Consider the following 56691-nt stretch of genomic DNA (forward strand, 5'->3'; position numbering starts at 1 on the left):
GGTGGTGAGGTTGATCAGCGCCGCCTTGCTCACGCCGTAGGCGCCGATCTCCGGCGAGGAGCGCAGCCCCGCCACGGAGGCGACGAACAGCACGGAGCCGCCGTGCTCGGCCATCCAGGCCCGCCAGGCCTCCTGCACCAGGCCCAGCGAGGCGACGACGTTCGTGTCCAGGATCTTCCGGCAGGCGTCGAGGTCCAGGTCCATCAGCGGCCCGTACGCCGGGTTGATGCCGACGTTGCCGACCAGCACGTCCAGGCTGCCGAACGTCTCGATCGCCGTGCGCACCGCGGTGGCCCGGTGCTCCGGGTCCCCGGCGTTGCCGGCGACCGCCACGGCCACCTCCGGCCCGCCCAGCGCCTCGACCGCCTCGGCCAGCGCGTCGGACTTGCGGGCGGTGAGCACCACTCTCGCCCCGCGCTCGACCAGGCTCCGGGCGATGCCCAGGCCGATGCCCCGGCTGCCGCCGGTGACCAGTGCGGTCCGTCCCTCGAACGTGTGCACGCTGCCTCCTTCGCCGATGTGCCGGCCGTCACGGTAGGGCGGGGCCCCCGCCAGGTCCCGACCGGGGCCCCGGACCGACGTGAGCCAGGACACAGCAACGAGGCGTTGCGTCGGACGCGTAGGGGTCACAGACTCGCCATCGGTACGTCGCCCGCGTGACACATCCGGTTGCAGCGGGCGCCGGACCGGAGCAGGACCCGAACGACCACCGCGATCCGTGTGGATCGCGCCCGACGTCCGGTACCCGTCAGGGACTGGAACGAGAGGTGCACCGATGCCTGCTCCCCGCAGGACCGTCCGTGCGTTGCTGGGCCCGGCCCGCACGCACGCCCGCCCGGCCGACGCGCCCGCCCGCCTCCGCGTGGGCGTCATCGGCGCCGGCCGCGTCGGCGCCGTCCTGGGCGCCGCGCTCGCCGCCGCCGGCCACGACGTCGTCGCCGCGTCCGGGCTGTCCGCAGCCTCCGCCGAGCGCGCCGAGCGGCTGCTGCCCGGCGTCCCCCTCATCCCGGCCGACGCGGTGGTGGCCGCCGCCGACCTGGTCGTCCTCGCCGTTCCCGACGACACCCTGGCGGGCCTCGTCTCCGGGCTGGCCGAGACCGGCGCCTGGCGCGCCGGTCAGCTGGTGTTCCACACGTCCGGGGCGCACGGGCTGGCCGTGCTCGCCCCCGCCGAGCAGGCCGGGGTGCTCGCCCTGGCGCTGCACCCGGCCATGACCTTCTCCGGCGTCGCGGAGGACGCCGACCGGCTCGACGGCGCCCCGTTCGGCGTGACCAGCCGCCCGGAGCACCGCCCCGTGGCCGAGACCCTCGTGCTGGAGATGGGCGGCGAGCCGTTCTTCGTCGCCGAGGCCGACCGCCCGCTCTACCACGCGGCGCTGGTCACCGGCGCGAACCACCTGGTCACCCTGGTGGCCGAGGCCGCCGATTTGCTGCGCACCGCCGGAGTGGCCGAACCCGGCCGCGTGCTGGCGCCGCTGCTCACCGCCGCGCTCGACAACGGCCTGCGCCGGGGTGACCGAGGGCTCACCGGGCCGGTCAGCCGCGGCGACGCCGGCACCGTCGCGCGCCACCTGGGGACCCTCACCGAGCGAGCCCCGGGGTCGGTGGCCGCCTACGTCGCCATGGCACAGCGCACCGCGGAGCGGACCCTCGCCGCCGGCCGGCTCAAGGACCACGAGGCTGCGCCGCTGCTCGAGCTGCTCGCCGCCGCCCGGCATGACGATCCGGCCGGGTCCCGATGACCGTCGGCACCCGGCCCGCCGTCGCCGCCTCCGCCGCCGAGCTGCGCCGGCTGGTCGACGCGCTGCCCGGCCCGGTCGCCCTGGTGCCCACCATGGGCGCCCTGCACGAGGGGCACCGCACCCTCGTCCGCGCCGCCCGCGAGCGCGCCGGCAGCGTCGTCGTCTCGGTGTTCGTGAACCCGACGCAGTTCGGGCCGGGCGAGGACTTCGACCGCTACCCGCGCACCTGGGACGCCGACCTCGCCGCGCTGGCCGAGGAGGGCGCCGACGTCGTCTTCCACCCGCCGGTCGAGGAGGTCTACCCCGCCGGCGCGGTGGGGGTGACCGTCGACCCCGGCCCGCTGGGGTCGGTCCTGGAGGGGGCGGTGCGCCCCGGGCACTTCGCCGGGGTGCTCACCGTCGTCGCCAAGCTCTTCGGCCTGGTGCGGCCCGACCTCGCCCTCTTCGGCGAGAAGGACTACCAGCAGCTGACCCTGATCCGCGCCATGGCCCGCGAGCTCGCGCTCGGCGTGGAGGTGGTCGGCGTCCCGACGGTGCGGGAGGACGACGGGCTGGCGCTGTCCAGCCGCAACCGCTACCTCTCGCCGGAAGAACGGGCCCGGGCAGCGACGTTGCACCAGGCACTGCGCGCCGGTGCGGACGCCGGCCCGCACGGCGCCGAGGCCGTCCTCGCCGCCGCCCGCGCCGTCCTGGCCGAAGCCCCCGACCTGGTCCAGGACTACCTGGAACTGACCGATACCGATCTGGGACCGGCGCCGGCCGCCGGCCCCGCCCGCCTGCTCGTCGCGGTCCGCGCGGGCAGCACCCGGCTCCTCGACAACACGGCAGTCCGACTGGGAGGCCCCCGATGATGCGCACGATGCTCAAGTCCAAGATCCACCGCGCCACTGTCACCCAGGCCGACCTGCACTACGTGGGCTCGGTGACCGTCGACGAGGACCTCCTCGACGCCGCCGACCTGCTGCCCGGCGAGCAGGTCGCCATCGTCGACATCACCAACGGCGCCCGCCTGGAGACCTACGTCATCCCCGGTGAGCGGGGCAGCGGCGTCATCGGCATCAACGGTGCCGCCGCCCACCTCGTGCACCCCGGCGACATGGTCATCCTGATCAGCTACGGCGTCATGGACGAGACCGAGGCCAAGAGCTACATCCCGAGGGTCGTCCACGTCGACGGCGCCAACCGCGTCGTCGAGCTCGGCGGCGACCCGTCGGCCCCGGTGCCCGGTGCCGCCGACCAGCAGCGCAGCGACCTCGGCGTCCCGATCCGGTGACCCGGTGCTGCTGACCGTCGACGTCGGCAACAGCCAGACCGTCCTCGCCACCTTCGACGGCGCCCGCCGGGTCGGCTCCTGGCGGGTGACGACCGCGCCCCGGGCCACCGCCGACGAGCTGGGCATGCTCTGGCGGGGCCTGCTGCGCGACACGGAGGTCACCGGGGTGGCCGCCTGCTCCACCGTGCCCGCGCTGCTGCCGGCGCTGCGCCAGCTGCTGGACTCCCTCGAGGTGCCGGTGGTGCTCATCGGCCCCGGCGTGCGCACCGGAGTCCCGCTGCACGTGGACAATCCCCGCGAGGTGGGGGCGGACCGCGTGGTCACGGCGCTGGCCGCGCACGAGCTGTTCGGCCGGGCACCCGGCGGCGGGACCCGGCCGGTGGTCGTCGTCGACTTCGGCACCTCCACCAACGTCGACGCCGTCGGCCCGGACGGGCAGTTCCTCGGGGGCGCCCTCGCGCCGGGGGTCGAGGTCAGCCGCGACGCGCTGGCCAGCCGGGCCGCCCAGCTGCGCTCGGTCGAGCTCTCCTGCCCGCCGCAGGCGATCGGGAAGAACACCGTCGCCGCGCTGCAGGCGGGGCTGGTGCTCGGGTTCGCCGGCCTGGTCGACGGGCTGGTCGGCCGGATCTCGGCGGAGCTGGTGTCGCAGTTCGGCACCCCACCGGTCGTCGTCGCGACCGGCGGGCTGGCCCCGCTGCTCGTCGACAGCTGCCGCACCATCGGCGAACGCGAGCCCGACCTGACGGTGCACGGGCTGCGGCTGGCCTTCCAGCGGCAGCAGGCCGCCGAGCGGCGGGTGGCCGCCCCGTAGGCTGGGTTCCCGTGACGGACGTGGGACCGAACGGTACGGGCGCCGACGACAGCGGCGAGGAGCTGCCGGAGCAGATGCGGGTCCGCCGGGCCAAGCTCGACCGGCTGCGCGAGTCGGGGGTCGACCCCTACCCGGTGACGGTGCCCCGCACGACGACGCTCACCGCGGTCCGCGCCGCGCACCCCGAGCTGGAGCCGGACACGATGACCGGCGAGCGGGTCGGGGTCACCGGCCGGGTGATCTTCTTCCGCAACACCGGCAAGCTCTGCTTCGCCACGCTGCGCGAGGGCGACGCCGAGCTGCAGGTGATGCTCTCCCGCGACCGCGTCGGCGAGGAGGCGCTCGCCGCGTGGAAGTCCGACGTCGACCTCGGTGACCACGTCTTCGTGGCGGGCGAGGTCGGGACGTCGCGCCGCGGCGAGCTGTCGGTCTTCGCCGACTCCTGGCAGCTGACCGCCAAGGCGTTGCGCCCGCTGCCGGTGGCGCACAAGCCGATGAGCGAGGAGCTGCGGGTCCGCCGTCGCTACGTCGACCTGATCGTGCGCGACGAGGCCCGCCGCACCGTCCGCCAGCGCGCCACCGTCATGTCCACCCTGCGCGCGGGGCTCGGCCGGCGGGATTTCATCGAGGTCGAGACGCCGATGCTGCAGACCGTGCACGGCGGTGCGGCGGCCCGGCCGTTCCGCACCCACATGAACGCATTCGACCTGGACCTCTACCTGCGTATCGCACCGGAGCTGTTCCTCAAGCGGTGCATCGTCGGCGGCCTGGACCGCGTGTTCGAGATCAACCGGAACTTCCGCAACGAGGGTGCGGACAGCTCGCACTCCCCGGAGTTCGCGATGCTGGAGTTCTACGCGGCCTACCTCGACTACAACGACATCGCGGTCATCACCCGGGAACTGATCCAGGAGAGCTGTGCGGCGCTGTTCGGCGACCACGTGGCTCGGCACCACGACGGCACCGAGCTGGACCTCTCCGGCGTGTGGCGGCAGGTGCGGCTGTTCGACCTGGTCAGCGAGGCGGTGGGGGAGACGGTGACGCCGCAGACGCCGATCGAGCAGCTGCGCGCCCTGGCCGAGCGGCACGGGGTCGGCGTCGACCCGGCCTGGATCCACGGCAAGCTGGTCGAGGAGATCTTCGAGGCGCTGGTGCAGCCGTCGCTGCAGGAGCCGACGTTCGTCATGGACTACCCGGTGGACACCTCGCCCCTGACCCGGGCGCACCGCTCGGAGCCGGGTGTCGCGGAGAAGTGGGACCTCTACATCGGCGGGATCGAGCGGGGCACCGGGTACTCCGAGCTCGTCGACCCCGTCGTCCAGCGGGAGCGGTTCACCCAGCAGGCGCTGCTGGCCGCGGCCGGCGATCCCGAGGCGATGGTGCTCGACGAGGACTTCCTCGAGGCGCTGGAATACGGCATGCCGCCCACGGGGGGCGTGGGAATGGGCATGGACCGCTTGATGATGACGCTCACCGGTCTCGGGATCCGGGAGACGATCCTGTTCCCGTTGGTCCGGCCAATCAGTTCCTGATCGGGCCGTATCTCGATTCCCCCTCGCATAGAGGAGTGGAATCGTGCGCCCATTTCCGATTATCCGGAGATCGTGCTGTAATGGACCTAGCACCCGCCGGGTGCTATTTCCGTCCGACCTCCGGGTCGCTGCGATTAGCGAGGAACGAATGGCGCGCAAGGTCCAGGTCATCCTGAGCGACGACCTCGACGAGAATCTTCCGGCCGACGAGACCGTCAGTTTTGCGCTCGACGGCACCTCGTACGAGATCGACCTGGCGGAGAAGAACGCCCAGGAGATGCGCGACGCGTTCGCCCGGTACATCTCGGCGGCGCGCAAGGTCGGCCGCGGCACCCGCGCCTCGGGCGGTGGCCGGTCCCGCGCCACCGGTGGCGGTGGCCGGATGGACCGCGAGCAGGCAGGCGCCATCCGCGACTGGGCGCGGAAGAACGGTCACGCGGTGAGCGACCGCGGCCGCATCCCGGCCAGCGTCGTCGAGGCCTACGAAGCCGCCCACTGACGCAGGACAGCAGCACTCCGACCTGGTCGGACTTCGACCCGCGTGGCGGGGGCGCGCAGCGTCCCCACCCGCGGGTCGATTGGTTCCGGCTCCGTGCAGCGCTCCCGGCACCTGGCCGCCGGTGGAGGCCGACAGGCCGACGGTGTGCACCGTCCGCTCACGGCGTAACAGGGGCGGAACACCACCTGCCAGGGGGTGGTTGGAACGGACAGCCACCCACCGGAACCGTCGGACGACGACGGGACGGCGTGGTCCGCGACTACAGTGGAAAGACCGGTGCCCCCGCGCGCCGACGGACGTCGGGTGCTCCTTCCCAGCACGGGGAGGGCAGCGCCGGACCAGCCGGTCAGAGGAGAAGCAGCAGATGTTCGAACGGTTCACCGACCGAGCCCGCCGTGTCGTCGTCCTGGCCCAGGAAGAGGCCCGGATGCTCAACCACAACTACATCGGCACCGAGCACATCCTCCTGGGTTTGATCCACGAGGGTGAGGGCGTCGCTGCCAAGGCCCTGGAGTCCCTCGGCATCTCGCTCGAGGGTGTCCGCCAGCAGGTCGAGGAGATCATCGGGCAGGGCCAGCAGGCGCCGTCCGGGCACATCCCCTTCACCCCGCGGGCGAAGAAGGTCCTGGAGCTGTCGCTGCGCGAGGCGCTGCAGCTCGGCCACAACTACATCGGCACCGAGCACATCCTGCTCGGCCTGATCCGCGAGGGCGAGGGCGTCGCCGCCCAGGTCCTCGTGAAGCTCGGCGCCGACCTCAACCGCGTCCGCCAGCAGGTCATCCAGCTGCTGAGCGGCTACCAGGGCAAGGAGCCGGCCGCGGCCGGCGGCCCCGCCGAGGGCACGCCGTCGACCTCGCTGGTCCTCGACCAGTTCGGCCGCAACCTGACCCAGGCCGCGCGCGACTCCAAGCTCGACCCGGTCATCGGGCGGGCCAAGGAGATCGAGCGGGTCATGCAGGTGCTCTCGCGGCGCACCAAGAACAACCCGGTCCTCATCGGCGAGCCCGGCGTCGGCAAGACCGCCGTCGTGGAGGGCCTGGCCCAGGCGATCGTCAAGGGCGAGGTGCCCGAGACGCTGAAGGACAAGCAGCTCTACACCCTCGACCTGGGTGCGCTCGTCGCCGGTTCCCGCTACCGCGGTGACTTCGAGGAGCGGCTCAAGAAGGTGCTCAAGGAGATCCGCACCCGCGGCGACATCATCCTGTTCATCGACGAGATCCACACCCTCGTCGGGGCGGGTGCCGCCGAGGGCGCGATCGACGCCGCCAGCATCCTCAAGCCGATGCTGGCCCGCGGCGAGCTCCAGACCATCGGCGCCACCACGCTCGACGAGTACCGCAAGCACCTGGAGAAGGACGCCGCGCTCGAGCGCCGCTTCCAGCCGATCCAGGTGGGCGAGCCGACGCTGGCCCACACGATCGAGATCCTCAAGGGGCTGCGCGACCGGTACGAGGCGCACCACCGGATCAGCATCACCGACGGCGCGCTCGTGGCCGCCGCGACGCTGGCCGACCGGTACATCTCCGACCGCTTCCTGCCCGACAAGGCGATCGACCTGATCGACGAGGCGGGCGCGCGGATGCGGATCAAGCGGATGACCGCGCCGCCGGACCTGCGCGAGTTCGACGACAAGATCGCGGCCGTCCGCCGCGAGAAGGAGTCGGCGATCGACGCGCAGGACTTCGAGAAGGCCGCATCGCTGCGCGACACCGAGAAGCAGCTGCTGGGCGAGAAGGCCGAGCGCGAGAAGCAGTGGAAGGCCGGCGACATGGACGTCGTCGCCGAGGTCGACGACGAGCAGATCGCCGAGGTGCTGGCCAACTGGACCGGCATCCCCGTCTTCAAGCTCACCGAGGAGGAGACCACCCGTCTGCTCCGCATGGAGGACGAGCTCCACAAGCGGATCATCGGCCAGGAAGAGGCCATCAAGAGCGTCAGCCAGGCGATCCGGCGCACGCGGGCGGGCCTCAAGGACCCGCGCCGTCCCGGTGGCTCCTTCATCTTCGCCGGCCCCTCGGGTGTCGGTAAGACGGAGCTGGCGAAGGCGCTGGCGCAGTTCCTGTTCGGTGAGGACGACGCGCTCATCCAGATCGACATGGGTGAGTTCCACGACCGCTTCACCGTGTCCCGCCTCGTCGGTGCCCCTCCGGGGTACGTCGGTTACGACGAGGGTGGCCAGCTGACCGAGAAGGTGCGGCGCAAGCCGTTCTCGGTGGTCCTCTTCGACGAGATCGAGAAGGCGCACGCGGACGTGTTCAACACGCTGCTGCAGGTTCTCGAGGACGGTCGGCTCACCGACGGTCAGGGCCGGATCGTGGACTTCAAGAACACGATCCTGATCCTCACCACCAACCTCGGTACGCGGGACATCTCCAAGGCCGTGGGCCTCGGCTTCCAGGCCGGCAACGACGACCAGTCGAACTACGAGCGGATGAAGCTCAAGGTCAACGAGGAGCTCAAGCAGCACTTCCGGCCGGAGTTCCTCAACCGCATCGACGACATCGTCGTGTTCCACCAGCTGACCGAGCAGGAGATCGTCCAGATCGTCGACCTGATGGTCAGCCGGGTGGAGAGCCAGCTGGCGAACAAGGACATGGCGCTGGAGATCACGCCGCCGGCGAAGAAGCTGTTGGCCGCCCGGGGCTTCGACCCCGTGCTGGGCGCCCGGCCGCTGCGCCGGACCATCCAGCGCGAGATCGAGGACGCGCTGAGCGAGAAGATCCTCTACGGCGAGCTGTCCGGCGGGCAGATCATCGTGGTGGACGTCGAGGGCGAGGGCACCGACGCGAAGTTCACCTTCCGCGGCGAGGCCAAGCCGGTCGACCTGCCCGACACCCCGCCGGTGGCCCTCTCGGGCGCCGAGGGTGACGAGAACGGCTCCGCCTCGGCGGAGTAAGGCCGGCAGGACCACGACAGGGGCCGCTCCCACCGCGAGGTGGGGGCGGCCCCTGTCGTCGTGACATGGCGATCCTCCGGATCGCACCGCGGCCAGGTGCCGTACCCCGGCTGCGTCGAGCCATTTCGTCGACCCGCGTGGGGAGCCTCCGGCCCCGCCCAGCAGGCCGACCCTCGCAGGGCGCCTCACGTCGGAAGGGCGAATCTCCCGTCGGCGGTCTGCTCGACCAGCCCGTCGGTGAGCAGCGAGTACAGGCAGCGGGACCGCTGGACCGCGTCGGCCCAGGCCGGTTCCAGCGCCGCGGTGTCCACGGGCTCGTGGGCGGCCCGCAGGACGTCCAGCAGCCGGCCACGCACCTGGCGGTCGGTGCCGGTGAACTTCTGCACCCGCCGGGGCGGGCCCTCGTGGGCCGGGGAGCCGGCCAGCCGCCAGGCGCAGCGGTCACGCACCGGGCACGCGCCGCACCGCGGGGTGCCGGCGACGCACACCAGCGCGCCCAGCTCCATCACCGCGACCGAGAAGCGGACGGCGCGGCCGTCGTCCTCCGGTGCCAGCGCGGCGATGTCGACGAGGTCGGCGGCCCGGGCGTTGCCCGCCTCCGCGCGACCGTGCACCAGCCGCGCCACCACGCGGCGGACGTTGGTGTCGACGACGGGCTGGCGCCGGCCGTACCCGAAGCAGGCGACGGCCCGGGCGGTGTACGTGCCGACGCCCGGTAGCGCCTCCAGGGCGGGGACGTCGGCGGGGACGACGCCGCCGTGCCGCTCGGTGATCGCGATCGCGGCCTCCCGCAGCCGCAGGGCTCGTCTGGGGTAACCGAGCTTCCCCCAGGCCCGGATCACCTCGGCGGGCGGCGTTGCGGCGAGCTCTGCCGGGGTGGGCCACCGGGTCATCCAGTCGCGCCAGACGGGCTCCACGCGCGCCACGGGGGTCTGCTGCAGCATCACCTCGCTGACCAGGACGGCCCAGGGTTCGACGTCTGGCGTCCGCCAGGGGAGGTCGCGGGCGGCGGTGGCGTACCAGTCGACGATCACCTCGCCGACAGGTGCGGCCGCGGGGGAGGTCGGACCGGTCACGGGCGTCCAGTCTGCCGTGCGCACGGCGCGGCGTGCCGAGCGGACCAGTCCGCACCGGGCGCACTAGCGTTCCCCGCGTGTTGCACCCGGTCGGTCCGCTGCCCGCTGCCGTCTACTGGCGGCGTCGGCTGACCGTGCTGGTCCTCCTGCTGGCCGTTCTCGGCGGCCTGGCGTGGCTCTCGGTGAGCCTCCTGACCAGCAGCGGGGGGAGCGGTCCCGCGGCCGCGCCGGCCGGCGGCGCCGCGCCGTCCGAGACGCCCGCCCTGGAGCGGGTGGTGCCCTCGGCCTCCGGGGTCCGGGCGCCGGGGACGACGCCGCCACCCAGCGAGCCGCCGGTACCGGCGGGCCCGACCCCGGGTGGGCCCTGCACCGACGACATGCTGGACCTCGAGGTGCGCACCCCCGGGACGGCGCCCGTGGGCAGCAAGCCGACCTTCGAGCTAGTGGTGGTCAACTCCTCGCCGGTGCCGTGCGTGCGCAGGCTGGACAAGCAGCTGCAGGAGCTCGTGATGGTCGACGCCGACGGCGCGCGGGTCTGGGGCAGCAACGACTGCTTCCCGGAGAGCAGCGACGACGAGCGCACGCTGGCGCCGGGGGAGCCGGTCGTCCTCCCCGTGGTGTGGGGCGGGCTGACCAGCGAGCCGACCTGCACCGCTCCCCGGGTGACCCCGCCGGCGGGTGACTACGTGCTGCGTGGCCGGCTGGACACCAAGGTGTCCGGGGATGCCCCGATCACCCTCCAGTGAGGCCCCCGTCCGGGACGAGGCTCGTCCCGGAGCCTCAGCTGTAGCGGTCGAGGATCGAGGTCTCGGCCAGCCGGGACAAGCCCTCCCGGATACCCCGGGCGCGGGCCTCCCCGACGCCCTCCACGGCCAGCAGGTCCTCGATCGTGGCGGCGAGCAGCTTCTGCAGTCCGCCGAAGTGCTCGACCAGCCGGTCGATGATGCCGGCGGGCAGCCGGGGCACCCGGGCGAGCAGCCGGTAACCCCGCGGGCTCACGGGGGAGTCGAGCGCGTCCGGCGACGTCGGCAGCCCGTAGCACCGGGCGACCGCCGAGAGGTCGAGCAGCTCCGTGGCGGTCAGCGCCCGCAGGTCGGTGAGCACCTGGTCGATCGTGCGGTGGCGCCGCCCCGCCGCGGGGAGGTAGTCGCGCACGAGCAGTCCACGGTCCTCCTCGACCCCGGCCAGCATCTCGTCCAGCTGCAGGGCCAGCAGCCGCCCGTCGGTGCCCAGTTCGACGACGAAGCCCTCGATCTCGTCGGCGATGCGGCGGACCATCTCCAGCCGCTGGCTGACGCTCATCGCGTCCCGCACGGTCACGAGGTCCTCGATCTCGAGTGCGGAGAGCGTGCTCGCCACCTCGTCCAGACGGAGCTTGTAGCGCTCCAGCGCGGCGAGCGCCTGGTTCGCTCGGGCGAGGATCGTCGTGGGGTGCTCGAGGGTGTACCGGCGGCCGGCGACGTACACGCTGATGATGTGCATCGACTGGCTCACCGAGATCACCGGGTAGCCGGTCTGGACGGCGACCCGCTCGGCGGTGCGGTGCCGGGTGCCCGACTCCTCGGTCGGAACCGTGGGGTCGGGCATGAGGTGCACGCCCGCCCGGACGATGCGGCTGCCGTCGTAGGAGACGATCACCGCGCCGTCCATCTTCGCCAGCTCCCGCAGCCGGGTGGCCGAGAGGGCGACGTCGAGGGCGAAGCCACCGGTGCAGATCGACTCCACCACCCGGTCGTAGCCGAGCACGATGAGCGCGCCGGTGCGGCCGGCCAGGATGCGCTCCAGGCCGTCGCGCAGCGCCGTGCCGGGGGCGATGCGGCCGAGGAGCTCGCGCAGGGCGACCTCGGGGTCCACGTCGGCGGGCACGAGCGCTCCTGACGGTCGAGTGGTTCGGTGGCCGAGTCTACGTGGCCCCGTCGGGGGCCGGGCAGGCTCGGGGGGTGTCGGCGTCCGCCCGCGACCCCCATACGAAACCCTACGGGCTCAGAACATGCGGTGGAAGGCGGCCCCCAGGTCGGGGACCTCGATCAGCCGCATGCCGGCCGGGGCCTGCCCGGCATCGGGGGGCACCAGCGCGACGCGGTAGCCCTGGCGGGCGGCCTCGGCCAGCCGGCGGCCGGTGCCCCCCACCCGGCGGATCTCCCCGGAGAGGCCGACCTCGCCGAGTGCCACCAGGCCGGCCGGCAGTGGGGCGTCCTTGGCGGCCGACGCGATCGCCAGCGCCAGGGCCAGGTCCGCCGCCGGCTCGGCGATCCGCACCCCACCGACGGAGGCGGCGAACACGTCGGCCTCGGCGAGCTTGACGCGCCCACGCCGTTCCACCACCGCGTTCACCATGGCGACCCGCTGCGAGTCCAGCCCGCTGACGGCCCGCCGGGGGGAGCCGCCGCCGCTCGTGCTCGCCACGAGGGCCTGCACCTCGGCCAGCAGGGGTCGGCTGCCCTCGAGGGTGACGGTGACGCAGCTGCCCGGTACCGGGTCGGTGCGACGCGACACGAACAGCGCCGAGGGATCGGGGACGCCGACGACCCCGCTGTCGCCGATCTCGAAGCAGCCGATCTCGTCGGCCGGGCCGAACCGGTTCTTCGTCGCCCGTACCATCCGCAGCGTCGAGTGCCGCTCGCCGTCGAAGGAGACGACGACGTCGACCAGGTGCTCGAGGGTGCGCGGGCCGGCGATGGCGCCGTCCTTGGTGACGTGGCCGACGAGGATCGTGGTCATGCCCCGGGTCTTCGCCACGCCCGTCAGGGCCGAGGCGACGGCGCGCACCTGCGTCGAGCCGCCGTCGGTGCCCTCCACGGCGGGGGAGCGGACGGTCTGCACGCTGTCGAGGATCAGCAGCGAGGGGTTGACGGCCTCGACGTGGGCCAGCACCGCCGAGAGCTCTGTCTCGGCGGCCAGGTACAGCCGGTCGTGCAGGGCGCCGATCCGCTCCGCGCGCAGCCGGACCTGGCCGGCCGACTCCTCCCCGGAGACGACGAGGGCCGGCCCGCCCGCGGCGGCCACCCGGTGGGCCACCTCGAGCAGGAGCGTGGACTTGCCGACCCCGGGTTCCCCGGCGACGAGGAGCACCGCGCCCGGCACCAGCCCGCCGCCCAGGACGCGGTCGAACTCCGCGATGCCGGTCGGGACGGCGCGGGCGCCCGCGAGCTCGACCTGGGCGATCGGGCGGGCGGGGGCGCTCACCGGGCCGGCCGAGACGGCCCGCAGCCCGGTGGCGGGGGCGCCGACCTCCTGCAGGCTGCCCCACGCCTGGCACTCGGGGCAGCGCCCGACCCACTTGGCCGAGGCGTAGCCGCACTCGGTGCAGCGGTGGGCAGGGCGGGCGGTCTTCACTCCGGCGGGCGGCACGCGGCGACGCTAACCCCGAGCTACGACAAGACGGCGGAAGAGCGGTGGAGCGGGAGGGTCACTCGGCGTCGCCGACGTCGGACTCCCGCTCGCGGGCGATCTCCTCGGCGCCGTGGCCGCCCTCTTCCTCCGAGTGGTGGAAGTCGAACGACTCGCCGCGCTCCAGGACCTCGTCCGGGGTGGCCACCGGGACCGTCAGGGGGATCTCGCCGGCGTTCTCGAAGGTGAAGGTCAGCTCGACCAGCCCCCCGGTCGTGAGCTCCTCATCGAGGTCGGTGAGCGTGATCGCGGGGCCCTCGTCCTCCCCGAGGAAGACGGTCGTCCCCGCGGGGATCTCCAGCTCGCCGTCGTCACCGGTGGGCGCGTCCGTGGAGCCGGTGACGCCGCCACCGGTGTTCGGCGGGACGGTGCTGGTCGCCGCTGCCTCGCCCGCGCTGATCGTCGCCTCGCCGAAGCCCTCGCCGGTGACCCCCGTCAGGGTCTCGTCCTCGACACCGGTGTTCACGATCGCCAGCCGCAGGGTGGCGTCGTCCCCGGCCTCGTAGCGGCCGCCCTCGGGGTGCGTGACCGCGACCTGCCGCAGGACGATGTCGCCGACCTGGGCCATCGCGCCCACCTTGTCGCGCTCCTGCGTGGCGGTCTGCGTGACCTGGCCGGCGCTGCACGCCGAGAGGGCGAGCGGGGAGAAGAGCAGAACGCCCATCGTGGCGGCGCGCAGAGCGCGGTTCACAGCTGTCGACCTCCAGCAGGACCGTACCGGCCACCGGGGATCGGTGGCGCGGGAACCTCCGGAGCCTATCGGGCGCCTGCGCGCCCCGCCCGCAGGGAGCGGCGGGCGTCGCGGGTTCCCCTCGGCCCTGGGGCGTCAGCCGAGGGTGGCACCGCTGCCCACCAGGAGCGCGACGTCCAGCACCGTCAGCAGCATCACGGCGGGGAAGGCGAGCCCCCGGAAGCGCGCCGTCCCCGAGAGCGCGGCCACGGTGGCGGCCGGCACGGCCAGGGCGAGGGCGGCCCACCCCGTCGGCCCGGGCGCGCCCGGGGGGCCGAGCACCAGCACCAGCGTCGCCCCGGCCAGGAGCAGCGCGCCGCAGGCGGCGGAGACCCGCGGTCCCAGCCGGTGCGGGAGCCCGCGGACCCCGGTGGCCAGGTCGTCCTCGAGGTCGGGAGCGACGTTCGCGAGGTGGGCGGCGCCGCCCAGTGCGGCGCCGGCGGCGATCAGCCACCAGGGGGGTGCGGGGCTCCCCGGGGCGGCGGTGACCACTCCGGCCGGCAGGGCCCCGAACCCGACGACGTAGCCGGCGCCGGACCACGCGGTGCGCTTGAGCCCGGCGTTGTAGGCCCACCCGCTGGCGACCAGCAGCAGCAGCAGCGCGCCGGGGAGGAGCCCCAGCAGGAGCGAGAGGACGACGGCCGCGGCGGCGGCGGACAGGGCGGCACGGCGCAGGACGGCGGGGCCGACGGTGCCCTGCACGACCGGCTTGTCGGCCCGCGCGACGGCGCGGTCGCGGTCGGCGTCGAGCCAGTCGTTGCTCCAGCCGATGGACGCCTGACCTGCGAGGACGGCAGCGCAGAGCAGCGCGGTCCGGGCCGGCGGCACGTCGGCCGCCACGGCCAGCAGGGTGGCCGTGGTGGTGACCGCGAGGGCCGGGCCCGGGTGCGTCGCGCGGAACAGCGCGCGGGCCGTCGCACCCCGAGGGGCGGCCGCCGCAGGCACATCAACCACGCTCTGTCAACCCCTCCGCGGCTCTGGCCCAGGCCGCTGACCTGCAGATTTACTGCCCGGTGCCGATCCGTTGGTCAGTCTGCCGTGCTAACCTGGGGGAAGCGAAAGGGGTCACATCCACATGGGCTTCACTGTCGGCGAGACCGTCGTCTACCCGCACCACGGTGCCGCGCTCATCGAGGCGATCGAGAAGCGCACGATCAAGGGTGAAGAGAAGGCCTACCTCGTGCTGAAGGTCGCCCAGGGCGACCTCACCGTGCGCGTGCCGGCCGACAACGCAGAGATCGTCGGCGTCCGTGACGTCGTCGGTCAGGAGGGGCTCAACCGAGTGTTCGAGGTGCTCCGCGCCCCGCACACCGAGGAGCCGACGAACTGGTCGCGCCGCTACAAGGCCAACCTCGAGAAGCTGGCCTCCGGCGACGTCAACAAGGTGGCCGAGGTGGTCCGCGACCTGTGGCGTCGCGACAAGGACCGCGGCCTCTCCGCCGGCGAGAAGCGCATGCTCTCGAAGGCCCGCCAGATCCTGGTCAGCGAGCTCGCGCTCGCCGAGGGCACCAACGAGGACAAGGCCGAGGTCCTGCTCGACGAGGTCCTCGCCAGCTGAGCGCTCCGCGTTCCCCCCGAACCGCTCCCGTGCACGCTGTCGCGATCGTCGCAGCGGCCGGGAGCGGTTCGCGTCTGGGGGCCGACCGGCCGAAGGCGCTCGTCCCGCTCGCGGGGCGCCCGCTGGTCTGCTGGGCCGTCGACGGCCTGCGCGCGGGCGGGGTCGCCGAGATCGTGGTCACCGTCCCCGCCGCCGAGCGCGCCGCCTTCGCGGCGGTCCTGCCGCCGGAGGTCCGGCTCGTCGACGGCGGTGCCACCCGGACCGCATCGGTCCGCGCCGGCCTGGCCGCCGCCGGTCCACGGGCCGACGTCGTCCTCGTGCACGACGCCGCCCGCCCGCTGACCCCGCCCGCGGCGGTCGCGCGGGTGCTGGACGCCGTGGCCGCCGGTGCCCGTGCCGTCGTCCCGGTGCTGCCCGTCGTCGACACCACCGTGCTGGTGGACGACGACGGCGCGATCACCGATGCGGTGCCCCGCGCCCCGCTCCGCCGGGTGCAGACACCGCAGGGCTTCCACCGGGCCACCCTGGTCGCCGCCTACGCCGCGCTGGACGACGCCGCCGAGCTCACCGACGACGCCGCCGTCGTCCGTGCCGCAGGTGTTCCGGTGCACACCGTCCCCGGTGACGAGCGGTCGGCGAAGATCACCGTGCCGCACGACCTGGCGCTGGCGGAGCTGGGTGTGGGCCTGACGGCGAGCCAGGTGCCCCGGTGAGCGACCTGCCGCGGGTCGGCATCGGCACCGACGTCCACCCGATCGAGCCCGGCCGGGCCTGCTGGCTCGCCGGCCTCGAGTGGCCCGGCGCCGACGGCTGCGCGGGGCATTCCGACGGCGACGTCGTCGCCCACGCGCTCACCGACGCCGTCCTCTCCGCCGCCGGGCTCGGTGACATCGGCGGGCTGCTGGGCACCGACGACCCCCGCTGGGCCGGCGCACGCGGCGCCGACGTGCTCACCCACGTGCGAGAGGTGCTCGCCACCGCGGGTTGGCGGGTGGGCAACGCCGCGGTGCAGCTGGTGTCGACGGCGCCCAAGGTGGGTCCGCGCCGGGGGGAGGCCGAGGCGGTGCTCTCCGCCGCGCTCGGCGCCCCGGTCAGCGTCACGGCGACCACCACCGACGGCCTCGGGCTCACCGGTCGCGGTGAGGGCCGGGCCGCGGTGGCGACCGCCCTGGTGGTCCGGACGGGGGAGGACGTCACCGACGCCGCACGGGCCGGTCACGTCGCTCCGTAGACTCCACGCAGTGAGCCTCCGCCTGTACGACACGGCCGCCCGCGCGGTCCGCGACTTCACGCCCCTGCGTGCCGGGCAGGCGTCCGTCTACGTCTGCGGTCTCACCGTGCAGGGCCCGCCGCACGTCGGGCACGTCCGGGCGGCGGTCTCCTTCGACGTCCTCCGCCGCTGGCTGACCGCGCGCGGCCTGGAGGTCACCTACGTCCGCAACGTCACCGACATCGACGACAAGATCCTCACCAAGGCCGCCGAGCGCGACGTCCCGTGGTGGGCCTGGGCGTACGAGTTCGAGCGGGCCAGCACGCGCGCCTACGACGTGCTCGGCGTCCTACCGCCGACCTACGAACCGCGCGCGACCGGGCACATCCCGGAGATGGTCGAGCTCATGCAGCGGCTGATCGACAGCGGGCACGCCTACGCCGTCGACGGCGACGTCTACTTCGACGTCCGGTCCTTCCCCGAGTACGGGGCGCTCACCGGTCAGCAGCTCGACGCCCTCGAGCCCGCCGCGGACACCGACACCGACGAGCGCAAGCGCGACCCGCGGGACTTCGCGCTGTGGAAGGCTGCCAAGCCCGGCGAGCCGGCGACCGCCTCCTGGCCCACGCCGTGGGGCCGCGGCCGCCCCGGCTGGCACCTCGAGTGCTCGGCGATGGCCGAGCGCTACCTCGGCGCGGAGTTCGACATCCACGGCGGCGGGCTGGACCTGCGGTTCCCGCACCACGAAAACGAGCAGGCGCAGTCGCGGGCCGCCGGCGACGGGTTCGCCCGGTACTGGCTGCACAACGGCTGGGTCACCCTCGGCGGCGAGAAGATGAGCAAGTCGCTGGGCAACACCGCGCTGGTCGACGAGGTCGTGCGGCGGGTGCGCCCGGTCGAGCTGCGCTACTACCTGGTGGCACCGCACTACCGTTCGACGGTCGAGTTCACCGACGCCGCACTCGAGGAGGCCGGCGCGGCCTACCGGCGGATCGAGTCGTTCGTGAAGCGCGCGGCCGAGCGGGTGGGCGCCGACGCCGGCGTGCCGGTGCTCTGCGCCGACTTCAGCGCCGCGCTCGACGACGACCTCGGCACGCCCGCGGCGATCGCCGCGATCCACGACACGGTCCGCGAGGGCAACACGGCCCTCGCCGACGGGAACGACACCGCGGTCGCGGGCACGCTCGGCTCGGTGCGCGCGATGCTCGGCGTGCTCGGCCTGGACCCGCTCGACCCCCAGTGGGCGGCCACCGGTGCCGACGACCGGCTCGCCCGCGCGACGGACGGCCTCGTGGCCCTGGCGCTCGAGCAGCGCCAGGCGGCGCGGGCGCGCAAGGACTTCGCGGCGGCGGACGCGATCCGCGACCAGCTCGCCGCCCTCGGCGTCACCGTCGAGGACACCCCCCAGGGACCCCGATGGGAGCTGACCCACTGATGGCCGGCAACAGCCAGCGCCGCGGCCGCACGACGGGTGCGGGCAAGAAGACGGCGACCGCGGGGACCGGTGGCAAGAACCGGCGCTCCCTCGCCGGTCGTGGTGCCACCCCGCCCGCCGAGCAGCGGTACGGGCACCCCGCCCAGCGCAAGGCCCAGGCGCAGGAGCGCCAGCGCGCCGACCGGGCGCGCGCCCGTCAGCGGGCCGAGGAGTCACCCGAGCTGCTGCTCGGGCGGAACCCCGTCGTCGAGGCGCTGCGCGCGCAGATCCCGGCGATGGCGCTGTACGTCGTCACCGGTGACACCACCCGCCCAGGCGCCGACGAGCGCATCACCGAGGCGCTGCACCTGGCCAGCGACCGGGGGCTGCCGCTGCTGGAGGTGACCAAGCCCGAGTTCGACCGCATGTCGCAGGGCGCCCTGCACCAGGGCATCGGCCTGCAGGTGCCGCCGTACGACTACGCGCACCCCGACGACCTCCTGGACCTGGCGCGGAACTCCGGCCGGGCCCCGTTGATCGTGGCGATGGACGGCGTGACCGACCCGCGCAACCTCGGGGCGGTCGTCCGCTCGGCGGCCGCGTTCGACGCCCACGGCGTCGTCGTGCCGCAGCGTCGCGCGGTCGGGATGACCGCGTCGGCCTGGCGCACCAGCGCCGGGGCCGCGGCCCGGTTGCGGGTCGCCCGTGCGGTGAACCTGCCGCGCGCGCTCGCCGCGTACCAGGACGCCGGGCTGCAGACCGTCGGGCTGGCCGGCGATGGCGACGTCGACCTGCACGAGTACGACGGTTTCGCCGACCCGGTCGCCCTGGTCGTCGGCGCCGAGGGCACCGGGCTCTCGCGGCTGGTGCGGGAGAAGTGCGACGTCGTCGTCCGCATCCCCATCGCCCGGGACACCGAGTCGCTCAACGTGAGCGTCGCCGCCGGCATCGCGCTCTACCAGGTGGGGGCCGCGCGCCGCTGACGGCCGGCTCGCCGCTCCTCCGTCGTCCTGGCTCACCTCTGGTGGTCCTGGCTCACTGTCGACGCTGAGCCAGGACCCCTGTTGATCAGGTCACCTGATCATCAGTGCGGTCAGCCGAGCAGCTGGGCGACCGTGTAGATCACCAGGCCGGCGAGGCCGCCGACGACGGTGCCGTTGACCCGGATCCACTGCAGGTCCCGGCCCACCTGCAGCTCGATCCGCCGGCTCGTCTCGTCGGTGTCCCAGCGGGCCACGGTGCTGCTGACCAGGTCGGCGAGGTCGCCGGAGAACCGCTCGGCGACGTAGCCGGCCACCCGGCCGCTGTGCCGCTGGACCAGCTCCCGCACGGTCGGGTCGGTCTGCAGCAGCCGCGCACCGTCGCGGATCAGCGCGGTCACGCGGGCGCGCAGCGGTGACTCCGGGTCGGCCGCGGCGGCCAGCACCGTGTCCTTCGCCGTCGTCCACAGCGACCCGGACCACTCGCGCACCGCGGGGTGGGCCAGCACCTCGTGCTTGAACTCCTCCACCCGGGCGGCGGTGGCCGGGTCGGTGCGCAGCGCGTCCACGTAGGCGCGCAGCCGGGCGTCGTAGGAGCGGCGCAGCTCGTGCCGCGGATCGGCGGCCACCTCGGCGATGAACTGGTGCATCCCGGCGAACGCCCGGTCGAAGACCCGGTCGTCCACCCAGTCCGGCACCCACGCGGGGGAGGCATCCCCCAGCTGGGCCCGGAAGACCAGCCGGTTCTCGTCGAGGAAGCGGGCCATGAGCCGCAGCGCCGCAGAGAGGACCTCCTGGTGGCGGTCGCCGTCGACCACCAGCTCGAGCACCCGGGCCAGCGCCGGGGCGGCGGGCGTCTCGTGCAGCTTGCGGTCCACCAGCGCGGCGACGGCGGGCTGCACGTCGTCGTCCTTGAGCAGGTGGGTGAGGCCGGTGAGCGCGGTCGCGGCGTCGCCCCCCAGGCGCTCGGCCCGGCCGGGGGCGGCCAGGAACGCGCCCAGCCGGCCGGGGACGTCGATGGTGGCCAGCTTCTCCGCCACGACGGCGCGGGTCAGGAAGTTCTCCTGCACGAAGGCGCCCAGGCTCTCGCCGATCTGGTCCTTCTTGCGCGGGATGATCGCGGTGTGCGGGATCGGCAGCCGCAGCGGGTGCCGGAACAGCGCGGTGACGGCGAACCAGTCGGCCAGCGCGCCGACCATCGAGGCCTCCGCCGTCGCCCGCACGTAGCCCACCCACGCGCCGGCGTCCTCGCCGAGGAGCACGCAGGCGAGGAAGACGGCGGCGGCCAGCAGGAACAGCCCGGTCGCCAGCCGCTTCATCCGGGTCAGATCGCGGGCGCGGGCCGGGTCGTCGAGCGACCCGGCCAGCGGGACGGTCAGCGGGGGAGCGGCCACCCGGCCCAGCCTAGGGATCGGGTCCGGGTGGTCGCCGCGGGCGTCAGCTGGTCGAGCCCAGGGTGACCTCGACGGTGCGGGTGTCGGAGCCGCGGCGCACGGTCAGCTGGACCGTCTCGCCGGGGGTCCGGCTGCGGATCGCGGCGGTCAGCTCGGTGGACGTGGTGACGGGGCGCTTGCCGACGGCGGTGACGACGTCGCCCGGCTCCAGCCCGGCCTCCTCGGCGGCGCTACCGGGGTGCACGGTGACCACCTCCGCGCCGGTGCCGACCTCGCGGTTCTGGTCGTCGGCGGCGGTCCGGGGAGTCACTCCGAGGAAGGCGCGGGTGGCGGTGCCGGTCTCGATGATCTCCTGGGCCACCCGCTGCGCGGTGTTGCCGGGGATGGCGAAGCCGACGCCGATGTTGCCGCTCTGCCCCTGCGCACCCGGGATGCCGGAGGCCACGGTGGCGATCGCGGTGTTGATGCCGATCACCTCGCCGGCGCCGTCGACGAGCGCGCCGCCGGAGTTGCCGGGGTTGATCGCGGCATCGGTCTGGATGGCGTCGAGCACGGTCGCGTCGTCCTGCGTGGACCCGGTGGCCACCGCGCGGCCGGTGGCGCTGATGATGCCGTCGGTGACCGTGTTGGACAGGCCGAGCGGGGCGCCGATGGCAACGGCGATGTCACCGACCTGCACCTCGTCGGAGTCGGCGAAGGTCGCCGGGACCAGGTCGTCGGCGCCCTCCAGCCGCAGCACGGCGAGGTCGAAGGCGGGGTCGGTGCCGACGACCTCGGCGTCGTAGAGGGTGCCGTCGGCGGTGCGCACCTGCACCGTGCCGGAGCCGGCGCCGTCGGCGGCGACGACGTGGTTGTTGGTGAGCACGTAGCCGTCGGCGGTCAGGACGACGCCGGACCCGCTGCCCGCGCTGGTGCCCGTGGTCACGTAGACGGTCACGACGCTGGGGGCGGCCTTCGCCGCGGCGGCCGTGGCCGTGGTCGCCCGCTCCGGGTTCTCGGTGGTCACGCTCTGCGCGGCGGCGGAGCTGCTGGTGCCGGCGACCGGCTCGTCGAGCAGCGCGGTGACGCCGGCTCCGGCGCCCCCGCCGATGAGCGCGCCGGCGACGAGGCCGGCCAGGCCGATGCGCAGCCGGCTCCCGCGCCGGGACGGCGGCTGCTCGGCCGCCGGTGACGGCAGCCCCCCGTAGCCGGGGTAGCCCGGGGACGTGACCGGCTGCGGCGTCGTCGGCTGGTGGGGCGTCGACAGCGGTGGCTGCCAGCCGTACTGCTGGCCTGCGCCGGGGTACTGGTGCTGGTGCTCGCTCACGCGTCCGTTCCTCTCCTCGCGGCCGTGCGGCCGCTGCATCGGAACCCACTGTCGGCCCCGCCACTGGCGCAACGCTGGAGGCTGGCTGTGAGCTTCCTGGATGCCCGGATCACCGGGGGACCGGCAGCACCCGGCCCCGGGCGACCAGCTCGGTGACGGCCCAGACGGCGAGCACCTCCGTGGCCAGCAGCCCGACGAGCACCAGCAGCTGTGCCGCGCCGGCCTCGAGCGGGCTGCCGCCGCCCAGCAGCACGCCGACGAAGGCGCCGGGCAGGGTGACCAGCCCGACGGTGCGGGTCTGGTCGAGGGGCGGCACGAGCGCGGTGCCGGCGACCGGGCGGCCGATGAGCAGGACCGCGTCCCGGGGGAGCAGCCCGAGCGCGAGCGCCGCCTCCACCTCGCCGCGCCGCTGCGCCAGCTCTTCGCGCAGCCGCCGACCCGCCAGGGAGGTGGCGGTCATCGCGCCGCCGATGAGGATGCCGGCGATGGGGATGACCGCCTCCCCGCGCAGCGGCACGGTCCCGCTGGCCAGCACGAGCGCGACCACGGGGCCGGCGCCGCCGACCACCGGAGCGGCGACGGCGGCCAGCCGTGGCGCCGTTCCGGGGGAGCGCAGCGGCAGGCCGGTGGCCCGGCCGGCGGCGGTGACGCTCGCGACCGAGACCATGAGCAGCACGAAGACGGCGGAGAGCCACAGCGACTCGACGACGACCAGCAGGACGGTGGAGACGACGGCGAGCTGCACGGTGGCGCGCACTGCCGCCACGAGCACCGACCGGTCCTCGCCGAGCCCGGACAGGCGACCGCCCGTGGCGGCCAGCGCGGTCAGGGCCACCAGGACGACGCCGAGCCGGAGATCGACGTCGACCACGGAGGACCCCACGACGCCGATCCTGCCCGGTGCTCCCCGGGCCCAGGCCAGGTGGGGGATCGGGCCGGATCCCGTGTGCATCGGTGCCCGGAGGCGGGTAGTGGCGGTGCCTGGGGCGCGGGTGCACTCCCGCGGCCCGGTGCCCGCCCCCGTCGCCCCCGTGGAGCTCTCCGTGCCCCTCCGTGGTCCTCTCGTCAGGTTCGTGATCGGCCTGGGCCTGGCCTGTGCCGCTGTCATCGCGGTCGTCGGCGGCATCGCGCTGCGCGGCCCCGGGCTGGTGGCCGTCTGCGTCTCCGGGGCGCTGGCCGGGTGCGTCGCCGCCGGCGTCGCCCGCGAGACCCCGGGGCCGACGCGCCGGTCGACGCTCGAGGTGGCGGGGCAGGCCGCGGCCGTGACGGTCGGCGTGCTGCTGGTGGTGAGCGGAACGGCGGTGCTCGCCGGAGGAGCGGCGGCGCTGCTGCTGATCGGGTTCGGTGCCGCGGGCTGGGCTGCCCTCCGCTGGCTGCGTGACCGCCGCGACGCACCGGCCCGCCCGGTGACGTCGGTGGGCGCCGGTCCGGTGCCCACCGGCTGGACGCCGTCCACCGCCGTGGCGGGCGCGTCGACCGCCACGCTCGGCGAGGAGTGGCGGCGCACGAGCGCCGAGCTGCAGCGACCGCTGGCGCCCGCGGTGCGGCAGCGGCTGGTCGCCCGGCGGGCGCAGGTCCTCGACGAGCTGGAGCGCCGCGACCCGGCCGGGTTCGCCCGCTGGCTCGCCGCCGCCCCGCTCGGCAGCGCCGACCCGGCCGGTTTCGTCCGCAGCTCACCGCCGCCCGCCGACCCCACCGCGGAGACCGAGGCCGCCTGACCTGCGGCCCCTGCCGCCGTCCACCGCCGTCCATCCGGAGGCCGCCGAGACGATGCCCTGGCTCGGCGTGCTGTCCATCGGCCCCGGCCGCGTCGCCGACGCGGCGGAGTTCTCGTCGGCCCTGTCCCTAGACTCGTGCCCGGGACCTGTCCCCACGTCCCGCCGGCGTGGCGCAATTGGTAGCGCACCCGACTTGTAATCGGGCGGTTAGGGGTTCGAGTCCCCTCGTCGGCTCCACGGTGGTGCCGTGCCCGGCGTCCGGCCTCTCCGCACGGGCACCGCGGAGAACCCCTGCCCGCGGCCACCGACGGCGGCGCCGGAGTCCGGCCCGGGCCGGACCCGAGCCCCTGGCCCGTCGTCGCCCCGGTCGGTGCGCGGGCGGTGGGCGCCACGCTGCAGACCGTTGCCCTACGGCCGACGCGCGCCTAGGTTAGCGAGCGCTAGGTATAGGTATTCGCGTCGGGAGGCTGATCGTGCAACTGCAGGGAAAGACCGCGCTCGTGACCGGGGGTGCGTCCGGTCTCGGCCTGGCCACCGTCCGACGGCTCGTGGCCGGCGGTGCCCGCGTCGTGGCCCTCGATCTGCCCACCGCGGACCAGACGGCCCTCGGTGCGCTGGGCGACCCTGTCCGGTTTGCCGGTGCCGACGTCCGCGACGAGGCGGCCGTCCAGGCGGCCGTGGACGCCGCCAACGACGAGGGCACGCTCGCCGTCGTCGTGAACTGCGCCGGGATCGGCGCCGCCAACAAGACCGTCGGCAAGAAGGGGCCCTTCCCGCTCGCCGACTTCGACCGCGTCGTCGGCGTCAACCTGATCGGCACCTTCAACGTGATCCGCCTGGGCGCCACCGCCATGGCCGGCAACGAGGTCGACGGCGAGGAGCGCGGGGTGGTCGTCAACACCGCCTCCGTCGCCGCGTTCGACGGTCAGATCGGGCAGGCCGCCTACTCCGCCTCCAAGGGCGGCGTCGTCGGCATGACGCTGCCGATCGCCCGGGACCTCGCCTCCTACGGCATCCGGGTCGTCACCATCGCGCCCGGGCTCTTCGAGACCCCGCTGCTGGGCGCCCTGCCCGAGGACCTGCGGGCCAGCCTCGGCGCCCAGGTGCCGCACCCCAGCCGGCTCGGTCAGCCGGAGGAGTACGCCGACCTCGTGGCGGCCGTCGTCGGCAACCCGATGCTCAACGGCGAGACGATCCGCCTCGACGGCGCCATCCGGATGGCGCCGCGGTGACCCGCACGGCACCGGCGCCGCGGCTGGCCACCCGCCTCACCCGGCTCCTCGGCATCGAGCGCCCGGTGATCCAGGGCGGCATGCAGTGGGTGGGGCGGGCGGGGCTGGCCGCCGCCGTGTCGAACGCCGGTGGGTTGGGGATGATCACCGCCCTCACGCAGCCGACCCCGCAGGCGCTGGGCGAGGAGATCGCCCGGTGCCGCGACCTGACCGACCGCCCGTTCGGCGTCAACCTCACGATCCTGCCGTCGATCAACCCGCCGCCCTACGCCGAGTACCGCGACGTCATCGCCTCCTCGGGGGTCCGCATCGTGGAGACCGCCGGCGCCAACCCGGCCGAGCACATGTCGTTCTTCAAGGACGCCGGGATCACCGTGGTGCACAAGTGCACCAGCGTCCGGCACGCCCGGCGCGCCGAGGCCGAGGGCGTCGACGTGATCAGCATCGACGGCTTCGAGTGCGCCGGGCACCCGGGTGAGGACGACGTGCCCGGCCTGGTCCTCGTCCCGGCCGCGGCCTCGGCCGTGAGCATCCCGGTGGTGGCGTGCGGCGGCATCGCCGACGCCCGCGGCCTCGTGGCCGCCCTGGCGCTGGGCGCCGAGGGCGTCACCATGGGCACCCGGTTCCTGTGCACCCAGGAGTCCCCGGTGCACGACGCGGTGAAGCAGCGGATCGTCGAGGCCACCGAGCGCGACACCGAGCTGATCTTCCGCTCGCTGCGCAACACCGCCCGGGTGGCGAGCAACACGGTCAGCCGCGAGGTCGTCGGCATCCTGGCCGACGGCGGCGCCTTCGACGACGTCCGCGACCTCGTCGCCGGCGCACGCGGCCGGCTGGTGTTCGAGGAGGGCGATCTGGAGCGCGGCATCTGGACGTCGGGCATCAGCCAGGGGCTGGTCCACGACGTCCCCGCCGTCGCCGAGGTGCTCGACTGCATGATCCGCGAGGCACACGAGCTGATCCACGGGCGGCTGGCCACCTTCGCCGGTGGGGTGGGGTGACCGGCCGCGGGTCGGTGTCTTGACGGCCCGGGACGGGGGGCTCATGCTCGGTACTTAGCTATCGCTATGTCAACACAGCCGCTCGACGGAGGAGCCCATGAGCGCGACGACGTCGCCGAGCCACCTCGCCGACCGGCCGTATGTCGTCGGTTCGCAGCCGGACGCCCGCCGCGGCCTGCAACTGACCATCCGACAGGCGGGCCAGGCCGTCGACGTCGTCCGGACGCCCGCCCGGCACTCGAGCCTCGACACCACCGCCGACCCCCACACCCCGGCGCCGGGCGAGCACGACGCGCTGCTCGCGCCCACCGGGGACCGTGATCGATCCAACCAGGGAGAACCGTCATGAGAAGCGCCGTGATCGTCGACATCGTCCGCACCGCCTCCGGCAAGGGGAAGCCCGGCGGGGCTCTCTCCGGCACGCATCCCGTGGAGCTGCTCGCGACGGTGCTGCGGGCCCTCGCCGAGCGGTCCGACCTCGACCCGGCCCGCGTCGACGACGTGATCGCCGGCTGCGTGAGCCAGGTCGGGCAGCAGTCGCTCAACATCGGCCGGCAGGGCGTGCTGGCGGCCGGCTGGCCCGAGAGCGTGCCGGCCACCACCGTCGACCGGCAGTGCGGTTCGAGCCAGCAGGCCCTGCACTTCGCCGCGCAGGGTGTCATGGCCGGCGCCTACGACATCGTGGTCGCCGGCGGCGTGGAGTCGATGAGCCGCGTCAAGATGGGCGTCGCCACCGTGGGGGAGGACCCGCTCGGCCCCTCGATGCACGCCCGCTACCCCGAGGGTCTGGTGAACCAGGGTGTCTCCGCCGAGCTGATCGCCGACCGCTGGGCACTCACCCGCGAGGAGCTCGACGCGTTCTCGGCCCGGTCCCACCAGCGCGCCGCCGCAGCGGCCGCGGCCGGCCAGTTCAAGGACCAGATCGTGCCGGTCGCGGTCATCGGTGCCGACGGTGCGGAGACGGTGCACGACCAGGACGAGACGGTGCGCGCCTCCACCACCGCCGAGGGGCTGGCCGGGCTGAAGACGTCCTTCGACAGCCCGGCCATGCGCGAGCGCTACCCCCACCTGGACTGGAAGATCACCCCGGGCAACTCCTCGCCGTTGACCGACGGCGCCTCCGCTGCCCTCATCATGGGCGAGGACACCGCGGAGCAGCTGGGGCTGACCCCCCGGGCCCGCTTCCACACCTTCGCCCTCGCCGGCGACGACCCGCTGCTCATGCTCACCGCCCCGATCCCGGCCAGCCGCAAGGTGCTCGAGCGCTCGGGGCTGTCCATCGACGACATCGACGCCTACGAGGTCAACGAGGCCTTCGCGCCGGTGCCCCTGGTCTGGCAGCGGGAGCTGGGGGCGGACCCCGAGCGGCTGAACCCCAACGGCGGCGCGATCGCGCTGGGCCACCCGCTGGGTGGCTCCGGCACCCGGCTGATGGCGACGATGCTCGCCCACCTGGAGGCCACCGGCGGCCGCTACGGCCTGCAGACGATGTGCGAGGGCGGCGGCCTGGCCAACGCCACCATCATCGAGCGGCTCTGACGCCCACCTCGGGGAGACCGGACATGAGCACCGACCTGGGGGCCGCCGGCCACCCGCTGTTCGAGGCCGACCGCGAGCTGATCGCCGACCGCGGCATCCCGCTGCTCGGGGGCTACGGCCCCCACGACGCGCTGGGCACCCGGTGAGCGCGGCTGCTGCCGCCGAGCCGGCGGCGCGGTACGAGGTCCGCGGCCACGTCGGGCTGATCACGCTCGACCGGCCCGCCGCGCTCAACGCGGTGAACGCGGCACTCGCCACGGCCGTCGGTGAGGCGTTGGAGCAGGCGGCGGCGGACGACCAGGTCCGCGTGGTGGTCGTGACCGGCACCGGGCGCGCCTTCTGCGCCGGCGCTGACCTCAAGGAGCTGGCCGCGCAGCGCTCCGTGGCCGCGGACGGGCACCCCGAGTGGGGGTTCGCCGGGCTGGTGCGGCACTGGATCGACAAGCCGGTGATCGCCGCGGTCAACGGCTTCGCCATGGGCGGTGGTACCGAGATCGCCCTGGCCTGCGACCTGGTCGTGGCGTCGTCCGGAGCGGTCTTCGGCCTGCCGGAGGTCAAGCGGGGGCTGCTCGCGGCCGCCGGTGGCGTCGTCCGGCTGCAGCGCCAGGTGCCCCTGAAGCGGGCGCTGGAGCTGGCGCTGACCGGCGACGGCGTGGACGCGGCCACCGCCCTCGAGTGGGGTCTGGTGAACGCGGTGGTCGAGCCGGAGCAGGTGCTCGACGCGGCGCTGGAGCTGGCCGGCCGGATCGCCGTCAACGCGCCGCTGTCGGTGCGGCACACCAAGCGCATGCTCCACCGCACCAGCGGCGGCGGCTCCGACTGGGACGAGTCCTGGACCGGCACCGATCCGTGGCGGGCCAACGAGGAGGCCACCGCGACCGTGTTCGCCAGCGCCGACGCCGCCGAGGGTCCGCGGGCGTTCGCGGAGAAGCGGGACCCGCGCTGGGTGGGGCGGTGACCGGGGGCGTCCCCGCCCGGCCGGGGCTGCGACGGTGACGGCCACGCCGGGGCTGGACCTGGAGAGGCTGAGGGCGCACCTGGTCTCCACGGGGACCGGACCGGCGGGCCCGCTGCGGGCGGAGCTGATCTCCGGGGGCCGGTCCAACCTGACGTACGCGGTGACCGACGGCGCCACGCGGTGGGTGGTCCGCCGGCCACCGCTGGCCGGGCTGACCGCCTCGGCGCACGACATGGTGCGGGAGTGGCGGGTGACCAGCGCCCTGCACGGGACGCCGGTGCCGGTGGCGCGCCCGGTCTCGCTGTGCGAGGACGACGGCGTGCTCGGCGCACCGTTCACCGTCGTCGAGTGGGTCGAGGGCCTGGTCGTCCGGGACCGGGACGAGCTGGCGGCCCTCCCCGACGAGGTGGTCGGCGAGGTGAGCACCTCGCTGATGGCCGTGCTGGTAGCGCTGCACGCCGTCGACGCCCGGGCCGTCGGGCTGGCCGGCTTCGGTCGGCCGGAGGGCTTCCTGGCCCGGCAGGTCGCGCTGTGGCGTCGCCAGTGGGACCGCACCCGGGGGCGCGAGCTGCCGGATCTCGAGCGGCTGCACGCCCGGCTCGCCGACGGCGTCCCGCCGTCCGCGGGGACCGCGATCGTGCACGGGGACTACCGGATCGACAACGTCATCCTCGACCGCGCCCGGCCCGCGACGGTGCGGGCGGTGGTGGACTGGGAGCTGTCGACGCTGGGCGACCCGCTCACCGACGTGGCCCTGATGTGCGTCTACCGCCACCCGGCCCTGGACGTGATCCTGGGCCTGGCGGCGGCCTGGACCAGCCCCCGGCTGCCCTCGGCGGACGACCTCGCGCAGACGTACTCCCGGCTGGCCGGGCGCGACCTGGGCCACTGGCCGTTCTACCTCGGCCTGGCACACCTCAAGCTGGCCGTGATCGCCGAGGGCATCGCGCACCGGGCCCGCGCCGGCGCGGACTCCGGGCGCGACGCCGGGCGGGCAGCCGAGGTGGTGCCCGAGCTGGTCGCCGCCGGCCTGGCCGCGCTGGGGACCCGGTGAGGCCGGGATGCCTCTCCCCCCCAGGTGGGTAGACGGCACGCGCGCGGGATCGCCGATACCGAGCGTTCGTTAATCTCAGGTGAGCGGTGGGCGAGGCGCCCGCCGGCGGGACAGAGGGGTGCCATGACCGCGGTCCGGGAGGACGACGAGCTGATGACCCGGGGGCGCTGGCGCAGCGTGCCCGCCCTCGAGATGAGCCCCATCCTGTCCGCGGCGCTCGACGCCTTCAACGAGCACGGGTACCACGGCACCTCCGTGCGGGACATCGCCGGACGGGTGGGGGTGACCGTGCCGGCGCTCTACTACCACCACGAGAACAAGGAGGCGATCCTCTTCGCGCTCCTGGACGCCGGCATCCTCCGGCTGACCCGGATGTGCGAGGCGGCGCTGGCCGATGCGGGGGACAACCCGGCCGACCGCTTCCTCAACCTGGTCGAGGCGATCGTGCTCTACATGGCGCACAGCACGAAGATCGCCGGCGTCGACGCCGAGCTGCGTTCGCTGGGCCCGGAGAACCGGTCGGCCTACAGCGAGAAGCGCCGGCGGATCGAGGAGATGCTCGTCGACACGCTGCAGGCGGGGGAGGCCGCGGGGCTCTTCGACGTCACGTCCCCCAAGGACACCGCCCGGGCGCTGCTGGGCATGTTCCAGGCGATCGCCACGTGGTACCGCCCCGGAGGGCCGCTGTCCGCGCAGGACCTGGCGCACAACTACGTCGACATCGCCGCGCACACGGTCGGAGCGCCCGCGGTCCTGATCCGGCGGGTGCGCGAGCAGGCCACTGTGCGCCGCGGTGGCGCGGCGTGAGCCGGGACGGGGTGTCGCGCGGTCCGCTGGCCGGGCTGCGGGTGGTCGAGCTCGCCGGCATCGGCCCCGCGCCGCACGCCGCGATGGTGCTGGCCGATCTGGGCGCCGACGTCGTCCGGGTGGAGCGACCCGGCCCGCCGGGGGGCGGGGTCGACTGGGGGTTGCGCGGGCGCAGCTCGCTGGCGGCCGACCTCAAGTCCGACGAGGGGCGGGCCACGGTGCTCGCGCTGGCCGAGGCCGCGGACGTGCTGATCGAGGGGCTGCGGCCGGGGGTCGTCGAACGGCTCGGCGTGGGCCCGGACGAATGCCTGGCGCGCAACCCCCGGCTGGTCTACGGGCGGATGACCGGGTGGGGGCAGGACGGTCCTCTGGCGCGGACCGCCGGACACGACATCAACTACATCGGCCTCACCGGCGCGCTGCACGCCATGGGCCGGGCCGGCCAGCCGCCGGCCCCGCCGCTGAACCTCGTCGGCGACTACGGCGGCGGCTCGATGCTGCTGCTGGTCGGGCTGCTCGCCGCCCTCTTCGAGCGGTCCGGCTCGGGGCGGGGGCAGGTGGTCGACGCGGCGATGGTCGACGGCACGGTCCTGCTCAACCAGCTGGTGCTCAGCATGCGCGGCCTCGGCGGCTGGCGCGACGAGCGGCAGGCCAATCTCCTCGACGGCGGGGCGCCGTTCTACGACACGTACGCCTGCGCCGACGGGCGGTTCGTGGCGGTGGGCGCCCTCGAGCCGCAGTTCTACGCCGCCCTGCTCGCCGGGCTCGGCCTGGACGCCGCGGCGCTGGGTGACCAGGACGACCGGTCCGGCTGGCCCCGGATGCGGGAGGTGTTCACCGGAACGTTCGCGAGCCGGACGCGCGACGAGTGGGCCGAGCTGTTCGCCGGCACCGACGCCTGCGTGACGCCAGTGCTCTCCTACGAGGAGGCCGCCGTGCACCCGCACCTGGTCGCCCGGGGGACGTACGCGGAGCTCGGGGGCGTCCAGCAGGCGTCCCCGGCGCCCCGGTTCTCGCGGACGGCGCCGCCGCCACCGGTAGCCCCGCCCGCGCCGGGCGGCACCACCGCCGTGGAGGTGCTCCGGCGCTGGTCCTGAGCGCCGGGCGGGCGGCTCAGTCGAAGCTCCCCGCGCCGTCGCGCCGGTAGGGCGAGAGCCGTTCCACTCGCGCCCGCTCGGCGCGTTCGGCCCGCAGCCGGGCCGCCGTCCCCGGTTCGTACCCGGCCTTGGCCACGCGGTGCTCGATCGTCTCCACCATGTAGGCCAGCGAGAAGAGCAGCCCGAGCAGCAGGCCGCCGCCGGCGGCGGAGGCCCGGTAGACCAGCGGGACGGGCACCACGAGCAGGCACAGCACGACGAGCGGCAGCAGCTGCACGACCGCCCGGGCGAGGTGGCGCCACACCCAGGTGCTGCGGGTGGTGTCGGCCAGCACCCAGGGCGACAGCTCGCGGGGCAGCCCTCCGCCGTAGGCGTACCAGACCCACTGCAGGGGTCCGGGTCGCTGCCTGCTCACGCCCCCGACGGTAGGCCGATCCGGTCGCGTACGGCCGGCGTTCCCGCCGGGCGTACGGTGCCGCCGTGGACGAGCGTCGCCTGGGGGTGGTCTCCGGGCTCGGCGCCTACGCGCTCTGGGGCATCTTCCCGCTGTACTTCCCGCTCCTGGAGCCCGCGAGCGGCCTGGAGATCGTGGCGCACCGGGTGCTCTGGTCGCTGCTGTTCGTCGGGTTGCTGCTGTGCGTCGTCCGGCGCTGGGGGCACGTCCGGGCGGCGGTGAGCAGCCCGCGCACGCTGCTGATCCTCGCCGGCGCCGCCGTGCTGATCGCCGTGAACTGGCTGATCTACGTCTACGGCGTGAACTCCGGGCAGGTCGTGGAGGCCTCGCTCGGCTACTTCATCAACCCGCTGGTCAGCGTCCTCCTCGGCGTCGTCGTCTTCAGCGAGCGGCTCCGCCCGCTGCAGTGGGTGGCCGTCGGCACCGCCGCGGTCGCCGTCGCGGTGCTGACCATCGACTACGGACGCCCGCCGTGGATCGCGCTCGGCCTGGCCCTGTCCTTCGGCCTCTACGGCCTGATGAAGAAGCTCGTGTCGATCGAGGCGGCGCCCGGGCTCTTCCTGGAGACGGCGCTGGTCGCGGTCCCCGCGGGAGTGGTCCTCGCGGTCCTGCACTCCGACGGGACCGGCACGTTCGCCAACGCGGGCACCGGGCACGCCCTGCTGCTGGCCAGCGCCGGGGTGGCGACGGCGGTGCCGTTGCTGCTGTTCGCCGCGGCGGCCCGGCGCATCCCCCTGTCGACGGTGGGTCTGCTGCAATACCTGACGCCGCTGATGCAGCTGGCGATCGGCGTCTTCGTCTACGACGAGCCCATGCCGCCGGCCCGGCTGGCCGGTTTCGTGATCGTCTGGGTCGCCCTGGCGGTCTTCACCGCCGACACGTGGCGACACGCCCGGGCCGGGGCCCGCAGAGCCGCCCGCGACGCGGTGGTCGCCACCCCCTGACGGGCAGTCGGACCCGCCTCGGCGGGCCGGCCGGAAACGTCGGTGGGCGGCGCTACCGTCGTCCTCGAGCCGCCGGGGTTCCCGGTCGGCAGAGCAGGTCAGGAGATGGTCGAACCCATGAGCAGCGACCCAGCCCCCGTGGTCTCCCCGCCCCGGGCCGACGGGTCAGGGGAGGAGTCCGTGCAGGCCGGAGGCGTGGGCCTGACGCGGCGCGAGCACGAGATGCTCGGTTTCGAGCGCCAGTGGTGGCGGCGGGCCGGCGCGAAGGAGACGGCGATCCGCGACCTGTTCGGCACGACGCCGACGCGGTACTACCAGGCGCTCAACGCGCTGGTCGAACGCCCCGAGGCGCTGGCCGCCGATCCGCTCCTGGTCCGGCGTCTCCGCCGGTTGCGCACGGCACGGCAGCGAACGCGTTCGGTGAAGGTCCTGGGCATCGGGAATGACATCGATTAGATTCGGTCACCGTGGGCAGGCACGCCGCGTCAGGCAGTGACGGACTGGATCAGGGGAACGCGTCTGCAGCCGCTGGGCGGCGCAGGACCGATACCCCTGAGGGTGCGTGGTCCGGTGCCGGCCTGAGCGACCACCCCACCGCGCCCGGGCGCGACCGGGCGGCCCTCCGGCGCGACGTCCGGGCGGACGTGCCCGCCGCCGACGGTGCCCGGCAGATCTCCCGTTCCCGCCTGCCGCTGCCACCCGTGCCTGCTGGACCCCGCGCTGCTGCTCCCCCCTCGCCGCGCACCAGCGCCGCACCGTTCGCCGCGGTCCCCGCCCCCGCCCCCGCTCCCGCCGCCCTCGGGGAGGTCCCGGTGCCGGCTCGCGGCGCCGACGTCCTGGCACCCGTGTCCGCCGGCGAGCCGCCGCAGCAGGCTGCCCAACCCTCCGGCAGGGTCGTGAGCCCGGCGCCCGCCGGGCTCCTCGTCGAGGACGAGCCCCTGGTCACCACCGGACCGGCCCGTGGCCTCGGGCGGCGCGGGCCCGCGCCGCTGGTTCCTCGCGTGCCGCGGCAGACCACGCCGTCCGGTGCGCCCGCCTCCTCCTACGGCGACTGGACCAAGCCCTCGCGCAGCGACGAGACGGGGCGGTCGCGCCTCGGCCTGGGTGCTGCGCCGGAGATGCCGCACGCGCCGGCCACCACCGCGATCCCCGAGCGGGGTGCGAAGGCCCGCCGCGACCTCGACGACGAGGCCGGCTACGACGAGGCCCGCTACGACGAGGCCCGCTACGCCGAGGCCGGCAATGACGAGGCCGGCTACGACCTCGAGCGCGAGGTGGATGCCGCCGCCGCGGGCGCCGCGGCGGTCAAGGGTGGCCGCGCCGCCTACCGCGCCGAGCGGCAGGCCGCCGACGCCGCCCGCCGCAAGGCGGCCAAGCGCAGCGGCACGCCCGAGGTGATCTTCGACGACGAGCCCGAGCGCAAGCCGCGCCGCGTGCTCAAGGGCCTGGTCGCCATGGCCGTCGTCGCCGGTGCCGTCCTCGGCGTCTACACGGTGACCGCCCCGGAGAAGGAGGAGGCCGCGGCCGCCGCTCCCGCACCGGCCAGTGTGCCCACCGTCGCGGTCCCCACCGCCGCCCTGCCGCCGCTGCCCGAGGAGCCCATCGTCGTCGAGCCGCCGATCACCACCCCCGTGCGCGTCCCCGTCACCGTTCTCAACGCCACGAACATCGCCGGCCTCGCCGCCACGATCTCCGGCGCCGTGGTCTCCGGCGGCTGGGAGTCGCCCGGCGTGGGCGCCTACCCGGGCACCGACGTCTCGGCCACCACGGTCTTCTTCACCGAGGGGGACGAGCAGCAGCGCCAGGCCGCGCTCCAGCTGGTCGACCAGTTCCCCGACCTCGCCGGCCCCGCCCCGCGCTTCTTCGAGGTAGCCGACGTCCCCGCACCCGGACTCGTCATCGTCGCCACCGGCAACTGGCAGCCCTGACGCCGGTCTTGCCGGGTACCCGGAACAGGAGCGGCCGTCCGGCCGTTGGGGGCAGCGTGCGTCCCCTCCGAGGGCCCGCGCGTCCCCGCTCGCGCCCTCGTGCGCGGGCCGCGGCCGCCGCCCTGCTCGCCCTCGCCCTGCCCGCCGGCCTCGTCCTCGCGTCCCCGGCGGGCGCCGCCGAGGTGCGCACCGAGGAGCTCCGGGTCCCCTCCGGCTCGGGGGAGGACGCCGTCGAGCTCGACACCACGCTGTACCTGCCGGGCGGCGACGACCCGGCGCCGGCGGTCGTGCTCGCGCACGGCTTCGGTGGCAGCAAGCGCTCCGTGGCCGAGGATGCGGCCGACCTGGCCGAGCGCGGCTACGTCGTCCTCACCTACTCGGCCCGGGGCTTCGGTGCGAGCACCGGGCGGATCGGGCTCAACGACCCGCGCTACGAGATCGCCGACCTCTCCACGCTGCTCGACCTGCTGGCCGCCCGCGACGAGGTCGAGCTGGACGCCGAGGGCGACCCGCGGGTCGGGGTCGCCGGCGCCTCCTACGGCGGGGCGCTGGCGCTGCTGGGCGCCGCCTACGACGAGCGGGTCGACGCGATCGCCCCGCAGATCACCTGGAACTCCCTCACCGCCGCGCTGTTCCCCTCCCAGACCGGCGACCTCGACGCCGGCACCGTGGCCGCGACACCGCAGCCGGAGGCGGCCGGCGTCTACAAGCGCCTGTGGGCCGGGCTCTTCTTCGGCATCGGTTCCGCCTCCGGGGGGCTGCTCGACTCCCTCGGGGGTGCCGGCCAGGCCGGCGGCGACGAGGGCCTCGACGGCGAGGCGGTGGGCGGCGGCACCGTCGCGGCGCCGGCCCCCGCCGGCCGGCCCGCGCTCCCGCCCGAGCTGCTCGAGCAGGCCGCCGAGAACCCCGAGGCCGCCGAGCAGCTGCTCACCTGCGGCCGGTTCAGCGTCGATGTGTGCCAGGCCTACCAGGCGGCCGCGGCCTCCGGAACCCTCACCCCGGAGGTCGCCGCGGTGCTCGACCGCAGCAGCCCGGCGGGTGTGCTGGACCGCATCGACGTCCCCACCCTGCTGGTGCAGGGCACGCAGGACTCGCTCTTCGGCCTCGGCCAGGCCGACGCCAACGCCCGCGGCATCGCCGCCGACGGCACCCCGGTCAAGGTGGTCTGGTACTCCGGTGGGCACGACGCCTCGGGGTCGGACCGGCAACGGGAGTCGCTGCGCGCGGCCGTGGCCGGCTGGTTCGACCGGCACCTGCGGGGGCAGGGCGACGACCCGGGCACGGGCTTCGAGTTCCCCGCGCCCACCGGCCTGGGTGCCACCGTCGGCCGCGTCCAGGGCGGCGGCCAGACCGTCGTCGCCGACGCCTATCCGGGGCTCGACGGCGCCGAGCCGGCCGAGCGTCGCGCCGTGACCGTCGAGGGACCCGTGCAGCCGGTGGTCACCCCGGCCGGCGGCACCCCCGCGTCCCTCACCACCGTCCCGGGTCTGGGCGCCCTGACGTCGGCGCTCGGCGGGACCACCGCGGAGATCCCCGGCCAGTACGCCGTCTTCGACAGTGCCCCGCTCGACGCCCCGGTCGAGGTCGTGGGCGCCTCGACGGTCGACCTCGCGGTCGCCTCGCCCAGCGGCAGCGCCACCCTGTTCGCCAAGCTCTACGACGTCGGGCCCGACGGCGCGACGACGCTGCCGGGCGGCCTGGTCGCGCCCCTGGCGCTTCCCGACGTCTCCACCGACCCCACCGCCCCGACGCGCGTGAGCGTGACCCTGCCCGCGATCGTGCACCGGTTCGAGGCGGGCCACACCATGCGCGTGCTGGTGTCCTCCACCGACCAGGCGTACGCGCTGCCCGCCGAGTCGGCCGTCTACTCGGTGGGCCTCGCCTCGCCCGGCGCCGCCGACGGCGTGGCCGCGGGCGAGGCGCAGCTCGCCGCACCGACGGTCTCCGGCGAGGGCGGGGCAGCGACCGGTGTCTCGCGCTGGTGGGTGCTGCTGGGCCTCCTCGCGGGGCTCGGCCTGCTCGGCTGGCTGGCCGGCCTGTGGTGGGGCCGGCGTCGTCAGCGGCAGCTGTCCAGCGTCGAGCCCGACGGCGAGGACGTCCCCCTGCGCTTCGAGGGCGTGACGAAGGCCTACAAGGACGGCTTCGTCGCGGTGCGCGACCTGTCGTTCGAGGTGCGCCGCGGGCAGGTGCTCGGCCTGCTCGGGCCGAACGGCGCCGGCAAGACCACGTCGCTGCGGATGTTGATGGGCCTCATCCGGCCCACGGACGGGCGGATCAGCGTCTTCGGGCACGCTGCCGGCCCCGGTGCCCCGGTGCTGTCGCGGCTGGGTTCCTTCGTGGAGGGCACCGGGCTGCAGCCGCACCTGTCCGGCCGCGACAACCTCACCCTGTACTGGGCCGCCACCGGCCGGCCGGCCGAGGACGCGCACATGGACGAGGCCATCGAGGTCGCCGGGCTCGGCGCCGCCATCGACCGGCCGGTGCGCCGGTACAGCCAGGGCATGCGCCAGCGGGTCGCCATCGCCCAGGCGATGCTGGGCCTGCCCGACCTGCTGGTCCTCGACGAACCGACCAACGGGCTCGACCCGCCGCAGATCCACGCGATGCGCGACGTGCTGCGCTCCTACGCGGCCACCGGGCGCACCGTGATCGTCTCCAGCCACCTGCTCAGCGAGATCGAGCAGACCTGCAGCCACGTGGTGGTCATGGCCAAGGGCCAGAAGATCGTGCAGGGCACGGTGGAGGAGATCGTCGGCACCGGTGGCTCGGTGCTCGTGGGCCTGGCCGACGACGCCGACACCGACCGGGCGATCGCCGTCCTCTCGTCGCTGCCCGGGGTCACCGGCGCGCGCGGCGACGACGGCCTGGTCGCCGAGCTGGACGGCGCCCGCCGCGCCGACGTGCTGCAGGCGCTGGTGTCCGCCGGTATCGCCGTCGAGCAGTTCACGCCGCGACGACGCCTGGAGGACGCCTTCCTGGCCCTGGTGGGGGAGTCATGAGCACGACCAGTCGATCCGTGGACTCCGAGCACGTGCAGTCGACCGGCGCGGTCGCCGGCTACCGGCCGGGGCGGACGCTCCGGCTGTCGGTGGAGCTGCGCCGGCAGTTCAAGCGCCGCCGCACGATCGGCGTGTTCGCGCTCATGGTGGCGCTCCCGCTGGTGCTCATCGCCGCCCTCCAGCTGGGCGCCAGCGAGGAGGCGGCGGAGAACAACCGGATCAACCTGGTCGACGTCGCGACGGCGAGCGGGCTGAACTTCACCCTGTTCGTGCTGTTCGCGACGACCAGCTTCTTCCTCGTGGTGGTCTACGCGCTCTTCTTCGGCGACACCGTGGCCGTCGAGGCGCAGTGGGGCTCGTTGCGGTACGCCCTGGCCACGCCGATCCCGCGGATGCGGCTGCTGCGGCAGAAGTGGCTGGCCGCCCTCGTGCAGTCGGTGGCGGCGCTGCTCACGCTCGCCGCGGTCGCGGTGGTCGCCGGTGGGATCGCGTTCGGCTTCGACGACATCCGGACGCCGGTCGGGGTGGGGATCGACCAGGGCGAGGGCATGCTGCGGCTGGCCGGGATGCTCGGCTACCTGGCCATCCACCTGCTCGTCGTCGGCGCGCTGGCGTTCTGGTTCTCCACGATCACCGACGCACCGTTGGCGGCGGTCGGGGGCGCGGTGTTCACGATGTTCGTCTTCGCCATCCTCGACCAGGTGGAGCAGCTCGGGTCGATCCGCGACTGGTTCCCGACGGCGGAGGAGTTCGCCTGGACCGACCTGCTGCAGACGCCGGTCGACGACGGCGACCTGTTCCGCGGCGTGATCCAGTCGCTGGTCTACATCGCCGTCTTCACGGCGCTCGGCTTCCGCCACTTCGCCCGCCGCGACGTCACCAGCTGACCCCCTGCCCGCGGGGCCGTCGCCGACGTAGCTTGTCCTGCATGAGCGGACTGTGGGGTCTCGTGGCCGGGGTCGTCTGCTTCGTCGTCCTGCTCCTGCTGTTGCCACTGCTCGGCGCGATCGGCTCCGTCGAGCTGGTGGTCATCGTGCTGGTGGCCGTCCTCGTCGGTGTGCTGGTCGCCGGACGGTCCCGTTCGGGGAGCGGCGGGAGCAGCTGAGCGCTCACAGGGACGCGCGTACCGCCTGGGCCCAGCCCTCGCCCATGGGAGCATCGGTGACGGTCGCGTTGGGGACGGCGGACAGCAGCTCGGCCATCCCGTCGACGGCGCCCCCGTTCGCGGTGATCCACAGCCGGCCCACCGCGGGCGCCATGTCCAGGTCGCTGACGCTGTCCCCGATCGCGACGGCGTCAGCGGGGGAGAGGCCGCGCCGCTCCAGGTCCCAGGCGATCGCCGCGCCCTTGGAGATGCCGCGCGGCATCAGGTGGTAGACCCGCGGCGCGGCGTCGTCGGCCAGCCCGAACCGGGGCGACGCGGGGATCGCGCCGTTGTCCTTGAGCGTCAGCCAGCCGGCGCCCCGCTCGGCCAGCCACGCGTCGACCGACAGCGGGTCGACCCGTCCGCGCAGCAGCGCATCGGTGGCGTGCGTCGCGTGCCAGGGGGAGTGCCACTCCAGCCGCCCCGGGTGCGCGGCGATCAGCTCCTCGACGACGCCGAGCTCGGCCATCACCTCCATCGGCGTGCGGTCGCCGTACTCCTCGGGCAGCGCGCCGCGCAGGCGGTGGGTGGTCCGCCCGGATCCCCAGCCGATCGTGGCGCCCAGTTCGGCGATGGCGCCGTCGGCGGCGAAGATCCGCGCGGCCTCCACCACCTGCTCGTACGTCCGGCCGCTGACCAGCACCAACGCCACTCCGGCGCGGTGCAGGTCGAGCAGTGCGGCGGCCGGCCCGTCGGTCAGCTCCCGCCCGGCCGTGTGCCAGAAGGAGCCCCGCGGCCCCACCATCGTGCCGTCGAGGTCGGTGTAGACGACGCGCGCGCTCACCAGGCCATCCTGTCCGGCCGCTGGGCCCGGCTCGCGACTGGGTACAGTTCACGCCGTTCACTCATCCAGAGGGGCAGAGGGACACGGCCCGACGAAGCCCCGGCAACCGCCGCCTGCGCGCACGTGCAGCGGGAGGTGCCAATTCCGTCCCGCGCGGCTCGACGGCCCGCCGCGGGGAAGATGAGGAGGTAGTCGTCGCATGACCCTCACCGCTCCCGGATCCGTCCAGGCCGACTCCAGCGCCGGTGGCCCCGTGCCCCCGTGTCCCGCCCGCGGGCTCGTCTGCCGCAACTGCGGCGCCACGTTCGGGCTCATCGCCGAGCACGCCTGCGCCGAGTGCTTCGGCCCCCTGGAGGTCGACTACGACCCCGAGCTGATGAAGGCGGTCACCCGCGAGCAGATCGAGGCCGGGCCGCAGAACATCTGGCGCTACGTGGCCCTCCTGCCGGTGGGTCAGCACCCGGCCGACCGCGTCTCGCTGGACCCGGGCATGACCCCGCTGGTCCGCGCCGACCGGCTCGCCGCCGAGCTCGGCCTCACCGGCGGGCTGTGGGTGAAGGACGACTCGGCCAACCCCACCCACTCCTTCAAGGACCGCGTGGTCAGCCTCGCCGCGACCGCCGCCAAGGGGCTCGGGTACACGAAGATCGCCGCCGCCTCCACCGGCAACCTGGCCAACTCGGTCGCCGCGCACGCCGCCCGCGTCGGCCTGCCGTCGTTCGTCTTCATCCCGAGCGACCTGGAGCCCGGCAAGGTCGTCCAGTCCGCCGTCTACGGCCAGACCCTGGTCGCCGTCGACGGCTCCTACGACGACGTCAACCGGCTGACCAGCGAGCTCGCCGAGACCGACGAGTTCGAGGACACCGCCTTCGTCAACCAGAACGTGCGGCCCTACTACGCCGAGGGCTCCAAGACGATGGGCTACGAGATCGCCGAGCAGCTCGGCTGGCGGATCCCGGCCCAGGTCGTCATCCCCATGGCGTCGGGGTCGCTGCTCACCAAGGTGGACAAGGCCTTCCGCGAGCTCACCGCCGCGGGCATCGTCGAGGCGACCGAGTGGACGATCTTCGGTGCGCAGTCGGCCGGCTGCGACCCGATCGCCACCGCCTTCGACAACGGGTGGGACGTCGTCAAGCCGGTGAAGCCCACCGGCATCGCCAAGTCGCTGAACATCGGCAACCCGGCCGACGGCCCCTACGCGCTCGACGCGATCCGCCGCACCGGCGGCTCGGTGGCCCGGGTCGGGGACGACGAGATCGTCCAGGGCATCCGCGACCTCGCCCGTACGACCGGCGTCTTCGCCGAGACCGCGGGCGGGGTGACCGTCGCCGTCCTGCGCAAGCTGGTGGAGGGCGGCCAGCTGGACCCGGCCAAGGAGACCGTCGTCCTCAACACCGGGGAGGGCCTGAAGACCCTCGACCCGCTGGAGCCGGTCGTCGGTCCCACGCACCGGGTCGAGCCGTCGCTGAAGTCGGTGCGGGCGGCCGGTCTCATCGGCTGAGCGGTCCGTCCGGCGGGGGGCGTAGAGTCCCCGTCGGTTCCCCGGTCCGGGCGACGTCGTCGCCGGATCCGGGTGCGTCGTGCGCGCGTGGGGCTGTCACCTGCGCTTCTCTGCTGTACCGTCTCGCGCGGTTCGAGTTCCACGTTCGTGTTCGGCGGGCGGAAGAGCGAGACCCCGCCACATCGAGAGCGATGGGGCGCCGCACGCACGAAACGTGGGAGCACACGTGGCACAGGGCACCGTGAAGTGGTTCAACGCCGAGAAGGGTTTCGGCTTCATCGCCGTCGACGGCGGCGAGGACGTCTTCGTCCACTACTCGTCCATCCAGATGGACGGGTACAAGAGCCTCGACGAGGGGCAGCGGGTCGAGTTCGAGGTCGTCCAGGGCGCCAAGGGCCCCCAGGCCGACGCCGTCCGCAGCGCCTGAGAACCACTCGGCAACACCGGCCGAGGCCCGGTTCCCCACGGGGGACCGGGCCTCGGTCGTTCCGGGGGCTCGGTTCCCACCGCGTGCGCCCTTCCGGCAGGCTTGCTGTCCGGGTGATGGCGGCGGTCGACCAGGTGCCGCGGACCAGCCCGCCCCGGTGAGAGCCCCCCGGGGGGTGGGAACAGCCGGTCGAGGTACCCCGTTCTTGCACTCGCAGGGGTCGAGTGCCAGACTCGGTTCTGGCACTCAGGGCTCCTGAGTGCCAATCAGGTCGGAACGGTGAGGCACCGGTCCGTGGGCCGACGGAGCGTCCACGTCGCTGGTGTCGTCCGTCGCGGGCGCCGAACCCGGCCGTGCAGCGATCCATGCTCGGAGGACATCACCACATGGCCAAGATGATCGCGTTCAACGAAGAGGCGCGCCGCGGCCTCGAGCGAGGGATGAACACCCTCGCCGACGCCGTCAAGGTGACCCTCGGCCCCCGTGGCCGGAACGTCGTTCTTGAGAAGAAGTGGGGCGCGCCCACCATCACCAACGATGGTGTGAGCATCGCCAAGGAGATCGAGCTCGAGGACCCGTGGGAGAAGATCGGGGCCGAGCTCGTCAAGGAGGTCGCGAAGAAGACCGACGACGTCGCGGGTGACGGCACCACCACCGCCACCGTGCTCGCCCAGGCGCTCGTCCGCGAGGGTCTGCGCAACGTCGCCGCCGGCGCGAACCCGATGGCCCTGAAGAAGGGCATCGAGAAGGCCGTCGCCTCGGTCAGCGAGTACCTGCTCTCCACGGCCAAGGACGTCGAGACCAAGGAGCAGATCGCCGCCACCGCGTCGATCTCCGCCGCCGACCCCGCCATCGGTGAGCTCATCGCCGAGGCGATGGACAAGGTGGGCAAGGAAGGCGTCATCACCGTCGAGGAGAGCAACACCTTCGGCCTCGAGCTCGAGCTCACCGAGGGCATGCGCTTCGACAAGGGCTACATCTCGCCCTACTTCGTCACCGACACCGAGCGCATGGAGGCCGTCCTCGACGACCCGTACGTGCTCGTCGTCAACTCGAAGATCAGCTCGGTCAAGGACCTGCTCCCGCTGCTGGAGAAGGTCATGCAGTCGGGCAAGCCGCTGGCCATCATCAGCGAGGACGTCGAGGGCGAGGCCCTCGCGACCCTGGTCGTGAACAAGATCCGCGGCACCTTCAAGTCCGTCGCCGTCAAGGCCCCGGGCTTCGGTGACCGCCGCAAGGCCATGCTGGGCGACATCGCCATCCTCACCGGTGGCCAGGTCATCAGCGAGGAGGTCGGCCTCAAGCTCGACACCGCCGACCTCGAGCTGCTCGGCCGGGCCCGCAAGGTCGTCGTCACCAAGGACGAGACGACGATCGTCGAGGGTGCGGGTGACACCGACCAGATCCAGGGCCGGGTCAACCAGATCCGCAGCGAGATCGAGCGGTCGGACTCCGACTACGACCGGGAGAAGCTGCAGGAGCGCCTGGCCAAGCTGGCCGGTGGCGTCGCCGTCATCAAGGCCGGCGCCGCGACCGAGGTCGAGCTCAAGGAGCGCAAGCACCGCATCGAGGACGCGGTGCGCAACGCCAAGGCCGCCGTCGAGGAGGGCATCGTCGCCGGTGGTGGCGTCGCTCTCGCGCAGGCCACGGCCGTCGCGTTCGACAAGCTCGAGCTCGAGGGTGACGAGGCGACCGGTGCCAACATCGTGCGCGTCGCGCTCGAGGCGCCGCTGAAGCAGATCGCCATCAACGCCGGCCTCGAGGGCGGCGTCGTGGCGGAGAAGGTGCGCAACTCGGAGACCGGCTGGGGCCTCAACGCCGCCACCGGCGAGTACGTGGACCTGGTCGCGGCCGGCATCATCGACCCGGCCAAGGTCACCCGCTCGGCGCTGCAGAACGCCGCCTCCATCGCGGCGCTCTTCCTCACCACCGAGGCCGTCATCGCCGACAAGCCGGAGAAGGCCGCTGCGGCCGCTCCGGGTGGCGACATGGGCGGCATGGGCGGCATGGACTTCTGAGTCCGCCCGCTCCTCGCTGAGGAGCACTGCACCACCAGCACTGCCCGGCAGGGGCGGTCCGCTTCCGAGCGGGCCGCCCCTGTCGGCGTCCGGGGCGCCCTCGCCGCGGAAGCTCAGCTCACTCGGGGGCGAAGACGCAGAACTCGTTGCCCTCGGGGTCGGCGAGGACGCTCCACTCGATCTCGTCATCCTGCTCCCGCACCATCCGCGCACCCGCCGCGATGAGCGGCCACGTCTCACCGACGACGTCGAAGTGCATGCGGTTCTTGATGGTCTTCCGCTCGGGCACCGGGACGATCCACACCAGCGGTCCCTCGCCGGCCGGGTCGACGATCGGGATCGGCCAGTCGTGCGGGCGCGGCTCGTCGTCCTCCGGGTTCTCGGCGTCCTCGAGGGAGTCGCGCCGCACGTAGCCGATGGCGGCGCACCACCAGTCGGCGAGCGCGTGGTGGTCGTTGGCGTCGAGGCAGAGGTCCTTGAAGCGCGCGGGTGCGTCAGCCATGACCGCGGAGGGTAGGCGGCTGTCCGTGGCCGTGATCATCGGGACGTCGGGGTGGCAGTACCGCGACTGGCGGGGCGCCTTCTACCCGCCGAAGCTCCCGCAGCGGCTGTGGCTGGAGCACTACGTGCAGCACTTCGCCACCGTGGAGAGCAACAACGCCTTCTACCGGCTGCCGGAGCACGAGACGTTCGTGAAGTGGCGGGAGCGCACCCCGCCGGACTTCCGGTGGGCGGTCAAGGCCAGCCGGTTCCTCACCCACATCAAGCGGCTGCGGGAGCCGGAGGAGCCGGTGGCGCGGCTGATGGGCCGGGCGGAGGGGCTGGCGGGGAAGCTCGACACGATCCTGCTGCAGCTGCCGCCGACGCTGAAGGCCGACCCCGAGCTGCTGCGCGAGTGCCTGGCGCAGTTCCCGGCCGGTACCCGGGTGGCCGTGGAGCCGCGGCACGAGTCGTGGTGGACCGACGAGGTGCGGGCCCTGCTCGAGCGCTACGGCGCCGCGCTGTGCTGGGCCGACCGGGACGAGCAGCCGATCGCGCCGCTCTGGCGCACCACGGACTGGGGCTATCTGCGCTTCCACCACGGCTTCGAGGGCTGGGGCTACCGCGCCGAGACCCTGCAGCTGTGGGCCGAGCGGATCGCGACCACCTACGGCGACGCGGACGTCCTCGTCTACTTCAACAACGACCCGGGCTGCGCCGCGGTCATCGACGCCGTCCGTTTCGCCGAGTGCGTCCGCCGCGCCGGGGGGACTCCGACCCGCGTTCCCACGGCCGACCAGGCGACCGGCCTGGCCTGGGCGCCGGTGGAGGTCCCCCCGGTCTGACCGCGTGGGTCAGTTGCCGCCGCGCCCCTGGTTCTTCGGGCCCTGGTCGGCGGGCTTCCCGGTGGCCGCACCGGCGGTCTCCTCGGGCTCGGCGACGGTCTCCTCGACCGGGGCGGTGGCGGCGCGAGCGGCCTTCGCGGCGTCGCGGGCGGCCTTCTCCGCGTCCCGGGCCGCGTCGCGGGCGGCCTTCTCGGCGTCGTGGGCCGCCTGACGGGCCTGGGCCGCCTGCAGCGCCCCCTGCGCGTGCTCGTTCGCGTGGGCGATGGCGTTGTCCAGGCCGCGGGCGCCCGTCTGCTCCTCGGTGGCCTCGTCCTCGGCGGCCTCTTCCTCGACGACCTCGTTCTCGGCGGCCTCGTCCTCGGTGGCCTCGTCCTCGGTGGCCTCTTCCTCGACGACCTCGTCGTCGGTGGCCTCGTCCTCGGTCGTCACGGGGTCGACCTCGGTGTCGCCGACGGGCGCATCGGTCTCGGTCTCGGTCTCGGTCGAGAGCTCGGACTCCGGCAGGTCGAACGGCGTCACCGTCTCGACCGTGCTCGCCACGGCGTCCTGCACCGGCGCCGGGAGGACACCGACGGCGCCCGCGCCGGTCACGCCGGCGGTGGCGATGCCGACACCGGTCGCCACCTGGGCGACGGTGCTGGCACCGGCGAACTTCGCGGCCAGTGCGGCCAGACCTTCGAGCAGAGCCATGGACGTTCGAATCCCCTCGGGACGGACGGCCGTCGGTACGGCCGTTCCCGTTCCACATCGGCAGGCTCCGGCGACTGCTGCAGCCGAGCCACCCGGTCGGGGGACGGTCAGCTGCCCGCCGGCACCCCGTCGGCGAGGTGCTCGGCGAACGTCCGCGGCGGCCGGCCGAGCAGCGTCGTCAGCACCCGCGGGCTGCCGGTGAAGCCGTGCTCCCGGTACCAGTCGAACATCGTGGTGCGGCAGCGCCCGGCGTAGCTCCCGTCGTCCTCGGCGTGCACGTCGACCGCGGTGACCGGCCGCCCGGAGCGCCCGGTGAGCAGCGCCGCGACGTCGGGGGCGGTGAGCTCCTCGGGGCCGACGGCCTCGAAGGTGCCGCTGTCCAGGCCGTCCTCGGTGAGGAGGACCGCAGCGGCGTCGGCGACGTCGCGGAGGTCGACGAAGGACTGCGCCTGCTGCAACCCCCACGGGCTGGGCAGCTCACCGGTCGCGGTCGCCGTTCCGATCGCGCCGTCGAGGTTGGCGGCGTACGCGCAGGGCTGCAGCACCCGCCACCGCGCGGCCGTGCCGGCGACGGCGCCGTCCAGCGCCTCCTCCACGCGGTCCTTCGCGGCGTGGTGCGGCATCGCGCGGATCTGGGGCCGCAGCACCGAGTGGTAGACGAGCCGGCGGACGCCCGCGCGGGCGGCGGCGGTCAGCACGGCGGGGGCACCGGTCGCCTCGTCCGGGTCGAAGTTCGGCCAGATCAGGTACAGGGCGTCGGCGCCGGCGAGCGCGGCGGAGAGATCGCCGGTGAGGTCGCCGACGACCACTTCAGCGCCGTCGAGCTCCGGCCGCGGTCGACGGGACGCCACCACCGCGCGAACCTGCTCCCCGCGCGCCAGCAGTGCCCGGACGACGGCGGTGCCGGTGGCCCCGCCCGCGGCGGTCACGACGATCACAGGACGTCGACCGCCTCGGCGTGCCGAACGCCCAGCTGGTCGGCGGCCTGGCCCAGCACGTCCTGGACGACGAGCGTGTCGGCCAGCGGCATCACGGCGCTCTCGGTCCGCCCGGCGCGCAGGCACTCGGTCACCTCGAGCAGCTCGTGCGCGTACCCGGCACCGGTCTGCGGCCGGGTGATCTCCTCCGGCTCGGCACCCGCGCGGTGCAGCACGATGGTCTGCGGGTGGTGGAAGCGGGGCACGACGTCGATCCAGCCCGTCGTCCCCACCACGCGCGCAGTCCCCGGCAGGGCGTACTTCAGCGACGTGGTGAGCGCGGCGTTGCGGCCGTCGTCCCAGCCGAGCAGGATCGCCGCCTCCGCGTCGGCGCCTGAGGGGAACAGCGAGCCGGTGGCGACGACGCGGTCGGGCGTGCCCAGCAGCATCTGGGCGAAGGAGACGACGTAGACGCCGAGGTCGAGCAGCGCGCCGCCGCCGAGCTCCAGGGCGAACAGCCGGTCGACCGGGTCGTACTCGCGCGCGACGCCCAGGTCGGCCTGCACCGAGCGCACCTCGCCGATCGCCCCGTCGGCCACCAGCTCGTTGAGCGCGACGACGGCCGGCTGGAAGCGGGTCCACATCGCCTCCATGACGAAGGTGCCCGTCCCGCGGGCCAGGTCGACGACCTCGGTGGCCCCGGCGGTGGTGGCGGTGAACGCCTTCTCCACGAGCAGCGCCTTCCCCGCGCGCAGGGCGCCCAGCGCGATCGCGTGGTGCTGCGGGTGCGGGGTGGCGAGGTAGAGGACGTCGACGTCGGGGTCGGCGAGGATCTCGGCGTAGGAGCCGTAGGCGCGCTCCAGGCCGTGCCGCGCGGCGAACCCGTCGGCCCGCTCCTGCGACCGGGATGCGACGGCGACCGCGCGGGCGCCCTCCACCACCGCGAAGTCCTCCACCACCTTCTCGGCGATGCGGCCCGGCCCGACGATTCCCCAGCGGATCTCGTTGCTCACCCGACAGACGCTAGCCGGGCCGGGCACACTGCTTCCTCGTGGCCGTGCTCATCGACAGCCCCGTGTGGCCCTGGCGGGGCCGGATGTGGTCGCACCTGGTCAGCGACGTCTCCTACGACGAGCTGCACGCGTTCGTCGCCGCCGAGCTGGGCATCCCGCGGCGCGCGTTCCAGGGTGACCACTACGACGTGCCTGCGGACCTCTACGACGCCGCCGTCGCCGCGGGCGCGCTGCCGGTGGGTTGCCGCGAGCTGCTCAGCCGTCTCCTGGCGGCGGGTCTGCGGCAGCGGAAGCGCGGGACCGCAGGAGCGTGAGCTCGGCGGTCAGGTTGGCGCGGGCGAGGGGTTCCCACTCCGCGGCGGCGGGGAGCCGGTAGAGGCGGGGCAGGCCGAGCAGCCGCTCCAGGACGGCGATCCGCCCGGCGGTGAACTCCTCGTCGGAGAGGTGCCCGTACTCGGCCCGCACCGCCGAGGCGTACCCCGCGTACGCGGCCGGGGGAGCGGCGAGCACGGCGAGGTCGGCGTCGCACAGGGCCGCGCCGTTGGCGTCCCCGGGTTCCGGGTCGTGCCCGGCCGTGAGCAGGACAAGCCGGGCCACCTCCTCGACCCGTTCCTCGGGCACCAGCCCCCGCAGCCCGGCGCGGGCGCGCTCGGCGCTGACCTGCTCGTTGTCCGGGCGCAGCGGGTCGTAGACGACGTCGTGGTACCAGGCGGCCAGGGCGACGGCGTCGGGGTCGGGGACGTCGGCGGAGAGCCGCTCGGCCAACCCGAGGACGGCGGCCAGGTGGGCGAGGTCGTGGTAGCGGCGGTGCGGCTCGCTCCAGGCGGCGACGAGCGCCGCCCACTCGGTGCGGGAGGTGGGGGAGTCCCCGGCGAGCGCCGCCCAGGCCTCGAACCCGACCGGGCCGCTCACCGGACCCCGCAGCTGCGCAGCGCCAGCAGGGCGAAGGCGCGGGCGGCGGTGACGAGTTCGGCGACGGGTACCCGCTCCTGCGGCCCATGGGCCAGGTGCAGGTCGCCGGGCCCGTAGTGCAGGGTCGGGATGCCCTCGGCCGCGTAGAGCCGCAGGTCGGTGCCCGCGGGGAGCGCCCGCTCGGGCGGGGGCGGCCCACCGGCGTCCACCACGGCCGCACGCACCGCCGGCAGCAGCGGGTGCCCGGCCGGCAGCTGACCGCTGGCGAACGCCCCTCCGGTCCACGTCAGCCGCACCGGGTGCGTGGCCAGCCAGGGGTGGGCGGCGCAGACCTCGGCGAGGCGGGTCTCCAGGGCCGCCCGCGCGGACTCCACCGGCTCGCCGATCCGCACGCCGTAGCGGCCCTCGGCGACCAGCCGGTCGGGCACCGAGCTCGCCCAGTCGCCGGCCTGCACCCGGCCGAGGGAGATGCCGTAGGGGAACCGGGCGTCGCCGAAGCGCGGATCGGCGTCCCGCTGCCGCTCGGCCTCGAATGCGAGCAGCGCGGCGTGCACGTGCGCGAACAGCTCCACCGCACTCACCCCGCGGTCGCGCATGGCGGCGTGCGCGGCGTGCCCGGTGATCTCCAGCCGGAAGGTGAGCGCCCCGGCGTGCGCCGTCACCACGGCCTGCGCCGTGGGTTCGGGGATGACGCACAGCTCGCCGGTGTGGCCGCGCCGCAGGGTGGCCCACGCGCCGAGACCGCCGTCCTCCTCGCCCACCACACCGTGCAGGGCGAGCGGCCGGGCCAGGCGCACCCCCGCCGTCCGCAGGGCGTGCACGGCGGCCAGGCAGGCGGCGACGCCGGCCTTCATGTCGCAGGCCCCGCGCCCGTGCACCGCGCCGTCGGCGAACCGGGGGACGAACGGGTCGCCGCCCCACAGCCCGAGGTCGCCGGGCGGGACGACGTCGGTGTGGCCGGAGAGCACCAGCGCCGGGGTGCCGTCGCCGCCGAGCGTGCCGACGACGCCCCAGGCCTCGGTGCGCACCACCTCCTGCCCGGGGGCGCCGGGGGCGGTCGCGGCCTCGGCGAGGTCGATCGGCCAGCGGTCGACGTCGCAGCCGAGCTCGTCGAGCCAGCCGGCGAGCAGGTGCTGGACCTCGCTCTCGGCGGCCGTGCCGCCGACGGACGGGACGGCGATCAGCGCGCAGAGCCGCTCCACCGCCCACCGCTCGTCGACGGCGGCGAGGACACGGGCCTCGACGTCGGTCAGGTCGGCCACGGTCGGAGTCTGGCACGCGGGTGCCGGGCGGTGCGGGGCAGCGGCGATAGCGTGACCGCCGTGAGCCAACCCCCGCCGCCGCCCGGCTGGTACCCCGATCCCGCCGGCGGCCAGGGCACCCGCTGGTGGGACGGCCAGGGCTGGTCCGAGCACGTCCAGCAGGCCACGCCGTCGCCTCCGCCGCAGCAGCCACCGGGAGCAGGCCCCTCGCTGTACGACCAGCCGGTCCTGCTGGTGAACCAGAAGACCAAGCTGATCGAGCTCACCAACGAGTACGCCGTCCTCGACGGCAACGGTCAGCAGATCGGCGCCGTCGTGCAGGTGGGGCAGAGCTCGCTGAAGAAGGCGGTGCGGCTGGTCTCCAGCCTCGACCAGTTCCTCACCCACCGGCTGGAGGTGCGCGACGCGCGCGGGCCGGTGCTGGTGCTCACCCGACCGGCGAAGCTCATGCGCTCGCGGGTGGTCGTGGAGCGGCCCGACGGGACGCCCGTCGGCGAGATCGTGCAGGCCAACGTCTTCGGCCGGATCCGCTTCGACCTGGTGGCCGGCGGGCAGCTCGTGGGCGCGATCCAGGCGGAGAACTGGCGCGCCTGGGACTTCGCCGTCACCGACGCCGCCGGCGTCGAGGTCACGCGGATCACGAAGAAGTGGGAGGGGCTGGCCCGGACCATGTTCACCACGGCCGACCGCTACGTCGTCCTGGTGCACTACCGGTTGCCCGAGCCGCTGGCCAGCATGGTCATCGCCTCGGCGCTCACCGTCGACACGGCGCTGAAGCAGGACGAGCGCGGCTTCAACTGAAAATTGCCGCCGGGCGGGTGTCGCGCCGGGGAGCGCGGGTAGCCTCGAAGACGTCCGGGCCGGGTGCATCGTGCCCCCGGGTGCCATTTGGTTACGCCTTCACGGACTACCGCCCCGACCTCGGTCGGGGGCCTGGAGCCGTGTTGTGCTTTTCGCCGCGAGGCGGCCGTCATCCGGTCCGGACCTCATCCCCGATCGGCCCCACCTCAGGGTGGGGCCGATCGTCGTGAGGGGGCCTCAGCCCCGCCCGGCGCCGTGGGACTGCCCGGCCGACCGATGCCGCGCAGCACCCCTCAGCACGACCGTTCCTCCCGTCAGCACGGACGAGGAAGGGACGGCCATGACCATGCACTACCCGAACCCAGGCCTGGACGCGGAGCTCGCCTACCGCCGGGAGGTGCTCCAGGCGCTCAGCCGTGGCGCCCGCACCGGGCGCGGTCCGTGGATGCGCCGCCGGCGGCGTTCTCGCTGAGCGCAGCCGGTCGGAGCGGATCCGGGGGAGTCCTGTCGTCCCCGCGTGCCACGATGCCAGCCGTGTCACGTTGGGACGACGCCCCGCTGGTGGGCCGGGCCGAGGAGCTCGCCCGCCTGCTCGCGCACGTCGAACGGGCCGTCGCCGGCCGGGCGTGCGCAGCGCTGCTCGCCGGCGACGCCGGCGTGGGCAAGACCCGGCTGCTCGACGAGCTGGGCCGGCGGGCGGCCGAGCGCGGGCTGCGGGTGCTCACCGGGCACTGCGTCGACCTCGGCGACGTCGGCCTGCCCTACCTGCCGTTCGTCGACCTGCTGCGCCCGCTCGCGGCCGACCCGGAGCTCGCCCCCGCGACCCGGCACAACCCGGTCCTCACCGGCCTGGTCTCGGGTCGGCCGGGCGCCCCGGTGCCGGTGCCGCCGCCCGGCGAGGGGCAGGACCTCGGCCGCCCGCTGCCGCACCGGGCCGCGCCCCAGCCGGTCGACGACGGGCGGCTGCAGCTGTTCGAGTCGGTCGCCGGGCTGCTGTGCGAGGTCGCCGCCACCGGCCCGCTGCTCCTCGTGCTCGAGGACGTGCACTGGGCCGACCGCTCCAGCCGCGACCTGCTGCGCTACCTGCTGGCCCGGCTGGTCGAGGAGCCGATCGCCGTCGTCGTCTCCTACCGCGCCGACGACCTGCACCGCCGCCACCCGCTGCGCCCCCTGCTCGCCGAGCTGGTGCGGCTGCCCGGTGTGGAGCGCATCGACCTGGCGCCGCTCCCGGACGGCGCGGTGGGGGAGCTGGTGCGCACGCTCGCGGGGGCGACCGGCGGTATCGCGGAGAGCACCGTGGACGACGTCGTCGCCCGGGCCGAGGGCAACGCCTTCTACGCCGAGGAGCTGCTCGCCGCGGGCCTGCAGGGCGAGGCGCTGCCGCTGGCGCTGGCCGACGTGCTGCTGGCCCGGGTCGAGCAGCGCTCCCCGGCGGCGCAGCGGGTGCTGCGGGTGGCCGCGGTCGCCGGGCGCCAGGTGCGCCACGAACTGGTCGCCGCGATCGGCGAGCTGGCGCCCGACGAGCTCGACCGGGCGCTCGCCGAGGTCGTGCACCACCACCTCCTCGTCGTCTCCGACGACGGCCGCTACCGCTTCCGGCACGCGCTGCTGCGCGAGGCCGTGCTGGCCGACCTCCTGCCGGGGGAGCGGGTGCGGCTGCACGCGGCGATCGCCGGCTACCTGGGCGCCCACCCCGACGCCGGCACCGCCGCCGAGCGCGCCCACCACGCGCGGGAGAGCAACGACCTGCCGGGTGCGTTCAGCGCCTCGCTGGAGGCCGCCGTCGCCGCCTGCTGCGTGGGCGCCCCGGCCGAGCAGCTGCAGCACCTGGAGGCGGCGCTCGCCCTGTGGCCGGCGGTCGCCGACGCGGCGGCGCGGGCCGGCCGCGACCAGGTGGCGCTGCTGGTGGAGACGGCCGCCGCCGCCCGCACCGCGGGCGAGCTGCACCGCGCGGTGGCACTGCTCCGCGCGGCGCTGGAACTGGTGGGGCCCGACGGCGACCCGGTGACGCGGGCCCGCCTGCACTACACGCTCGCGCAGGCGCTGGTCCGGCTCGACGACCACACCGGCGGGCACCGCGAGAGCAGCGCCGCCATGGCCCTGGTGCCGGCCGACCCGCCGTCGGAGGTGCGCACCTGGGCGGCGGCCACGCATGCGCGTATGTGCTTCGCCCTGAACCTGCTCGCCGAGGGCGACGCGGCCGCGGAGGAGGCGCTCGCGGCGGCCGACGTCCTGGGGCTGGACGGTGCGTGGTCGGACACCGCCGTCTCGCAGGTGCGCTCCCGCCCGGCCGCGGACGTCGAGGCGGTGCGGCGTCGCCTGAGCGAGGCGCTGGAGCGTGCCCGGCGCTCCGGTGACGTGGACGTGGAGATGCGGGCCTGGTTCAACCTCGCCATCGACCGGTTCGAGGCCGGCGACGTGGCGGGCTCGCTGGCGCTGACCGAGCAGGCGACCGAGCGGGCCCGGGGGCTGGGCGTCGAGTGGGCCACCTACCCGGCCGGGCTGCGGCACCTGCGGGTGACGGCGCTCTACACGGCGGGGGAGTGGGACGCGAGCCTGGCCGAGGCCGACCTGCTCGCCCGGGTGCCGGAGATGGCGGCGCACGTGCGTGCCGCCGCGCTGCTCGTGCTGGTCGGCCGGGGCGACCCGGCGGCACGGGACCGGCTGGCGTGGGCACGGTCGCTGGTCGAGCGGTCGAACACCCACTTCCTGCTCTCGCTGGTCACGGGGGCGGCCGAGATCGACCTGGCCGGCTGGGCGGGCGACCCGGAGACCGCCGTCGCCGTCGCCGTGGCCACCAGCGCCCGGCTGCGGCAGGTGTGGCCGTTCGACCACCTTGGGGTGCTGCGGCTGGTCGCCACCGCGCTGGGTGCGGCCGCCGACGCGGCCTGCGCGGCCGGCCTGGCGGGGGATCACGCCACCGCCGACGGCTGGGTGCGCCGCGGTGAGGAGCTGGTGGGGATCGCCCGCTCGGCGGTCGAGGTGTTCGAGCGCTCGGTGGGCGGGATGGGCGTCGAGGGCCTGGCCTGGCAGGCGCGGGCGCAAGCGGAGCAGGCGCGACTGGCGGGGAAGGCCGCGCCGGAGCTGTGGCAGGCGGCGGTCGAGGCGTTCGGCTACGGGCACGTGTACGAGGAGGCGAGGTCGCGGTGGCGGCTGGCCGAGGCGCTGCTGGCCACCGACGACCGGGGCGGGGCCGCCGTCGAGGCGCGCGCCGCGCACGAGGTCGCCGTCCGGCTGGGTGCCGCGCCGCTGCGCACGGCGGTCGAGGCGCTGGTCCGGCGGGGCCGGCTCGACGTCCCCGGCGTCCGGCTGGTGGACGTCTCCACGGTGCTCACCCCGCGTGAGCAGTCGGTGCTCGCGCTGCTGGCGAAGGGGCGCACCAACCGGCAGATCGGTGCGGAGCTCTACATCAGCGAGAAGACCGCGAGCGTGCACGTCAGCAACATCCTGGCCAAGCTCGGCGCGGGCGGCCGCACCGAAGCGGTCGCGATCGCCGCGGCCCGCGGTCTCCTGGTCGACGGGTGATGTTCCACGTCACCTCGTCGCGGAACCGGGCGTCGATCCAGGCCCACGGCCTGGACTGGCGGCGGATGGGCGATACCCCGGGGATCGCGGGCAGCCCGGTGCCGGAGCAGGAAGGCTGCTTCCTCGCCCCCGACGAGTGGACGGCGGACTACTTCGTCGCCATGAACAACACCGGCGGTCCGGTCGACGTCTGGGCCGTGGAGGACGTCGACCCCGCGGACCTGCTGACCTCGGGGGAGGGATACGAGTACTTCCCAGGCGTGATCCCGCCGGAGCGCCTCCGGCTCGTCCGGACGGACGTGCCCCCGGTCGAGAGCTGAGCGGTCCGCGTCAGAGCATCGTGCGCAGGCGCTCGCGGCGGGCGCGGAGCACGTCGACCGACGCCGACGCCGACGGCGGCCCGGGCACCTGCTGGCGCAGCTGGGTGTGCACCACGGCCTGCGGCTGCGAGGTCCGTGCGGCGACGCGGTTGACCAGCTTGTTGATCTCCCGGCGCAGCTCGGCGGCGTCGCGCCACGAGCGGCCGGCGTCGTCCTCGTCGGGGTGGTCCTCGACGACCATGAAGTCGTCGGCGTCGTTCCGGTGGCTCGCCGCGATGCGCAGCCGCAGCTCGTCGTCCCGCTTGGCCAGCAGCGACGCCGTCTGCTCGGGGGTGAGCAGCCCGGGGATGCCGAGGAAGTCCTCCTCCTCGGGGGCGACGACGGTCGCCGGGCCCCCCGCACCGGTGTGCGCCGTCCCACCGTGCAGGACGTGGGCGAAGCGGGCGTCGGCCTCGAGCGCCTCCCACTGCTTCATTTCGCCCTCGCGCGGCTCCCGCGGCGGCAGGTCGAGCGCCTCGAGCTCCTCGTCCGGCTGGCTCCGGGGCGGCGGCATGACGTGGTTGCGCTGCTCCTCCATGGAGGCGGCCAGCGACAGCAGCGGGCGGACGGCGGGGAGGAAGACGGTCGCCGACTCGTGCGGCGAGCGGGAGCGGACGACGCGGCCGACGGCCTGGGCGAAGAACAGCGGCGTCCGGTAGGAGGTCATCCAGGCCAGGACGGCGGCGCGCGGGACGTCGACGCCCTCGGAGATCATCCGCACGCAGACGGCGATCCGCGCCGTCCCGGTGGCGAACTTCTCGATCTTCTTCGACGCCTTCGGGTCGTCTGACAGGATCAGCTCCGGCGCCTTGCCGGTCACGCGGCGCACGATCTTGGCGTAGTCGCGGGCGTCGTCCTGGTCGCTGGCGAGGATCAGCCCGGCGGCGTCGGGCATGCCGCCCTCCTCGCGCAGGTGGGTGATCCGGTCGTCCATCGCGGCGATGACGTGCGGCACCCACTGGCCCTTGGGGTCCAGCGCGGTGCGCCAGGCCTGCATCTCCACCGACTTGGTGCCGGCCTCGGAGAGCGAGGCGGCGACCACCTCGCCGGCGGAGTTCCGCCAGCGCGAGGTGCCGGTGTAGGCGGCGAAGACGACGGGGCGGACGACGTTGTCGGCCAGCGCCTCCTTGTAGCCGTAGGTGTAGTCGGCGCGGCTGACCAGACCGCCCGCCTCGCCCTCGAAGGTGTCCTCCTCGTAGCGGACGAAGGGGATGCGCTCGTCGGGCTTGGTGCGGAACGGCGTCCCGGTCAGGCACAGCCGGCGGGCGGCCATGCCGTAGGCCTCCTCGACCGCCTCGCCCCAGGAGAGGCCGTCACCGGCGTGGTGCACCTCGTCGAGGATGACCAGCGACTTGACCGCGGTGGCGCGGGCGGCGTGCAGCATCGGCTTGCCCGCGACCTGCGCGTAGGTGGTGACGTAGCCCTGGGTGCCGGCGCGCACCGGGCCGACGGCGTTGGTCAGGTTCGGGTCGAGGACGATGCCCATCGCGTCGGCGGCCTCGGCCCACTGCAGGCGCAGGTGGTCGGTGGGGGCGACGACGACGACGCGGGCGACCTCGCGCCGGGACAGCAGCCGCGCCGCCAGGGTCAGGGCGAAGGTCGTCTTGCCGGCGCCCGGCGTAGCGGTGACGAGGAAGTCCTTGGGGGAGGCCTCCTCGTACTGGCTGAGGGCGGCCTGCTGCCATGCCCGGAGCGGTCGGCTGGTCGTCTGCGGGGCCCGGGCCGCCGCTGCTGCTGCAGTCGCCATGTCGGGGCCCATTCTGATCGGCGGCGGGGCAACACGCCCAACGGGGTCCTCCCGCGCGCCACCGCCGCCGCGACGTATGGGAAAGCCCGGACGAGTCGCTGACCAGCGCGTTCACGTCCGGCGTCACGACGGTATGGCGCGGATCACCGGCGTGCCGGACCGACTCGTCACGTCACGCCGGTCCCGCCCGACGCAGGGGTCAGGGCAGCCCCGCGAGGACCTTGTCGAGCGTCACCGGGAGGTCCCGCACCCGCACGCCGGTCGCCGCGTGCACGGCGTTGACGACCGCCGCCGCCGCTCCGGTGATACCGATCTCACCGATCCCCTTGGCGCCCATCACGTTGACGTAGGGGTCGTGCTCGTCGAGCCACACCGCCTCGATCTCGCCGACGTCGGCGTTGACGGTGATGTGGTACTCGGCCAGGTCGTGGTTGGCCACCTGCCCGATCCGGGAGTCCCAGACGCTGTTCTCGTGCAGCGCCATCGACAGCCCCATCGTCATCCCGCCGATGAGCTGCGAGCGGGCGGTGGTCGGGTTGATCACCCGGCCGACGCCGAAGACGCCGAGCATGCGCGGCACCCGGATCTCGCCGGTGTCGACGTCCACCCGCGCCTCCACGAACTGGGCGCCGAACGCGTAGGGGGCGTGCGCGTCGTCCTTGGCGGCCTGGTCGACGTCGCCGGAGACCTCGTCGCCGTCCGCCGGCGCCCCGCCGAACTTGTCG

57 protein-coding genes, 1 tRNA gene and 1 riboswitch (2 of these 59 running past the window's edge) are annotated in these 56691 nt (G+C 74.6%); of the genes, 39 read left to right on the forward strand and 19 right to left on the reverse strand.

Annotation, left to right across the window (positions count from 1 at the left end):
- Window positions 1-501, reverse strand: the 5' portion of a protein-coding gene (locus ACI79K_RS04365) for an SDR family oxidoreductase (protein WP_456599066.1). It extends 252 nt beyond the left edge of the window; the window shows 501 of its 753 coding nt (coding positions 1-501); it begins with the start codon at window positions 499-501; its stop codon lies beyond the left edge, outside the window.
- A 274-nt stretch (window positions 502-775) separates the two neighbouring features.
- On the opposite strand from ACI79K_RS04365, the gene ACI79K_RS04370 reads away from it, so the two are divergent.
- The 7 genes from ACI79K_RS04370 to ACI79K_RS04400 all read left to right on the forward strand — a co-directional run bounded on the left by ACI79K_RS04370 (window position 776) and on the right by ACI79K_RS04400 (window position 8752).
- Window positions 776-1741: a Rossmann-like and DUF2520 domain-containing protein gene (locus ACI79K_RS04370; RefSeq protein WP_456599067.1), complete on the forward strand. Its 966-nt coding sequence runs from the start codon at window positions 776-778 to the stop codon at window positions 1739-1741.
- Window positions 1738-2592 carry a pantoate--beta-alanine ligase gene (gene panC, locus ACI79K_RS04375; protein ID WP_456599068.1) on the forward strand — a complete coding sequence of 285 codons (855 nt, stop codon included), beginning with the start codon at window positions 1738-1740 and terminating at the stop codon, window positions 2590-2592. Before ACI79K_RS04370 ends, panC begins: the two co-directional genes overlap by 4 nt.
- Entirely contained in the window at window positions 2589-3014 is a 426-nt protein-coding gene (gene panD / locus ACI79K_RS04380) for an aspartate 1-decarboxylase (protein ID WP_456588129.1), read from the forward strand. Before panC ends, panD begins: the two co-directional genes overlap by 4 nt.
- Window positions 3015-3018: 4 nt before the next feature.
- Entirely contained in the window at window positions 3019-3825 is an 807-nt protein-coding gene (locus tag ACI79K_RS04385; protein WP_456588128.1) for a type III pantothenate kinase, read from the forward strand.
- Between the two features lie 11 nt (window positions 3826-3836).
- Window positions 3837-5357, forward strand: coding sequence for a lysine--tRNA ligase (gene lysS, locus ACI79K_RS04390; RefSeq protein WP_456588127.1), 1521 nt, complete (start codon window positions 3837-3839; stop codon window positions 5355-5357).
- 148 nt (window positions 5358-5505) lie between these two features.
- Window positions 5506-5856, forward strand: coding sequence for a histone-like nucleoid-structuring protein Lsr2 (locus ACI79K_RS04395; RefSeq protein WP_456588126.1), 351 nt, complete (start codon window positions 5506-5508; stop codon window positions 5854-5856).
- Window positions 5857-6220: 364 nt separating this feature from the next.
- Entirely contained in the window at window positions 6221-8752 is a 2532-nt protein-coding gene (locus ACI79K_RS04400; protein ID WP_456588125.1) for an ATP-dependent Clp protease ATP-binding subunit, read from the forward strand.
- Between the two features lie 185 nt (window positions 8753-8937).
- Here ACI79K_RS04400 and ACI79K_RS04405 read toward each other — a convergent pair whose 3' ends face one another.
- Entirely contained in the window at window positions 8938-9828 is an 891-nt protein-coding gene (locus ACI79K_RS04405) for an A/G-specific adenine glycosylase (protein ID WP_456599069.1), read from the reverse strand.
- A 77-nt stretch (window positions 9829-9905) separates the two neighbouring features.
- Here ACI79K_RS04405 and ACI79K_RS04410 point away from each other — a divergent pair, with 77 nt between their 5' ends.
- Window positions 9906-10574, forward strand: coding sequence for a MucR family transcriptional regulator (locus tag ACI79K_RS04410; RefSeq protein ID WP_456599070.1), 669 nt, complete (start codon window positions 9906-9908; stop codon window positions 10572-10574).
- 34 nt (window positions 10575-10608) lie between these two features.
- Here the strand turns inward: ACI79K_RS04410 and disA are convergent, their stop codons facing one another.
- From disA to ACI79K_RS04430, 4 genes are all read right to left on the reverse strand, one after another.
- Window positions 10609-11694 (reverse strand): DNA integrity scanning diadenylate cyclase DisA, encoded by a 1086-nt coding sequence (disA, locus tag ACI79K_RS04415; protein WP_456588122.1) that lies wholly within the window; start codon window positions 11692-11694, stop codon window positions 10609-10611.
- Window positions 11695-11811: 117 nt separating this feature from the next.
- A complete protein-coding gene (gene radA, locus ACI79K_RS04420; RefSeq protein ID WP_456588121.1) occupies window positions 11812-13179 on the reverse strand; it encodes a DNA repair protein RadA in 1368 nt (455 codons plus the stop codon).
- 58 nt (window positions 13180-13237) lie between these two features.
- A complete protein-coding gene (locus ACI79K_RS04425) occupies window positions 13238-13909 on the reverse strand; it encodes a hypothetical protein (protein WP_456588120.1) in 672 nt (223 codons plus the stop codon).
- Between the two features lie 135 nt (window positions 13910-14044).
- A complete protein-coding gene (locus tag ACI79K_RS04430) occupies window positions 14045-14902 on the reverse strand; it encodes a UbiA family prenyltransferase (RefSeq protein WP_456599071.1) in 858 nt (285 codons plus the stop codon).
- A 121-nt stretch (window positions 14903-15023) separates the two neighbouring features.
- Between ACI79K_RS04430 and ACI79K_RS04435 the strand changes: the two genes are divergently transcribed.
- From ACI79K_RS04435 to rlmB, 5 genes are read left to right on the forward strand one after another with little or no spacing between them, the layout of a single operon-like run.
- Window positions 15024-15506 carry a CarD family transcriptional regulator gene (locus ACI79K_RS04435; RefSeq protein ID WP_091929357.1) on the forward strand — a complete coding sequence of 161 codons (483 nt, stop codon included), beginning with the start codon at window positions 15024-15026 and terminating at the stop codon, window positions 15504-15506.
- Between the two features lie 29 nt (window positions 15507-15535).
- Window positions 15536-16219, forward strand: coding sequence for a 2-C-methyl-D-erythritol 4-phosphate cytidylyltransferase (gene ispD / locus ACI79K_RS04440; RefSeq protein ID WP_456599072.1), 684 nt, complete (start codon window positions 15536-15538; stop codon window positions 16217-16219).
- Complete coding sequence (gene ispF, locus ACI79K_RS04445; RefSeq protein WP_456588117.1) at window positions 16216-16737, forward strand: 2-C-methyl-D-erythritol 2,4-cyclodiphosphate synthase; 522 nt, start codon at window positions 16216-16218, stop codon at window positions 16735-16737. Before ispD ends, ispF begins: the two co-directional genes overlap by 4 nt.
- 10 nt (window positions 16738-16747) lie before the next feature.
- A complete protein-coding gene (gene cysS / locus ACI79K_RS04450) occupies window positions 16748-18151 on the forward strand; it encodes a cysteine--tRNA ligase (protein ID WP_456599073.1) in 1404 nt (467 codons plus the stop codon).
- Complete coding sequence (gene rlmB / locus ACI79K_RS04455; protein WP_456588115.1) at window positions 18133-19113, forward strand: 23S rRNA (guanosine(2251)-2'-O)-methyltransferase RlmB; 981 nt, start codon at window positions 18133-18135, stop codon at window positions 19111-19113. The genes cysS and rlmB overlap by 19 nt, the downstream gene beginning before the upstream one ends.
- 110 nt (window positions 19114-19223) lie before the next feature.
- Here the strand turns inward: rlmB and ACI79K_RS04460 are convergent, their stop codons facing one another.
- The 3 genes from ACI79K_RS04460 to ACI79K_RS04470 all read right to left on the reverse strand — a co-directional run bounded on the left by ACI79K_RS04460 (window position 19224) and on the right by ACI79K_RS04470 (window position 22693).
- On the reverse strand, window positions 19224-20504 hold the full coding sequence (locus ACI79K_RS04460; protein WP_456599074.1) for a DUF445 domain-containing protein: 1281 nt from the start codon (window positions 20502-20504) through the stop codon (window positions 19224-19226).
- 43 nt (window positions 20505-20547) lie between these two features.
- Window positions 20548-21810, reverse strand: a complete 1263-nt coding sequence (locus ACI79K_RS04465) for a S1C family serine protease (RefSeq protein ID WP_456599075.1) — start codon at window positions 21808-21810, stop codon at window positions 20548-20550.
- A gap of 109 nt (window positions 21811-21919) precedes the next feature.
- On the reverse strand, window positions 21920-22693 hold the full coding sequence (locus tag ACI79K_RS04470) for an ABC transporter permease (RefSeq protein WP_456588112.1): 774 nt from the start codon (window positions 22691-22693) through the stop codon (window positions 21920-21922).
- Window positions 22694-22883: 190 nt separating this feature from the next.
- Between ACI79K_RS04470 and ACI79K_RS04475 the strand changes: the two genes are divergently transcribed.
- From ACI79K_RS04475 to ACI79K_RS04525, 11 genes are all read left to right on the forward strand, one after another.
- Window positions 22884-23528 carry a hypothetical protein gene (locus ACI79K_RS04475; RefSeq protein WP_456588111.1) on the forward strand — a complete coding sequence of 215 codons (645 nt, stop codon included), beginning with the start codon at window positions 22884-22886 and terminating at the stop codon, window positions 23526-23528.
- A 161-nt stretch (window positions 23529-23689) separates the two neighbouring features.
- Window positions 23690-23765: transfer RNA gene (locus tag ACI79K_RS04480), tRNA-Thr, on the forward strand.
- A 236-nt stretch (window positions 23766-24001) separates the two neighbouring features.
- Complete coding sequence (locus ACI79K_RS04485; protein ID WP_456588110.1) at window positions 24002-24760, forward strand: SDR family NAD(P)-dependent oxidoreductase; 759 nt, start codon at window positions 24002-24004, stop codon at window positions 24758-24760.
- The gene (locus ACI79K_RS04490; protein WP_456599076.1) at window positions 24757-25761 is read left to right on the forward strand and encodes an NAD(P)H-dependent flavin oxidoreductase; all 1005 of its coding nucleotides are present in this window, start codon (window positions 24757-24759) and stop codon (window positions 25759-25761) included. The genes ACI79K_RS04485 and ACI79K_RS04490 overlap by 4 nt, the downstream gene beginning before the upstream one ends.
- A 97-nt stretch (window positions 25762-25858) precedes the next feature.
- On the forward strand, window positions 25859-26110 hold the full coding sequence (locus ACI79K_RS04495; RefSeq protein WP_456588108.1) for a hypothetical protein: 252 nt from the start codon (window positions 25859-25861) through the stop codon (window positions 26108-26110).
- Window positions 26107-27300: a thiolase family protein gene (locus ACI79K_RS04500; RefSeq protein ID WP_456599077.1), complete on the forward strand. Its 1194-nt coding sequence runs from the start codon at window positions 26107-26109 to the stop codon at window positions 27298-27300. The genes ACI79K_RS04495 and ACI79K_RS04500 overlap by 4 nt, the downstream gene beginning before the upstream one ends.
- Window positions 27301-27323: 23 nt before the next feature.
- On the forward strand, window positions 27324-27446 hold the full coding sequence (locus ACI79K_RS04505) for a hypothetical protein (protein ID WP_456588106.1): 123 nt from the start codon (window positions 27324-27326) through the stop codon (window positions 27444-27446).
- Window positions 27443-28258: a crotonase/enoyl-CoA hydratase family protein gene (locus ACI79K_RS04510; RefSeq protein WP_456588105.1), complete on the forward strand. Its 816-nt coding sequence runs from the start codon at window positions 27443-27445 to the stop codon at window positions 28256-28258. The genes ACI79K_RS04505 and ACI79K_RS04510 overlap by 4 nt, the downstream gene beginning before the upstream one ends.
- Before the next feature lie 34 nt (window positions 28259-28292).
- Window positions 28293-29312, forward strand: a complete 1020-nt coding sequence (locus tag ACI79K_RS04515; RefSeq protein WP_456599078.1) for a phosphotransferase family protein — start codon at window positions 28293-28295, stop codon at window positions 29310-29312.
- Window positions 29313-29435: 123 nt separating this feature from the next.
- Window positions 29436-30119 carry a TetR/AcrR family transcriptional regulator gene (locus ACI79K_RS04520; RefSeq protein WP_456588103.1) on the forward strand — a complete coding sequence of 228 codons (684 nt, stop codon included), beginning with the start codon at window positions 29436-29438 and terminating at the stop codon, window positions 30117-30119.
- A complete protein-coding gene (locus tag ACI79K_RS04525; protein WP_456599079.1) occupies window positions 30116-31216 on the forward strand; it encodes a CaiB/BaiF CoA transferase family protein in 1101 nt (366 codons plus the stop codon). The genes ACI79K_RS04520 and ACI79K_RS04525 overlap by 4 nt, the downstream gene beginning before the upstream one ends.
- Window positions 31217-31232: 16 nt before the next feature.
- On the opposite strand, the gene ACI79K_RS04530 is transcribed toward ACI79K_RS04525, so the two are convergent.
- Complete coding sequence (locus tag ACI79K_RS04530) at window positions 31233-31631, reverse strand: DUF5313 family protein (RefSeq protein ID WP_456599080.1); 399 nt, start codon at window positions 31629-31631, stop codon at window positions 31233-31235.
- A 65-nt stretch (window positions 31632-31696) separates the two neighbouring features.
- Between ACI79K_RS04530 and rarD the strand changes: the two genes are divergently transcribed.
- The 6 genes from rarD to ACI79K_RS04560 all read left to right on the forward strand — a co-directional run bounded on the left by rarD (window position 31697) and on the right by ACI79K_RS04560 (window position 38646).
- On the forward strand, window positions 31697-32614 hold the full coding sequence (rarD, locus tag ACI79K_RS04535; RefSeq protein WP_456588101.1) for an EamA family transporter RarD: 918 nt from the start codon (window positions 31697-31699) through the stop codon (window positions 32612-32614).
- 117 nt (window positions 32615-32731) lie between these two features.
- Window positions 32732-33070 (forward strand): DUF3263 domain-containing protein, encoded by a 339-nt coding sequence (locus ACI79K_RS04540; protein WP_456588100.1) that lies wholly within the window; start codon window positions 32732-32734, stop codon window positions 33068-33070.
- A gap of 440 nt (window positions 33071-33510) precedes the next feature.
- Window positions 33511-34542: a LytR C-terminal domain-containing protein gene (locus ACI79K_RS04545; RefSeq protein ID WP_456599081.1), complete on the forward strand. Its 1032-nt coding sequence runs from the start codon at window positions 33511-33513 to the stop codon at window positions 34540-34542.
- A gap of 56 nt (window positions 34543-34598) precedes the next feature.
- Entirely contained in the window at window positions 34599-37541 is a 2943-nt protein-coding gene (locus ACI79K_RS04550) for an alpha/beta fold hydrolase (protein ID WP_456599082.1), read from the forward strand.
- A complete protein-coding gene (locus ACI79K_RS04555; RefSeq protein WP_456599083.1) occupies window positions 37538-38428 on the forward strand; it encodes an ABC transporter permease in 891 nt (296 codons plus the stop codon). Before ACI79K_RS04550 ends, ACI79K_RS04555 begins: the two co-directional genes overlap by 4 nt.
- Before the next feature lie 41 nt (window positions 38429-38469).
- A complete protein-coding gene (locus tag ACI79K_RS04560; protein ID WP_456599084.1) occupies window positions 38470-38646 on the forward strand; it encodes a hypothetical protein in 177 nt (58 codons plus the stop codon).
- Window positions 38647-38650: 4 nt separating this feature from the next.
- Here ACI79K_RS04560 and ACI79K_RS04565 read toward each other — a convergent pair whose 3' ends face one another.
- Window positions 38651-39469: an HAD family hydrolase gene (locus tag ACI79K_RS04565; protein ID WP_456599085.1), complete on the reverse strand. Its 819-nt coding sequence runs from the start codon at window positions 39467-39469 to the stop codon at window positions 38651-38653.
- 58 nt (window positions 39470-39527) lie between these two features.
- Window positions 39528-39656, forward strand: a riboswitch (SAM riboswitch).
- A gap of 12 nt (window positions 39657-39668) precedes the next feature.
- Here ACI79K_RS04565 and thrC point away from each other — a divergent pair.
- The 3 genes from thrC to groL all read left to right on the forward strand — a co-directional run bounded on the left by thrC (window position 39669) and on the right by groL (window position 43415).
- Window positions 39669-40970: a threonine synthase gene (gene thrC, locus ACI79K_RS04570; RefSeq protein ID WP_456595866.1), complete on the forward strand. Its 1302-nt coding sequence runs from the start codon at window positions 39669-39671 to the stop codon at window positions 40968-40970.
- A gap of 226 nt (window positions 40971-41196) precedes the next feature.
- Complete coding sequence (locus ACI79K_RS04575; protein WP_456588093.1) at window positions 41197-41397, forward strand: cold-shock protein; 201 nt, start codon at window positions 41197-41199, stop codon at window positions 41395-41397.
- A 386-nt stretch (window positions 41398-41783) separates the two neighbouring features.
- The gene (groL, locus tag ACI79K_RS04580) at window positions 41784-43415 is read left to right on the forward strand and encodes a chaperonin GroEL (protein WP_456588092.1); all 1632 of its coding nucleotides are present in this window, start codon (window positions 41784-41786) and stop codon (window positions 43413-43415) included.
- Window positions 43416-43533: 118 nt separating this feature from the next.
- Here groL and ACI79K_RS04585 read toward each other — a convergent pair whose 3' ends face one another.
- On the reverse strand, window positions 43534-43917 hold the full coding sequence (locus ACI79K_RS04585; protein ID WP_456588091.1) for a VOC family protein: 384 nt from the start codon (window positions 43915-43917) through the stop codon (window positions 43534-43536).
- 25 nt (window positions 43918-43942) lie between these two features.
- Here ACI79K_RS04585 and ACI79K_RS04590 point away from each other — a divergent pair, with 25 nt between their 5' ends.
- Window positions 43943-44740 (forward strand): DUF72 domain-containing protein, encoded by a 798-nt coding sequence (locus ACI79K_RS04590; RefSeq protein WP_456599086.1) that lies wholly within the window; start codon window positions 43943-43945, stop codon window positions 44738-44740.
- Between the two features lie 9 nt (window positions 44741-44749).
- Here the strand turns inward: ACI79K_RS04590 and ACI79K_RS04595 are convergent, their stop codons facing one another.
- From ACI79K_RS04595 to ACI79K_RS04605, 3 genes are all read right to left on the reverse strand, one after another.
- Window positions 44750-45430 (reverse strand): hypothetical protein, encoded by a 681-nt coding sequence (locus ACI79K_RS04595; RefSeq protein WP_456599087.1) that lies wholly within the window; start codon window positions 45428-45430, stop codon window positions 44750-44752.
- A gap of 107 nt (window positions 45431-45537) precedes the next feature.
- A complete protein-coding gene (locus tag ACI79K_RS04600; protein WP_456595870.1) occupies window positions 45538-46359 on the reverse strand; it encodes an SDR family oxidoreductase in 822 nt (273 codons plus the stop codon).
- Window positions 46360-46364: 5 nt separating this feature from the next.
- Window positions 46365-47360, reverse strand: coding sequence for a Gfo/Idh/MocA family protein (locus tag ACI79K_RS04605; protein WP_456588087.1), 996 nt, complete (start codon window positions 47358-47360; stop codon window positions 46365-46367).
- 38 nt (window positions 47361-47398) lie between these two features.
- Here ACI79K_RS04605 and ACI79K_RS04610 point away from each other — a divergent pair, with 38 nt between their 5' ends.
- The gene (locus ACI79K_RS04610; RefSeq protein ID WP_456588086.1) at window positions 47399-47674 is read left to right on the forward strand and encodes a DUF4031 domain-containing protein; all 276 of its coding nucleotides are present in this window, start codon (window positions 47399-47401) and stop codon (window positions 47672-47674) included.
- On the opposite strand, the gene ACI79K_RS04615 is transcribed toward ACI79K_RS04610, so the two are convergent.
- Both ACI79K_RS04615 and ACI79K_RS04620 read right to left on the reverse strand, forming a co-directional pair.
- Window positions 47616-48272 carry an HD domain-containing protein gene (locus tag ACI79K_RS04615; protein WP_456588085.1) on the reverse strand — a complete coding sequence of 219 codons (657 nt, stop codon included), beginning with the start codon at window positions 48270-48272 and terminating at the stop codon, window positions 47616-47618. The genes ACI79K_RS04610 and ACI79K_RS04615 overlap by 59 nt on opposite strands.
- Window positions 48269-49534: an ArgE/DapE family deacylase gene (locus ACI79K_RS04620; protein ID WP_456588084.1), complete on the reverse strand. Its 1266-nt coding sequence runs from the start codon at window positions 49532-49534 to the stop codon at window positions 48269-48271. The genes ACI79K_RS04615 and ACI79K_RS04620 overlap by 4 nt, the downstream gene beginning before the upstream one ends.
- A 60-nt stretch (window positions 49535-49594) precedes the next feature.
- Between ACI79K_RS04620 and ACI79K_RS04625 the strand changes: the two genes are divergently transcribed.
- The 4 genes from ACI79K_RS04625 to ACI79K_RS04640 all read left to right on the forward strand — a co-directional run bounded on the left by ACI79K_RS04625 (window position 49595) and on the right by ACI79K_RS04640 (window position 54180).
- Entirely contained in the window at window positions 49595-50335 is a 741-nt protein-coding gene (locus tag ACI79K_RS04625; RefSeq protein WP_456599088.1) for a phospholipid scramblase-related protein, read from the forward strand.
- A 340-nt stretch (window positions 50336-50675) separates the two neighbouring features.
- On the forward strand, window positions 50676-50807 hold the full coding sequence (locus ACI79K_RS04630; RefSeq protein ID WP_456588082.1) for a hypothetical protein: 132 nt from the start codon (window positions 50676-50678) through the stop codon (window positions 50805-50807).
- Between the two features lie 53 nt (window positions 50808-50860).
- On the forward strand, window positions 50861-53860 hold the full coding sequence (locus ACI79K_RS04635; RefSeq protein WP_456599089.1) for a helix-turn-helix transcriptional regulator: 3000 nt from the start codon (window positions 50861-50863) through the stop codon (window positions 53858-53860).
- Between the two features lie 65 nt (window positions 53861-53925).
- Window positions 53926-54180: a hypothetical protein gene (locus ACI79K_RS04640; protein WP_456599090.1), complete on the forward strand. Its 255-nt coding sequence runs from the start codon at window positions 53926-53928 to the stop codon at window positions 54178-54180.
- A 10-nt stretch (window positions 54181-54190) separates the two neighbouring features.
- Here ACI79K_RS04640 and ACI79K_RS04645 read toward each other — a convergent pair whose 3' ends face one another.
- Window positions 54191-55966 carry a DEAD/DEAH box helicase gene (locus ACI79K_RS04645; protein ID WP_456588079.1) on the reverse strand — a complete coding sequence of 592 codons (1776 nt, stop codon included), beginning with the start codon at window positions 55964-55966 and terminating at the stop codon, window positions 54191-54193.
- Window positions 55967-56165: 199 nt separating this feature from the next.
- On the reverse strand, window positions 56166-56691 hold the end of the coding sequence (locus ACI79K_RS04650) for a xanthine dehydrogenase family protein molybdopterin-binding subunit (RefSeq protein ID WP_456599091.1). It continues 1562 nt past the right edge of the window; only the last 526 of its 2088 coding nucleotides appear in the window; its start codon lies beyond the right edge, outside the window — the gene reads right to left on this strand; it ends in the stop codon at window positions 56166-56168.

The organism is Blastococcus sp. SYSU DS0616 (assembly GCF_054051015.1).

Bases quoted from the DNA above. Each gene is read 5' to 3' on its own strand.
- ACI79K_RS04370 (WP_456599067.1), top strand. From the start codon at position 776: ATGCCTGCTCCCCGCAGGACCGTCCGTGCGTTGCTGGGCCCGGCCCGC.
- panC (WP_456599068.1), top strand. From the start codon at position 1,738: ATGACCGTCGGCACCCGGCCCGCCGTCGCCGCCTCCGCCGCCGAGCTG.
- panD (WP_456588129.1), top strand. From the start codon at position 2,589: ATGATGCGCACGATGCTCAAGTCCAAGATCCACCGCGCCACTGTCACC.
- ACI79K_RS04395 (WP_456588126.1), top strand. From the start codon at position 5,506: ATGGCGCGCAAGGTCCAGGTCATCCTGAGCGACGACCTCGACGAGAAT.
- ACI79K_RS04400 (WP_456588125.1), top strand. From the start codon at position 6,221: ATGTTCGAACGGTTCACCGACCGAGCCCGCCGTGTCGTCGTCCTGGCC.
- ACI79K_RS04435 (WP_091929357.1), top strand. From the start codon at position 15,024: ATGGGCTTCACTGTCGGCGAGACCGTCGTCTACCCGCACCACGGTGCC.
- rlmB (WP_456588115.1), top strand. From the start codon at position 18,133: ATGGGAGCTGACCCACTGATGGCCGGCAACAGCCAGCGCCGCGGCCGC.
- ACI79K_RS04495 (WP_456588108.1), top strand. From the start codon at position 25,859: ATGAGCGCGACGACGTCGCCGAGCCACCTCGCCGACCGGCCGTATGTC.
- ACI79K_RS04500 (WP_456599077.1), top strand. From the start codon at position 26,107: ATGAGAAGCGCCGTGATCGTCGACATCGTCCGCACCGCCTCCGGCAAG.
- ACI79K_RS04505 (WP_456588106.1), top strand. From the start codon at position 27,324: ATGAGCACCGACCTGGGGGCCGCCGGCCACCCGCTGTTCGAGGCCGAC.
- ACI79K_RS04520 (WP_456588103.1), top strand. From the start codon at position 29,436: ATGACCGCGGTCCGGGAGGACGACGAGCTGATGACCCGGGGGCGCTGG.
- ACI79K_RS04540 (WP_456588100.1), top strand. From the start codon at position 32,732: ATGAGCAGCGACCCAGCCCCCGTGGTCTCCCCGCCCCGGGCCGACGGG.
- ACI79K_RS04555 (WP_456599083.1), top strand. From the start codon at position 37,538: ATGAGCACGACCAGTCGATCCGTGGACTCCGAGCACGTGCAGTCGACC.
- ACI79K_RS04560 (WP_456599084.1), top strand. From the start codon at position 38,470: ATGAGCGGACTGTGGGGTCTCGTGGCCGGGGTCGTCTGCTTCGTCGTC.
- thrC (WP_456595866.1), top strand. From the start codon at position 39,669: ATGACCCTCACCGCTCCCGGATCCGTCCAGGCCGACTCCAGCGCCGGT.
- groL (WP_456588092.1), top strand. From the start codon at position 41,784: ATGGCCAAGATGATCGCGTTCAACGAAGAGGCGCGCCGCGGCCTCGAG.
- ACI79K_RS04585 (WP_456588091.1), bottom strand. From the start codon at position 43,917: ATGGCTGACGCACCCGCGCGCTTCAAGGACCTCTGCCTCGACGCCAAC.
- ACI79K_RS04595 (WP_456599087.1), bottom strand. From the start codon at position 45,430: ATGGCTCTGCTCGAAGGTCTGGCCGCACTGGCCGCGAAGTTCGCCGGT.
- ACI79K_RS04630 (WP_456588082.1), top strand. From the start codon at position 50,676: ATGACCATGCACTACCCGAACCCAGGCCTGGACGCGGAGCTCGCCTAC.
- ACI79K_RS04635 (WP_456599089.1), top strand. From the start codon at position 50,861: ATGCCAGCCGTGTCACGTTGGGACGACGCCCCGCTGGTGGGCCGGGCC.
- ACI79K_RS04640 (WP_456599090.1), top strand. From the start codon at position 53,926: ATGGGCGATACCCCGGGGATCGCGGGCAGCCCGGTGCCGGAGCAGGAA.
- ACI79K_RS04645 (WP_456588079.1), bottom strand. From the start codon at position 55,966: ATGGCGACTGCAGCAGCAGCGGCGGCCCGGGCCCCGCAGACGACCAGC.